Origin of the sequence: Mycobacterium sp. E3251, assembly GCF_001666835.1 — a bacterium.
GTDB lineage: Bacteria > Actinomycetota > Actinomycetes > Mycobacteriales > Mycobacteriaceae > Mycobacterium.
On record NZ_LZJF01000064.1, the window covers coordinates 1 to 56,216 of the forward strand.

Here is a 56,216-nt window from a genome sequence, read left to right on the forward strand (position 1 = left end):
GATCGCCGTCCTCATCGGCATGAGCGCGATCCTGGGCCTGACCTCCTATTGGGGATGCCACGACGCCAACCATCCCGCTTTCTTCACGCCACTGATGGCGACGGCCAGTCTGGTCAAGGGTGGCACCGGCGACTTCTCGGTGAGCGGACGCACCTGCCCGAGCCCAACGCCGGTCGGCCTGGAACTGGCCCGCATCGCGGCACTGTCGGCGATCTTCACCGGGATGGTTGGCGTCGTGGCATCCCCAATAGGAGGTCAGGCCCAGGATCGCGCTCATGCCGATGAGGACGGCGATCACGGTGAACGAAACACCCACCACCCGGTGGCTGTTGTCCGAGCGGAAGGTCAGCACGCAGGCCGCGATCAGCACCGCCACGACGATCGCGAGCGTGGGCATCGATCCCGGCCGGCCGAACCAGCCGAGGGCAGGCGGCATCGCGTCGATGATCCAGGGCCACAGGTCCAGGACGCCCAGATACACGATGAGCAGCACGCCGACCGCGGTTAGGCCCCAGCGCAAGGTGGGCGAGGGTGTCCTCGTGGGACGCATCCGCCGATCTCCCTTCGCGCGGTATCGGCTGTTCGGACGTCGAACAGTACACGCAAAAGGTCGGCCGAAAGCAATGATTCCGGGGCCGGTGCACACCACCGAGTTGCCCAGGCGGGCAACAGGTCGGCGGCTATCCGGCGTACCGCGAGAGCCGCGCCGAAAGGTGGGGAACGAGGCCGCCGTCGGCGTCCACCCGTTCCTCGACGTAGGCCAGGTCGCCCTCGACGATCCCGTAGAGCCGTTTGGCGCCGCCGACCAGCACGCCCGAGCGGGAGCGGGCCAGCGCGTCGGTCACCAACTCCCACGACGACTGGGTACGGGGCCGTCCGTAGAACAGTTCCACGTAGCCGGCCGAGTGGGCCAACAGCAACTCGATGGCCTGCGACTCGGTGGGGTCGTCGGGATCGCTGACGAAGCGCCAGAAGCCCGTCTCGCGCAACCCGTGTCCCTGGAAATCGCCCGTCTCGTCGAGCCGCCACGAGCGGGATTCCCAGTTCAGGTAATCACCGCCGTCGTGCGATACCACGATCTGCTGGCCGAACCGGTAATCCCCGTCGTGCCCGCGGCCCTCGCCTTCTCCGCGCCACACACCCACGAGGGGCAGTAGCGCCAGCAGCGCGTCGTTCAGGTTGGCGCCTTCCCGCAGGTTGGCGGTGTCGGCGGGAAACGGCAGGTCGTCGAAGGCCGGAATGTTGCGGCCGGCGGTCAGCTTGGCGCGCTCGGCGGCGGCGGCCACCGCGCGATCACCGGAGCCCGGAGAACCCAGAGGTTCGTCAGAAGTCACGATTCGTCGGTGATGAGCCGGTACAGCGTGTACAGCGCGAACCATGAGATCACCACGACGGCCACCACCAGCATGATCTCGAAGAAGAGCACCACGGGGACAAGTCTATTCGCCGCGGGAGATCCCGGTCAGGCCAGCCGGGGTCTCAGGCGATCTTGACGTCCACCTCGTGGATGCCGGCGCCCGACGGGGTCACCACGGCGTTCCCGTTGCCTGCGGCCGACAACGCGCGCAGCGTCCAGGACCCCGGTGCCGCAAAGAACCGGAAGTCGCCCGTTGCCGACGCGACGACCTCGGCGGTGAACTCGTCTGACGAGTCGAGCAGGCGGACGAACGCGCCGCCGACCGCCTGTCCGTCGCCGTCCACGACGCGGCCGGTGATCACCGTTTCCTTCTCCAAGTCAACGCTGGCGGGCAGCGTCACTCCTTGTTTCGGCGCAGAGCACATATCAGCTTCCCAACTCGATCGGGGCACCCACCAGGGAGCCGTATTCCGTCCAACTTCCGTCGTAGTTCTTGACGTTTTTGTGGCCGAGTAATTCCCGGAGCACGAACCAGGTGTGCGACGAGCGCTCTCCGATGCGGCAATACGCGATCGTTTCCTTGGTGCCGTCCAGTCCGGCGTCGGCGTAGAGCTTGGCCAGCTCCTCGTCGGACTTGAAGGTGCCGTCCTCGTTGGCGGCCTTGCTCCACGGCACGTTGATCGCCCCCGGAATGTGGCCGGGCCGCTGGCTCTGCTCCTGCGGCAGGTGCGCCGGCGCCAGGATCTTGCCGGAGAACTCGTCGGGTGAACGCACGTCGACCAGGTTCTTGGCGTTGATGGCCGCGATGACCTCGTCGCGGAACGCCCGGATGCTGTTGTCCGGTGCGGCGGCAGTGTAAGAGGTGGCCGGCCGGGTGACGGTGTCGCTGGACAGGGCGCGGCCGTCGAGTTCCCACTTCTTGCGGCCGCCGTCGAGCAGCTTGACCTTGTCGTGGCCGTACAGCTTGAAGTACCAGTAGGCGTAGGCGGCGAACCAATTGTTGTTGCCGCCGTAAAGGATCACGGTGTCGTCGTTGGAGATGCCGCGCTCGCTGAGCAGTTTCGAGAATTGCTGCGCATCGACGAAGTCCCGCTTCACCGGGTCCTGCAGATCCGAACGCCAGTCCAGCCTGATCGCGCCGGGGATGTGGCCGGTGTCGTAGGCGCTGGTGTCCTCATCGACTTCGACGAAGACGACGCCGGCTGCGTCGAGATTGCTCTCGGCCCAGTCCACGGAGACCAGGACGTCGGAGCGTGCCATGCGGGGGATCCTTTCGATCGCTTTCTATGAACAGGTCATGTGGTGCGCGCGGCTCCTCGGAAACGCGCGACCAATGGGTAGAGCTGGCAACCCAGGCAGATGCCGAACGCGGCGTTCAGGAAGGCGGCGACGAGCGCCCCGGCGGTGGCGATGACGCCGGCCAAGAAGGCGCCCGCGGCGAACGCGACGACGCCCACGAGCGCGAAGATCAGGCCGACGAGTTGGGCGAACTTCAGCGGTGCGACCGGTTCGCGCTCGGTGACGGGGCCGAGCCGGGGCGCCACGGCAAGGGCGAATATCCGCCCATACGGATGCTTGCGCGGGCCGCCGACGGCGCCGACGGCGAAGACAATGGCCTGTATCCCCAGAATGACCGCCGCCGCCAGGGGGCTGGCGGCGGACACGGCGAGCGTGATCACCAGGACTGCGGTGGTAACCCAGGCGGCAAAGCGCGGGCCGCGCACGTCGACGGTGTCCGGTTGGGTTGTGGTGTTGCTGATCGGCACGGTACTACTCCTGAATTCGCCTGTTGCTGAGGGAACGAACGACGGGAGACGGGCCACGGGGAATTCCCGGGCTGCTCCGAGTGCGACGCGAAAGCGCGCGGCGACTCAGCAGCTACAGCGACAGCAACAGCCCGCGGTGCGGCACAGATCGACTGCGCGGCGTTGGGTGAGCACGGGCTCAATGCGGGCTAGCACGTCGGCAAGCTTACCGAATGGCGTTCAGCGATCAAATCCAGCGGCGGCCGCCGCGCAGACCGCAAGCCTTCGGCGGTGGCGGGTCACGACTGCCTGAAGCCGTCCAGATCGACGGTCACTCCATAACTGATGCCCTCGATGATCACGTCTGACCCGCGCGCGCCCTCGGTCTTCGGTGCCACCCCGAACGGGAGCCGCTGGTTGGGCACCCTCGTGGTGAATGCCCGCAGCACCGCATCCCGCTTGTCGTCCGGAACGGCTTGATCCGCGGTGTCGGCCCCGGTCAGGACCCCGGTCGGCGTGATCACGAGCGTCGACTGGTCGTCCGGGGCGATGGAAAGGTCCACCGAGACGCTGACCCGGTGCTCGAAGTCGGCCGAGTGCGGTGTGCCGCTGAACACCAGGCCATGGCTGTCGGAGATGCCGGACGCGGTGACGCCGCCGGTGGCGGTGTTGGTCTCCTTCGCCGGCGCCTCAACCATCAGGTCGTTGATGCCCATATAACGGCCCAGGTAGTTCGACCCGATGATGATGCGGCTCTCCAGTTTGCCCACCGGCAGCTTGGCTACGGGCCGGATCAGCCAAGACGCGTCGGTCAGATCGACCGCATACATCGTGGCTTCGAGGGTGGCCTTGCCGACCGTTGCATGGTCTACGGCGTTGGCTTTGATCTCCACCTGGTTGTAGTGGTGCCGCATCGCCTGCGGGATGAAGGGAAACGCCACGATGGCGACGAACGGGTCGGACCTCAGATTGGCCGCTTTGCGCACGCTGCAGGACAGCCGGTATTCGGCGTAGATGCTGCTTCCGTAGTCGACGGCGACCGCACCCAGCACAACCGCGGCCACGGCGATCGCCGCGGCCGCCACCCCGATCAGGACCCTGCGCACCCGCATATTGTCGCGTAAGCCTCCGCGCGCCGTGTCGCGGACCGCGTGGGTGGCGGGGCTCACACTGCATCGTCACCACGCAAAAATGGCAGGTGGCAAGTTATCGTTAGGTGGCCTGGCAACTAACGCGTCGTTGCGTTGCGAGTTGTGGAAGATGCCGTTCCCCCGAGCTGGAGGGGCTAGTTGGAGCTATTACTGCTGACCTCGGAGCTGCATCCCGACCCGGTCCTCCCGTCGTTATCGCTGCTCCCTCACACCGTCCGGACGGCACCGGCGGAACCGTCCTCGTTGCTTGAGGCGGGGACTGCGGACGCCGTGCTGGTGGATGCGCGCACCGACTTGTCGTCGGCCCGTGGCCTGTGCCGGCTGTTGAGCACCGCGGGCCGGTCGGTTCCGGTCTTGGCTGTCGTGAGCGAAGGCGGTCTGGTGGCGGTCAGCGCCGATTGGGGGCTGGACGAGATCCTGCTGCCGAGCACCGGACCCGCCGAGATCGACGCCAGGCTGCGACTGGTGGTCGGGCGCCGCGGCGGGCTGGCCGACCAGGAAAGCGCCGGCAAAGTGAGCCTGGGTGAGCTGGTGATCGACGAGGGCACCTACACCGCGAGACTGCGCGGGCGCCCACTCGACCTGACCTACAAAGAGTTCGAGTTGCTCAAGTACCTCGCCCAGCACGCCGGGCGCGTCTTCACCCGCGCGCAACTCCTGCACGAAGTCTGGGGATACGACTTCTTCGGCGGCACCCGCACCGTGGATGTGCACGTGCGTCGGCTGCGCGCCAAGCTCGGCCCCGAATACGAGGCGTTGATCGGCACCGTCCGCAACGTCGGCTACAAAGCCGTCCGGCCGGCCCGCGGCCGCGCCCCGATCACCGGCACCGCCGACGACGAAGCCGCCGAGGACGTCGAGTCCGACTCAGAGGAAATGCAAGAACCCCTGGGCGACCCGTTGCGCAGTCAGTGACCCCGCCCGAGTGGCGCTCGACGCTGACCGCGGACGAACAGCGGCAAGTGCGCGGACTAATAACGGCGACAACGGATTTCGATGGGGTGGCGCCCGTCGGTGAACAGGTGCTGCGCGAGCTCCCGCACGATCGCACCGGGCATCTGCTCATCACCGACAGCGACGAGACCGTGGGTTACCTCAATCTCTCGCGCGACGCAGAGGCCGCAATGGCGGAACTGGTCGTGCATCCGCGGGTCCGCCGGCACGGCTTCGGGACGGCGCTGGCGCGCGCGGCCCTGGCCGAGACCGGCGGACGGAACCGGTTCTGGGCGCACGGCACACTCGAGCCGGCCCGGGCCACCGCCGATGCACTGGGTCTGGTACCGGTACGCGAATTGCTGCAGATGCGCCGCACGCTGCGCGACACCCACGACTTGGTGCGGCCCGTGCCCGGCGTACAGGTCCGCACCTACGCGGGGGCCGCCGACGACGCGGAGCTGCTGCGCGTCAACAACGCCGCCTTCGCCGAGCATCCCGAACAGGGCGGCTGGACCGAAGTGCAGCTGGCCGAGCGGCGCAACGAACCGTGGTTCGACCCGGAAGGGTTGTTCCTCGCTTTCGGCGTGTCCGAAACCGATCAGCCGGGCAAGCTGCTGGGCTTCCACTGGACCAAGGTGCATCCCGACCGACCCGGCTTGGGGGAGGTCTACGTCGTGGGCGTAGACCCGTCGGCGCAGGGGCGCGGGCTGGGGCAGATGCTGACAGCCATCGGGATCGAGTCCTTGGCGCGGCGGCTGGCGGGGGCGGCCGAGCCGACTGTGCTGCTCTACGTGGAATCGGACAACGTCGCCGCGGTGCGCACCTACCAGCGCTTGGGCTTCACCACCTACAGCGTGGACACCGCCTACGCCGTCGCTTCCGATTGACCGACGCGCAGGCGCGGAATGTGCCCCGGATCCGGCCGGGCATATTTTCGCGACGACCTGGCAACCTGTTGGGAGATGGCCGGCGGGGCACACGCGGGCCCGTAGGGGGCAGGAAGCTGGATCGGTGAGGCTCGACAGGGGTGGTGGTAGAGCGCTGGCGGCGCTGGCTGTGGCGCTGGCAGTTGGTATCGGCGGACTGACCGGCTGTGGCAGCGACCAGAACCGCCGCAACGCTTCGGCGGCAACGGTCTCCGGGCCCACGGGCACGGCGGGATGCAGCGGCAAGAACAAGCTGACGGCGGAAGGCTCGACGGCCCAACAAAACGCGATGGCGTTGTTCAACCAGGTCTGGGGCCAGTACTGCCCGGGCAAGAGCGTGTCGTACAACCCAACCGGCTCGGGCGCCGGCCGCGAGCAGTTCATCGCCGGCCATGTCGACTTCGCTGGCGCCGACTCGCCGCTGGCCGCCGACCAGATCGGCCCGGCCGCCGCACGGTGCGAGGGAAACCCGGCGTGGGACTTGCCGCTGGTGTTCGGGCCGATCGCGTTGGTCTACAACCTGGCCGGGGTGCCGGCGTTGGTGGTGAGCAGTGACGCGTTGGCCAAGATCTTCAGCGGAAGGATCACCGCCTGGAATGACCCCATCCTGGCAGCCCTCAACCCGGGCCTCGTGCTGCCCGATACCAAGATCGCACCGATCTACCGGACGGATTCGTCCGGAACGACCGACAACGTGCAGAAGTATCTGACGGCCGCCGCGCCGCAGAGCTGGACCAAAGGCGTGGGCACCGAATTTCAGGGCGGGGTGGGTGAGGGCGCCATGAAGTCCGCCGGCGTCGTCCAAGCCGTGCGGGCGACGCCGGGCGCGATCGGATACGTCGAGAAGGGCTTCGCCGACCAGGGCGGCATGCCGTACGCCCAGATCGCCACCAACAAGGGCGTCGCCGTTCCGCTCACCAACGAGACGGCCGGCAATGCGGTGAAGGCGGCCAACTTTGTGGCCGACGGCAACGACATGGTGCTGGACCTCAACTCGATGTACCGCTCCCAGGAACCCAATGTCTACCCGCTCGTCCTGGCGACCTACGAGATCGTGTGCTCCAAGGGCTCCGACCCGGACACCTCCGGTGCGATCAAGTCTTTTCTCACGGTTGCCGCCGGCAGCGGGCAGACCGAGCTTGCCTCGGCCGGCTATATCCCGCTGCCCGATAAGGTCAAAGAGCGACTGGTTGCTGCGATCAACGCTCTGCAGTGACCAAGTGGCCCCGCGCTTAAGGAGCGAGAGAACTGTGCTGGGATCACAGTGACCACGCCAAACCCGATCGACGCCGGCTCGGGCGCGACCGTCGCCGCGCCCTTCCCGGAGGCGCCGGTGATACCGATCAACCCGTGGGGAGCTGCGCGCCCACACGTCGGGGATCGTGCGTTTCGTTGGCTGGCCAAGGGCTCAGGCTTGCTGATCGTCGTCGTCATCGGGGCAATCGGTGGATTCCTGTTACTGCGGGCCATCCCGGCCTTGAGGCGCAACCGGGAGAACTTTTTCAGCTACGGCGGCAACTGGATCACCACCGACACGTCGGCCATGCACTTCGGCATCTCCGATCTGCTGAAGGTCACCGTGTTCGTGTCGGCGTTCGCGTTGATCCTGGCCATGCCCGTCGCGCTGGGGGTCGCCATCTTCATCACGCAGTACTCGCCGAGGCGCGCCGCCGCCTCGCTGGCCTACGCCGTAGATCTCCTGGCGGGGGTCCCCTCCATCATTTACGGCGTGTGGGGCCTGCATGTGCTGGCGCCGCAGCTGCGACCGCTGGCCACCTGGCTGAACCACTCCCTGGGCTGGTGCTTCCTGTTCGCCGACGGCAACGCGTCGGTGGCCGGCGGCGGCACCATCTTCACCGGCGGCATCGTCCTGGCGGTCATGATCCTGCCGATCATCACCGCCGTCACCCGCGAGGTGTTCGTCCAGGCACCACAGGAGCAGGTCGAGGCCGCGCTGGCCCTGGGCGCCACCCGTTGGGAGGTTGTGCAGACGATCGTGCTGCCGTTCGGGCGGTCGGGATACATCAGCGCAGCGGTGCTGGGACTGGGCCGCGCGATGGGCGAGACGGTCGCCCTGCTGATCATCTTGCGCGGGACGCAGGCGGCGTTCGGCTGGTCGCTGTTCGACGGCGGCTCCACCGTCGCGACCAAGATCGCGGGCACCGTGGCGCAGTTCAATGACCAATACAAGGCCGGCGCATACATCGCCGCGGGGCTGGCGCTCTTCGTGCTCACCTTCCTGGTCGACGCGTTGGCGCGCGGCGCCGCCTCCAAAACCAGATGGGGCGCCGGGCGATGACCTCGATGTTGGACCGCCCGCTGAAGCCGCGCACGTTCTCCCGGCCGAGCCGGCGCCGCCGGGTCACGGATCATGTTGCCGTGGTGCTGGTTTCGCTGTCGATGGTGACTGCGGTGACGCCCCTGCTGTTGGTGCTCTACTCGGTGATCGCCAAGGGCTTCAAGGCGATCGCGTCGACCGTTTGGTGGACCCACTCGCAAGCGGGCATGACGGCCTTCGTGGCCGGCGGCGGCGCCTATCACGCGATCGTCGGCACCGTCTTGCAGGGAGTGGTATGCGCGCTGATCTCCATCCCGATCGGCCTCATGCTCGCCATCTATCTGGCCGAATATGGGGGCGGCACGCCGCTGGGCAGGCTGGCCACGTTCATGGTGGACGTCCTGAGCGGAGTGCCCTCGATCGTGGCGGCGTTGTTCATTTACGCGCTGTTCGTGGCGACGTTGGGCCTTCCTCGCTCCGAGTTCGCGGTGTCGCTCGCGCTGGTTCTGTTGATGCTGCCGGTGATCGTGCGAGCCACCGAGGAGATGCTGCGGATCGTCCCGGTGGACCTTCGCGAGGCCAGTTATGCGCTGGGCATCCCGAAGTGGAAGACGATCGTCAGGGTGGTGCTTCCCACCGGGGTCTCCGGCATCATCACGGGCATCATGCTGGCGGTGGCCAGGGTTATGGGCGAGACGGCCCCGTTGCTGATTCTCGTCGGTTACTCGCAATCTATGAGCTTCGACATCTTCAGTGGATTCATGGGGACGCTACCCGGCATGATGTACAACCAGACCAGCGCCGGTGCCGGCGTGAATCCGGTCCCCACGGATCGGTTGTGGGGTGCCGCCCTAACCCTCATCCTGGTGATCGCCACCATCAACATCGGGGCCCGAGTGATAGCGAAGTTTCTTGGCGCCAGAAAGTCATAGGCAGGAGCACTAAGTGGCAAAGCGGTTGGACCTCAAAGCCGTCAACATCTACTACGGTTCGTTCCACGCGGTAGGGGATGTGACTCTGTCGATCCTGCCCCGCAGTGTGACCGCGTTCATCGGTCCGTCAGGGTGTGGCAAGACGACGGTGCTGCGCACGCTCAACCGGATGCATGAGGTGGTCCCCGGCGGCCGGGTTGAGGGCAGCGTGCTCCTCGACGACGAGGACATCTACGGCGCCGGGGTTGATCCCGTCGGTGTGCGGCGGGCGATCGGAATGGTGTTCCAGCGACCGAACCCGTTCCCCGCCATGTCGATTCGCGACAACGTGGTGGCGGGTTTGAAGCTGCAGGGCGTGCGCAATCGCAAGGTGCTCGACGAGACCGCCGAATACTCGCTGCGTGGCGCGAACCTGTGGGATGAGGTCAAGGACCGGTTGGACAGGCCTGGCGGCGGATTGTCGGGTGGTCAGCAGCAGCGCTTGTGCATCGCGCGGGCGATCGCCGTGCAGCCCGACGTGCTGCTCATGGACGAGCCGTGCTCCGCGCTGGACCCGATCTCGACGATGGCCATCGAGGAGTTGATCAGCGAGCTGAAGCAGGACTACACGATCGTCATCGTCACGCACAACATGCAGCAGGCGGCGCGGGTCAGCGACTACACCGCGTTCTTCAACCTGGAAGCCGTCGGAAAGCCGGGGCGGTTGATCGAGGTCGATGACACCGAGAAGATCTTCTCCAACCCGAGCCAGAAGGCGACGGAGGACTACATCTCCGGCCGCTTCGGCTAGAGCTGATCCGTTATTGCGAGGCCGGTTTCGTTTCCTCTTCGGGCAACTTGCCGGTCGCCTGGAAGATGACGCGCCTGGCCACTTCGACCGCGTGGTCGGCGAAGCGCTCGTAGAACCGGCCCAGGAGTGTCACGTCGACGGCGGCAGCCACACCGTACTTCCATTCGCGGTCCATCAGCACCGAGAACAGATGGCGGTGCAGATCGTCCATCGCGTCGTCCTCTTCGCGGATCCGGGCGGCCTTCTCCGGATCGCGAGACATCACCACTTCTTGCGCGCTGTTCCCCAATTCGACTGCGACCCTGCCCATTTCGGCGAAGTAGCCATTGACCTCTTCGGGCAGCGCGTGTTGGGGATGCCGGCGTCGGGCGATCTTCGCGACGTGCAGGGCCAGCGCGCCCATCCGGTCGATGTCGGCCACCATTTGAATGGCGCTCACGATGGACCGCAGATCACCGGCGACCGGCGCCTGTAAGGCCAGCAGCACGAAGGCGCTCTCCTCGGCGCGGGCGCTGAGTGTGGCGATCTTCTCGTGATCAGAGATCACCTGTTCGGCCAGCACCAGGTCGGCCTGCAGCAGGGCTTGGGTGGCCCGCTCCATGGCGATGCCCGCCAGCCCGCACATCTCGCCGAGCCGCTCGGATAACTCCGAGAGCTGCTCATGGTAGGCGGTCCGCATATCGCCAAGCCTACGTTCTCGGCGGAGAAAACGGGCGGTGGAGCGCCGCCAAACGTGCTTACTCGCAGGTGGTGTCGGCGGCGTTGGTGACGGTCAGGTCCTCGGGCAGCTTGGCCGGGGCGCTGCCCGAGCCGCGTTCGATCTGCAAGCTGATCGACGAGCCGCTCGGCTGGGGAGTGGCGACCGACTTGAAGTCGGGTCCGAGCACCACCTGAACGACCTGCCCGTAGCCGGACACTCGCTGCACCTTCGCATTGGCGAAGGAAGACGCCACGGTCGCGGCCGCCTGCTCGTTGCCGGGCGAGAACAACACCGTCGTCGTGTTCACCGAGCTCGGGTAGTCGTCCGGGGTCATCACGTTGAAGCCGTCCCGCTTGAGCTGGCTGGTCGCGGTGGCCGCCAGGCCGCTCTGCGTCGTCGCGTTGGAGACGCGCACCGTGACATCGCTCGGCGTGGTGGTGGTGACCTGCTCGTGCCGGGCCTCGGGCGCCGGGGTGGGGGCCGGCGCCTTCTTGGTGGCGGGCGCCTTCATCTGCCCGGACTTGTCATCGGAAGTTCCGAGACTCTTTGCGTTCTGGTCGTTTTCCTCGGGCAGCGGATCGTCGTTGATGATGGCGTCGAACAGTGCCCGCATGTCGGCCATGCGCGGCGGCTCGTCGCCGTTCTGGTCGGTGACGCCGGTCGGCACGGTGACGAACGTGACGTGCCCCGCCGCCATGCCCTGCAACGACTGACCGAGTTGGATCAAGTCCTTCGACTGCACGTTGTCGACGACGGTGTCGCTGATGAACATGTTGACGACATTGTTGAGCTTGTTGAGGTCGAGCAACGTGTCCTCGGAGATCAGCGAGCGCAGCAGCGAGGACAGGAACAGCTGCTGGCGTTTGATCCGCCCGTAGTCCCCGTTGGTTTCGGTGGTGACCTGGCGGGCTCGCACGTAATTCAGGGCGGTCGAGCCGTCCAAGACTTGGCGGCCACCGTGATCGAGCACCGTGCCGAGCTCGTAGTCATGCAGCGCGGTTTTCGAGCACACCTCCACACCGCCCAGGGCGTCGACCATCTTGGCGAACCCCGCGAAGTCGACGGCGATGAAGCGGTTGATGTTCAAACCGGATAGCTTCTGGATCTCCTTGACCAGACACTTCGGGCCGCCGAAGGCGAATGCCGAGTTCAGTTTGGTCTCGGTGTAGACCATCTTCGGGCCCCAGGATTTGGTCTTCGCGTCGTAGAGGGGCCCGTATTTACCCGTGTCCGGGTTCCACGCCTCGCACTGCATCGGGGTGATCGCCAGGTCGCGCGGGAATGACACCGCCACCACGCGTTTGCGGTTGGCCGGAATGTTGACCAGCATCACGGTGTCCGAACGGGCGCCATCCGCGTCGTCGGTGCTGCCGGCGCCCATGTTCGCGTTGTCACCGGCGCGCGAGTCAAGGCCGACGATCAAGAAGTCTTCGTCCCCGTATTGGCCGTTGCGGTCGCGGATGTCGCTGGAGTCCTGGTCGAGAGCGTTGATGGTGTTGAGCCGGGCGTTCTTCGATGTGCTCCATTGCCACGCCCCGCCGGTCATGGCCAGGGTAAGCGCCGCGAGCAGCGCCGCCACCGAGCGCGCGGCCAGCAGCATCGGCCTGCGGCGGCGGGATGTCCGCCGCTGAGCGTCGCGAGGCTCGTCGGATGAGGATTCCTGGCCGCTCGGATGCTCGGCGGCGTCGAGGTCGGGGAGCTCCGAGACCGCGTCGAGCGAATAGGCCAGGTCACCGATCACCTGGGTTTTCTGCAGCTCCAGCGGCACGTCCGATTCGGCTGGCGTCGGTTCAATGACCGGTTCGACGTCCGGCTCGGCGCGACGGTGGGTGGACCGGCCGGTCGACGGGGCGCCGAGTTTCGCGATCAGGTCGGCGACGCTGACTCCGCCCGCGGTGTGGGATCCGGATTCTTCGTCGTCGGCGGCTCGGGACGGGACCGGCTCGACCGCGGTCTCGGTCTGCCAGAGATGGCGACTGTAGTCAGCCGGGGGCTCCGAGAACCGCTCCCAGGGGGCCGCGCCAAGCGCAGCGCGCCGGGCGCCGCGAGTGGCGTCGTCCTCGGCGTCACGCATGTCTTACCGGCCTCCGAAGCTCTGATGCGGCTGTCAGCGTATCCGTGCGCAATGTCGGCCCAACGCTTGGCATATCAGCGCTGCGGCCCATGCCACCCGTGGGTCGCACTCCTTTGTCGCGCCCGGGCAGCGGCGCGTTACCGATCCGCCGCAGCAACGCGCAATGCAGCAAGGTCCACATCGTACTGAGTTATCTGTCCGGACGCGATTTCGCGCGGTCGATCAGCCTCCGGAGTGCATCACGTCGGCGCCGGCCGGCACGGTGCAGTCATCCGGGTCGGCCAGCCAGCCCTCGGGCAGTGCCACCCTGGCGGGCGAGCCCTGCCGGCCCCGGGGGCCGCTCGCCGCGTCCGGGAAGGGCACACGCCCGTCCAATTGGCTTAGCAGCGAATCGAGTTCGTCGAGCGTCTTGACCATCGCCAGCGCGCGCCGCAGCTCCGAGCCGGCCGGGAAGCCGTGCAGGTACCAGCCGATGTGCTTGCGAATGTCGCGCATGCCCTTGTCCTCGCCGAAGTGCGCGGCCAGCAACCGCCCATGCCGGCGAACGATGTCGGCTACCTCGCCCAGCGTGGGCGGGACGGGAGCCGGGCTGCCGGTGAACGCGGCCGAGAGTTCGGCGAAAAGCCAGGGCCGGCCGAGGCAGCCGCGGCCGATGACGACGCCGTCGCATCCGGTGCTGGCCATCATCGCCAGCGCGTCACTCGCGTCGTAGATGTCGCCGTTACCCAACACCGGGATCGTGGTCACGTGTTGTTTGAGCAGGGCGATCTGCTCCCAATCTGCGGTGCCCGAGTAGCGTTGCGCCGCCGTGCGGGCGTGCAGCGCGACCGCGGCGGCGCCCTCCGATTCGGCGATGCGGCCGGCATCGAGGTGGGTGTGGTGCTCGTCGTCGATGCCGACGCGGAATTTGACGGTCACCGGGATGTCGGTGCCTTCGGTTGCGCGCACCGCCGCGGCGACGATCTGCCCGAACAGCCGACGCTTGTACGGCAGTGCGGCCCCGCCGCCGCGTTTGGTGACCTTGGGCACCGGACAGCCGAAATTCATGTCGATGTGATCGGCCAGGCCCTCGTCGGCGATCATCTTGGCCGCGGCATACGTGGTCGCCGGATCGACCGTGTACAGCTGCAACGAGCGCGGCGACTCGTCCGGCGCGAAGGTGGTCATGTGCATGGTGACCGGGTGGCGTTCGACGAGCGCACGCGCCGTCACCATCTCGCAGACATAGAGCCCGCTGACCGTGCCGACCTTCGACTGCTCTAGTTCACGACACAGGGTTCGAAAGGCAACGTTGGTCACGCCCGCCATTGGGGCCAGCACCACTGGGCTGGCGAGCGTGATGGGACCGATGCGCAACGCTGAGTTACCGGCGGCTCATAGCCAGCTTGCCGGCGGTTTGATGCAACTCGAACGCGGTGGTCTTCTTGCCGGTTCGGGCTTCCCGCTCGAGCTGGCGCTGCTTCGAGATCTCGAACTTGTCGCAGGCCTGCTCGAGTTCCTTGATCAGCAGGGCGAGGTCGTCGCGCATCGCCGCCGCCTCACCGGTGAAGTCCTCGCGCTCGAAGATGCGCCATTTCTTCAGGACGGGCATGACGACGTCGTCGAGGTGGATGCGGGGGTCGTAGACCCCCCCGACGGCGATGAAGACGGCTTTGCGCCGGAACTCGGGAACCTGGTAGCCCGGCATCTGGAAGTTGCGCAGCACCTTGTGCAGCTCTTTCATTGCCTGGTTGGGCGCGATCTCAAACCCGGCCTCGCTGACGTCCCGGTAAAAGATCATGTGCAGGTTCTCGTCGGCGGAGATCTTCGCCAGCAACTGGTCGGCGATGGTCTCGTTGCAGGCCTTGCCGGTGTTGCGGTGCGAAATGCGGGTCGCCAGCTCTTGGAAGGTCACGTAGATGACGGAGTCGAACAGGCTCTCGGCGAACAGGTCGGCCCGAACCTGCTGGTTCTGGCCGGGGCTGAAGCCGCGGTTCACCACCTCGATGCGCAGTTTCTCCAGTTCGACCGGGTCGACCGCGCGGGTCACCACCAGGTAGTCACGCAGCGCGATACCGTGCCGGTTCTCCTCGGCGGTCCACCGGTTAACCCACTGGCCCCACGGGCCGTCCAGGCCGAAGTTCATCGCGATCTCGCGGTGATATGACGGCAGGTTGTCTTCCGTCATCAGGTTCTGCACCATCGCCACCTGGGCGAGATCGGAGAGCTTGCTCTCCTCGGGGTGCCAGTCCTGCCCGCCCAGCGCGTAGAAGTTCTTGCCGTCCGACCACGGGATGTAGTCGTGCGGGTTCCAGTTCTTGTGCATGCTCTCGTGCCGGTTGAGGCACTTCTCGACCACCGGTTCGAGCTCGTGCAGCAGCTGTAGGTTTGTCAGCTCCGCTGACATGGGGCCTCCAGTTATCTGTGTCGACGGGTAGCAGTCAATATATCTGTGTACATCAGTAGCATCAAGCTGCCTGGCCGCGCGCCGCGGTAACGGTTAGATGCCATATTCTGCGCGCCGCGCGGTCCACAAGTTCACGTTTTACGAGTTGCCGGCGCGCCACGGTTGGTAAACAGACAGTCGCGCTTAACCCAGGTCTGGGGCGGGCACGTACGGGGCCGCCGTGATGTACAGGATGTCGACGCAGTAGTCGATGAATTGTTTGCGCGTCGCGCCGAGCTGGCCGTTCAGGTATGCGGTGAACAGGCTGGACAGGCCGCCGACCAGGCTGGTGGCGATCATCTTCTGCAGCACGGGATCGCCGATCCGCGACAACTTGCGCTGGAGCAGTTCGATGAAGCTGGGCATCCACTCCGCACCCGAGCGCGTCAATACCGGCTCGACCGCCGGGGCCAGCAACAACACGCGCCCACGGACCGGGTCGTCGACCATGAGCTCGACGAACTTTTCGACGGCCTCGCGTGGGGTGTTCGCGGAGGTGAGGGTATTCATTGCGCGCGTACATACGTCGTCGTAGACCGCGCGCACGAATTCGTCGCGGTCCGAAAAGCTTTCGTAGAAATAGCGTTCGGTCAGCGCGGCTTTGCGGCACACGGCACGCACGGTCAACGCCGGTCGACTGTCGCTGCCGAGCAATTGGACACCGGCGGCGATGAGGTCGTCGCGGCGAAGGGCAAGGCGATCCCCCAAGGGGACGCCGGTCCAACGGCCCCGTCGTTGACCGGACTGCACATCGCTCCTAAGCTTGAAATTGACAACGCGTGTAGTCAGATTTGCAGATACCTACAGGAACCCAATAGTGCCTCAACATACGTCCGGACCCTGTCCGCTGACCAGCGACGTCGCTTCGGCTACCCCCGAGGACGAGGTGCCCGGTGTGGCCGGCGGCTGCCCGGCGTCGCCCCTCGGTTACGACGCGCCACCACTCCCGCTCGGCCCCGAATCGCTGACCTGGCGGTACTTCGGCGACTGGCGCGGCATGCTGCAGGGGCCGTTCGCGGGATCCATGCAGAACATGCATCCCCAGTTGGGCGCCGCCGTCGAGCAACACTCGACGTTCTTCCGGGAACCGTTGCCGCGGGTGATGCGGTCGCTGTACCCGATCGGCGGGGTGGTCTTCGACGGCGACCGCGCTCCGACGACGGGTGCCGAGGTTCGCGACTACCACACCGACATCAAGGGTGTGGATGACCAAGGGCGTCGGTATCACGCACTGAACCCCGACGTCTTCTATTGGGCACACTCCACTTTCTTCATGGGAACAATCCTGGTGGCCGAACGGTTCGGCGGCGGTCTGACCGAAGCCGAAAAGCGGCAACTCTTCGACGAACACATTCAGTGGTACCGGATGTACGGCATGAGCATGCGTCCGGTGCCAAAGACCTGGGAAGAGTTTCAGGCCTACTGGGACCACATGTGCCGCAACGTGTTAGAGGACAATTACGCGACGCGGGCAGTGCTCGACCTGACCATATATGACAAGCTGCCGATCGCTCCGTGGCTGCCGGATTGGCTGTGGGGTGGCCTGACCAAGCTGTCGCGGCCGTTCTTCGTTTGGCTCACAGTCGGCTTTTACCACCCAGCCGTTCGCGAACGGTTGGGCTTTCAGTGGACCGACCGCGACGAGTGGTTGCACCGGCGCTTCGGCAAGCTGGTGCGGCTGATCTTCGCGTTTGTACCGCCCAGGTACCGCAAGCACCCGCGGGCCCGTGCCGGCCTAGACCGCGCCTCCGGGCGCATCCCGCCCGACGCGCCGCTGCCCCAGACGCCGGCACGCAACCTGCCGCCGCTGGACCGGCGCGGCGACCCAAGCCACTACTGCCCCCAGGTTTAGCGCCCTCTAGTGGGCGTGACCGTGCACGTCCTCCAGGCCCGCCTGGTGCACGTGCGGATGGCTGTGCTCGGTGCCGTCGGCGTGGCCGTGGGCGTGTTCATGCTGGACGTGGTCGTGTTCATGCGCGATGTGTGCGTGCGCGTGTGTGACGTCGCCGTGCTCGTGTTCGTGCGCGTGCGGCGCGTCATGTGTGTGCTGCTCGGTCATGATGCGTCTCCCTGGGTCAAATGCGGTGTGCCAACTTCTCATTCACTTGGTGCCGCTGCCCCGCCGGCTCTGTGTGGGCGCTGATTCGGCGACTGCCTTCAGGCCGCCATCCCTGCGGTGATGGCCGGGCACGCCCGGACCCGCGTGCTCGGCGTTGAAGACCGCGTCCATGACGAGCTGACGGACGTGGTCGTTCTCGAGGCTGTAGAAGATGGTGGTTCCCTCCCGGCGGGTGCGGACCAAGCGCGCCATCCGCAGCTTCGCCAGGTGCTGGGAGACCGACGGCGCCGGCTTGCGGACGTGTTCGGCGAGTTCGTTGACCGACATCTCGCGGTCGGTCAGCGACCACAGCACCTGCACGCGGGTGGCGTCGGCCAGCATCCGGAAGACCTCAACCACCAGACTCGCCTGATCGTCCGGCAACCGGCCTTCGCTACTACCTGCATGCATACGCAAATAGTATTCAAGCTGCGCGGCGCTGCCAACGGCTGCTTGCTCGGGCTTCCTAGGATGACGGGACGACCGTGGACCGGCGCTGACCGCCGTTGCCCTCGTTCCAGAGCCGGTACACCTCCAGCGCGCCTTCTTGGGGCTGGTAGCGCATTGGCAGACGTCGCCGGTCCCAGCTCTTGGCGAATTCGTCGTAGAAGGTGGAGACCTCGAAGTACTTGCGGTCATCGAGGTAGTACCGCTCGTAGGCCTCGCGGGTGATCAGGAAGACGACTTCCTTGGGCGAGCAGTAGTACAGCGAGCCGAGGCACATCGGACACGGATGGGCCATCACGTAGATCGTGCAGTCGACCAGGTGCTCGGTGCCCAGCTTCATGCACGCCTCCCGGATGGCCAGGATTTCCGCGTGGGCCGTCGGGTCGTGCGTCTGGGCCACTTTGTTGGCGCTCTCGGCGAGGACCTCCCCGTCTTTGACGATCACCGTCGCGAACGGCCGACCGCCCTCCGCGACGTTGCGCCGGGCCAGGTCGATCGTCCGCTGGGCGAAGTCGGTCATGGGCCGGAGGGTAGTCCCGCGGGCTTCGGGACTGAGTCCTGTGATACTGACTAGATCATCTATTTAATTGGTCGGGATGAGGGAGCACCATGGCGCGCACCGATCGAGACCGTTGGGACCTGGCGACGAGCGTGGGTGCGACGGCGACGATGGTCGCCGCCCAGCGCGCCTTGTCCTCCGACGCGAAGCTGATCGACGACCCCTATGCGGCGCCGCTGGTGCGCGCCGTCGGGATCGACGTCTACGTCCGGCTGGTGAACGGCGAGATCCCGGCCGGTGGGGCTTCCGAGTTCGATCCGCACCGGATGGCGCGGGGGATGGCTTGCCGCACAAGGTTTTATGACGACTTCTTCTTGGACGCAACGCGGAGCGGGATCAGCCAGGCGGTGATCCTGGCGTCGGGGCTTGACGCGCGCGCCTACCGCCTGCCGTGGCCGGCGGGCACCGTCGTCTATGAGGTCGACATGCCGCAGGTCATCGAATTCAAGACGCTGACCCTGGACGATCTGGGCGCCGAGCCGACTGCCGAGCGGCGCACCGTCGCCATCGACCTGCGTGACGACTGGGCCACGGCGCTGCGCGCCGCCGGATTCGATCCGCAGGCTCCGTCGGCGTGGAGCGCCGAGGGTCTACTGGTGTATTTGCCCGAGGCGGCCCAGGACGCGCTGTTCGACAACATCACCGCGTTGAGCGCTCCCGGCAGCCGGCTGGCCTTCGACTTCGTGCCGGACACCGCCGTTTTCGCCGACCCCCGCTGGCGCGCCCACCACGACCGGATGAGCGAGCTCGGGTTCGAGGTCGACTTCAACGACCTCGTCTATCACGGGGAGCGCAGCCACATCGTCGACCACCTCGACGAGCGTGGTTGGCGGACGTCGTCGCGCACGGTCGCGGAACTGCACGCGGCCAACGGCTTCGTCTACGCCGACGACGAGGTCGCCCAAGCCTTCGCCGATGTCACCTACAGCAGCGCGGTGCTCGGGCGCTGAGTGCCGATCGACCGAGGCCAAAAACGCTTCGGTGCCCCCACTAGGACTCGAACCTAGGACCTGCGGATTAAAAGTCCGTAGCTCTACCAACTGAGCTATAGGGGCCGCGGAGATTCAGGATACTTGGGCCACAAACCCGGCTCGTTTGAGGATTGGGCACACAGTGACCTAAGCTGACGTGGCTCCTAACGAAACCACGTTGCGAGTACCCCGGAGTGATTCGGTTCTGGCCCCCATCGTCTAGTGGCCTAGGACGCCGCCCTTTCACGGCGGTAGCACGGGTTCGAATCCCGTTGGGGGTACGCGACGCGGCGACGCGGAGCAGCAGCAAGGCCCTGTGGCGCAGTTGGTTAGCGCGCCGCCCTGTCACGGCGGAGGTCGCGGGTTCGAGTCCCGTCAGGGTCGCCAACTCGGCGAGGCACTACATGCCTTCCGGCCAGGTAGCTCAGTCGGTACGAGCGTCCGCCTGAAAAGCGGAAGGTCGGCGGTTCGATCCCGCCCCTGGCCACCAGTCTTGATGACACGGAGTGGTCCTCTGAGCCTCCGCGGGCCTGGAATCCTTGCCGATGCGTCTGAGCTAGATGAACGCGGGCATCGATTCCCAGCCTCGGACAGCCGACGCTGATGACAAGTGTGCGTTCTGGGTGTCGATGTCCCATTCGGGGAAGCGCTTGAAAATTTCCTCGAGCGCGATTCGTGCCTCCAGCCTGGCGAGTGCCGCTCCTAGGCAGAAGTGAGCTCCCACGCTGAATGCCAGGTGCTGATGCGGCTGGCGATGAATGTCGAACCGGTCTCCGTCAGGCGGGAATTGGCGATGGTCGCGGCACGCTGATGCGATCAGCGGCATCATGACGCTGCCTTCGGGCACTGTGTGGCCGTACCACTCGGTATCACGGGTGACGTAGCGGGCGAGGTGCGGTACGGGGGGTTCGTAGCGCAGCAGCTCCTCGATCGTCTGCGGAATCAACCGATGGTCGGCTGCGATTTCGCGCCGCTGGTCGGGGTGGTCGGCGAGGACTTTTCCGGCCCAGCCGAGGAGTCGGGTGGTGGTCTCGTTGCCTGCGGAGGCGACGAGGCTGATGTAAAGCAGGATTTCGTCGCGAGTCAGGGTTCGGCGGACTCCTGTCTCGTCGTCGAATTCGACGTTGAGGAGTTCGGTCGTGATGTCGTCGGAGGGGTGTTCGGCGCGCCAGTCGAGATAGGCGGCGAACACCTCGTCGTAGTGGACGCCTTCCGAGGCCAGTGTCATGGGTTGGCCGGCCTCGGTGAGCAACGAGGCATTCGAGCGTTCCCGGACATGTTCTTGGGCGTCTTCGGGAATGCCGACCAGCATTCCGATGACTTTCATCGGCATCTGAGCGCCGAGATCGGCGATGAAATCGAAACGTCCAGTCCCGACGAGAGGGTCGAGACATTGTGCGCAAAATGCGCGAATCTTGTCCTCGAGTTCGGCGATCTTGCGGGGGGTGAACATCCGCGCGAGCAATTTGCGATGGATGTCATGAACCGGTGGGTCTTCGAAAACGATGATCCCGGGCGGTATTTCGATGTTCGCTTTGATCACTTCGAGGATCATTCCGCGGGCTGAACTGAACGTGGCGGTGTCGACAAGCGCACGACTCACGTCCTGGAAACGACTGAGCGCATAGAAATCGTATTGCTCGTTGTAGTACAGCGGCGACTCCTCGCGCAGCCGCCGGAACGTCGGGTAGGGATCAGCCAGAAGTCCCACATCGTAGGGGTCGTACCGAATGTCGTTGACCTCAGTCACGGTCATGGTCCGTCCTCCTGGTGCAGTGAAACCTGCCGATTCCTTGGCTGTATCACAGCAGACCTAGCGCCAACTGACAAGACAAATCAGAGCAGAATGTCGCGTCAGTCGTCGACTGTCGCGGATCCCCGCGGTGTGGTGAACAAGAACTTCAGCACGGCAGGTGAGCGCGTATTGCTGAGATTTCGCATGGACTGGCACGTGCGAAGCGACAAGATATCGTTGACCCTGGCCCCAGCTCGCAATACTTTTAGCGATAGGTTGTCACGTCAAACCGAACTGGAGCACGATGATGGGCCTTAACCTTGCGTAGCCATGGATGGTCGGGCCACACGCCGGCCTCCGATGAGGAAGCCGTCAACAGGATTCTGGACGCGGTTGACTCCTTGGTCGCCGAAGGCGGATCGGCCATCCGCGTCAGCGACGTGGCCCGCGTTCTGGGAGTAAGCCGCCAGACCATCTACCGTTACTTTCCCGGGGCTGAAGCGCTTGTGGTCGGCAGCCAAATGCGTTCGGCTAACGGCTTTCTCGATCGTTTAGCCGATCACCTGCGTGGGTGGACAAATCCGGCGGCTGCCGTCGTCGAGGGCGTAGCATTCGCGGCCGAGGAGTTCGCCGACGACCCGCTGATGGCGCGCGTCCTACATTCACGGCTACCGGGTGGCACGTCGGCCTCCTTCACCGCCGGTGCGGCATTTGGTCTCGGACGAGAAATGTTCCGACGATATGACGTCGACTGGGCCGCCCATGGCTTCGACCACGCTGCGATGGACGACCTCATCGAACTCGCTGTACGCACACTCCAGTCGATTCTGCTCGATCCTCCCGAGCGGCCACTCAACCCACTGGCACTCCGCAGTCTTGTGGGCAGATGGCTTGGACCGGCCGTCCTCTACCGCCAGCTGACCCGCGACATCGATGCACTAACCGCTCTCACGCACGCCAGCCAACTGGCTTCCAGCGCTCGCGGATCAGTCAGATTGGCGTGACAGATAATTGTCGGCCGCTCCCTCAACCTCGAGAGGAGCTATCAGAACGGTCTCTCGTGGCCCCGCGACCCCGCGATCGCCTTCGCCGGGCTTTCGAATCACGTTCTGGTTCAAGAGGTTCAACGGATTGCGGTGGGACCCCCACAAGCGTCTGACATCCGCACGGTCACGACGGGTGGCGGATTTTCGGATTGACCCCGAGTTCTCGGGTTACTCACACGGGTCACGAACCACAACGGCTCGGATCCGCAGCTCGACAAGCCGATCCGGTGGGCGATGTCTGCTCTGCGCTGGTCACCCAAGCCTTCGGTGGCGGCGCTGACCAGCGTGGCCGCGGCGGCACTGGCGTCCCCTCTGCGGAGACGGGTCTCCTTGAAGAACTAGGCAAGCGCCACAGTCTCGGTCTACGCGGCCGCCGTAGCAATATAGGGGCGCTGCGAGGGCGAGCAGCAAACATCATGCTTGCGCGGCGGCAGCACGGGTATTCCTGTGAACACGATGACAGCGAAGCCCGACCTGCGCACGGAAGAAATCGACTCATGTGTGCGCGTCTACGGGACGCGAGTCCACAATCTGCGTGGTGTCGACGTCGTAGCGCCCCGCGACGCGCTGGTCGCGTTCACCGGGATCTCCGGATCCGGAAAATCGTCGTTGGCCTTCGGGACCATCTATGCCGAGGCCCAGCGCCGCTATTTCGAATCGGTCGCCCCTTACGCCCGTCGCCTGCTGCTGCCAGCCGGCGCGCCGAAGGTAGATGACATCACCGGCCTACCGCCCGCCGTCGCATTGCAGCAGCGCCGCGGTTCGGCGACGTCGCGATCGACGGTCGGCACCGTCACCACCCTGTCGAACCTGCTGAGGATGTTGTTCTCCCGCGCCGGAACGTACCCGCCGGGGACGACGGAACGGCTGGACTCCGATGCGTTCTCCCCGAACACCGCGGTGGGGGCGTGCCCCGAATGCCACGGGTTGGGACGAATCCATCGGGTGACCGAAGAGACACTGGTACCGGACCCTTCGCTGACCATCCGCGAAGGCGCCGTCGCCGCCTGGCCGGGCGCGTGGCAGGGCCAAAACCTACGCGACATTCTGGTCACGCTGGGGTACGACATCGACAAACCGTGGCGAAAACTTCCCAAGCGTCAGCGCAATTGGATCCTGTTCACCGATGAGCAGCCCACCGTCGAAATCGACCCGCGCCAGCATCCCGTGCAGGCCGACTACTACTACAACGGGACGTTCTCCAGCGCCGAACGCCACGTCCGCCACACGTTGGCCAACTCCCATAGCGCGATGATGCGTCGCCGCGTGCTGCAATTCGTCGACAGCGTCGAATGCCCACTGTGCGACGGATCTGGGCTGCGGCCGGAGGCGCTGAGGGTGACATTCGCCGGGCGCACCATCGCCGACTACGCGGGGATGCCGTTGGCCGAGCTTGCTGACGCCCTGCGCCCGACGGCTTCTCGGAAGGATGCCGCCGCCGCGTACGAGTCAACGGAATCCGGTGAACTGACGGAAGTGGCGACGATGATCGCCGCCGACCTCGTCGCCCGCCTGCAGGTACTCCTCGATCTCGGCCTTGGCTATCTCACGCTTAGTCGCCGCACCCCGACAGTGTCACCGGGCGAATTGCAGCGGTTGCGGCTGGCCACCCAGCTGCGCGCCGGCTTGTTCGGCGTGCTTTATGTGCTCGACGAGCCTTCGGCGGGACTGCACCCGGCCGACGCCGAACCGCTACTCGACGTACTCGATCGCCTACGGCGCGCGGGCAATTCCTTATTCGTAGTCGAGCACGACATGGACGTGGTACGCCGTGCCGATTGGATCGTCGACGTCGGACCCGGGGCCGGGGAGCTTGGCGGCAGTGTGCTCTACAGCGGCCCGGTGCCGGGCCTCGCCGACATCGAGAAATCGGTCACTCGCCGGTACCTTCTCGACGGGGCCAGCCCACCGCCTCGTCAACCCCGGACCCAGTCCGGGCAGTTGCGGCTGCGCGGGATCTGCTTCCACAATTTGCGCGACCTCGATGTGGACCTGCCACTGGGTGTGTACACCGCGGTCACCGGGGTGTCCGGCTCAGGCAAGTCGACGCTCGTCGTCAAGGTCCTCGGCGACGTTGTGAACAGCCACCTCGGCACGGGACGCGCAGCCGAGCCGGCCCATGCCGATGATGACGAAACCGACTCCGAGGTAGTCGATCTCGATCGCGACGCGAGCGTCGGCGTGACGGTCGAAGGCGTCGAGAAGATCAATCGGTTGGTATCCGTCGACCAGCGCCCAATCGGGCGCACGCCGCGCTCGACATTGGCGACCTATACCGGCTTGTTCGACGCCGTGCGCCAAGAATTCGCCGCGACTCCGAAGGCCCGTCGCCGCGGTTGGACAGCGGGCCGGTTTTCGTTCAACGTGTCCGAAGGTTGCTGCCCAACCTGTCAGGGCGAGGGGTTCGTCTCGGTCGAATTGTTGTTTCTGCCGGGCACATACGCCACATGCCCGGCGTGTCAGGGAGCGCGTTACTCCGACGAGACACTCGAGGTACGGTACCGCGGCCGCACGATCGCCGACGTGCTTGCGATGACCGTTGATGAGGCCTCGGACTTTCTTGCTGACGTGACGAAGGCGGCGCGGAGCCTGTCCACGTTGCGAGAGGTCGGACTTGGCTATCTCCGGCTGGGACAGCCCGCGACTGAGCTGTCAGGTGGTGAGGCGCAGCGCATCAAGCTTGCCTCCGAACTCCAGCGGCCGCGCCGAGGGCATTCCCTCTACGTCCTCGACGAGCCGACCACCGGGCTGCACCCCGCAGATGTGGATCTGCTCGATCGTCAACTGCACCGCCTGGTCGACGCGGGCAATACCGTGGTGGTGGCCGAACACGACATGCGGATGGTCGCGGGTGCCGACTGGGTAATCGACCTAGGGCCCGGAGCCGGCAGCGACGGCGGTCGAGTTGTCGCGGCGGGTACGCCCGAAGCGGTTGCACGTGCGAAACACAGCCGAACCGCGCCATATTTGGCTAAACGGTTGGCGCTGCCTGTAATTCGATGAGAAATCTCGTCGGTCTTGGCAAAACCACTCGTGACAAAGCCTCGTCGCGCCATTCCGCTCGAAGTAGCCGTTACGGTCGCCTGCCTGTGCTCTTGGTCAGCCACGAGTCGGCATACGCCACCGGGGCGCAGTTCGTCGTAGATGGCGGACTCACCAGTTATGTCCCGGTGAAGATCTAGACCTGAAGCTACCCGAGCACGGGAAGCAACAGCCGCGACGACGAGCGCACGGTGTTCAGGCTGGACGTGCCGACACTGGCATGCCGGAAGTTCATGATTGCCGGCGTCGAGGGGTCTTGGTCGTCGCTGGTCAGCGTCAGCCGAATGCGGTGGCCCGCCTTGAACCGGCGGGCGTTGGGAACCAACGGGATTCGATACTCGACGTCCTCTCCCGGGGGCACCGCTTGCGGGTTGCGGCAGGGTAGCACCGGCGCGCCGGGCCGGCTGGCCGCGTCGTCGACCTCGCGCAGGCTGGCGCGCAACCAGCCCGCGGTCACGTCGCTCGTTTCCCCGTCGGGTGCCACGTCCTGCAGGGTCGCAATCCACGCGGTGTCCATCGCCGTCGCCGAGGCCACCAGCCGCAGCTCGATATCGCCGACCACGTCGACGTCCATGCTCAGCGGCGTGCTGGTCCACACCAGCAGCGACGGCGGATCGATCTCGCTGGGCTTGACGCGGCCAAGGCCCGACCCCAGCACCATGAATTCGCGAACGCCCGGCTCGCCCTCGTCGGCGTCCAAACCACCGTCGGCGCGCAGGGCCAACTCCCGATGCAATGCCTTCGGCGGCCAGGAGTCGGCGGTACGCCACTCGTCGGCGCCCGGCAGGAAGTAGCGGACCGGCGGCCCGTCGGTGATCCCGGTGTCGCGCCCCTTCAACCAGTGGTCATACCAGGCCAACGCCTCGGTGTGCATGCTTTCCCACGGCCAGGTCAGCCCGTACTCGCCGAGCATCCCCATCCGCACACACGTGGTGTCCGACAACGCGTTCCAAGCGGCGAAGGTCGATGGCAGGTGTAGCGGCACGTTCTGCCAATCACACCCCAAGTAGACCGGGATATCGATTTTCCTGAGCAGTGGCAACAGGTTTCGTTCCTCCCACCACTCGTCCCGCGTCGGGTGCTTGACCACCGCCTCCTGCCATAGTTCGTCCCATGGGTGCGGATTGTGTGGCAGCCTGAGCAATTGGCGCAGCATGGTTACCGCTGCCTCGCCGTTCATGGTCTCGAATTTCTTGTGGACGCCCGGAGTTTTGAGGACGCGCCGTGCCAACCCGACTGGCTTGCTGCGCCACAGCTTGTCGCTGCGGTCGGAGGTCAGGCCCATCATGGCCAGAAACGGGGTAATGAACGATGAACTCAACAGCCCGTGGTGGTTGGCGCCCTCGTACAGGTCGCTCGTCACGGCGAGGGGAAAGATCGCTTTGAGATGCGGCGGTCGCTCGACGGCGGCCTCCAGTTGGGTCATCGCGAAATAACTGATGCCGATCATGCCAACGTTTCCGTCGCACCACGGCTGAGCGGCGGTCCACTCCACCAGGTCGTGCACGTCCCGGCGTTCCTGCGCATCGAAGAAATTGAACGTGCCCTCGGAGCCGCAGGTGCCGCGTAGGTTGGCGATGACGTGGATGTAGCCGCGCGGCACCCAGAAGTCCGTTTTGCCGGCCTCGATGAAACCCGCCGGGGCGCCGAGGTCCTGCATCTGGCGCGGATACGGCGAGGCGGCCAACAGCGCCGGGAAGCGGCCGTCGGCGTCGGGCCGGTGAACGTCGGCCAGAAGCGTTGCGCCGTCCCGCATTCTGATCGCGGTGTTGATGTCGGTGCGCGACGCGTACTTCGGCTCGCTGAGGTTCCGGTATTCCCGGCCGGTGGTCTGCGGGCCATTGAGGGTGATCATAGTTTCACGCTACGTTGAAACTAGTCTCAACGCAAGGTGAAACTTCGGGTATGGTGGGACGGTGGCGCAGCGATCGATCACCCCCGGCCCGCGCGACGAGCGCGGCGTGCTGGCGGCGCGCATTCTGGCCGCGGCCCGCGACGAATTCGCCGAACATGGCTGGGCCGGCACGGCCATTCGTGCCGTCGCCCGTAGCGCGGACGTCGACCCGGCGCTGATCTATCACTATTTCGGCTCCAAGGAGGGCCTGCTCGATGCGGCCACCACGCCGCCGCAGAAATGGCTGGATGCGGTGGCAGCGACGTGGGCGACGCCCAAGGCCGACCTGGGTCGGCAACTGATCCGCACCGTGTTGGACACGTGGACCGACGAGGAGGTCGGGCCGATCCTGCGGGCGGTGGTGTTGACCGCCGCCCACGAGGACAAGACCCGAGACAAACTGCGGCTGATCGTCGAACGCGGACTGATCGGCGGTTCCACCCTGGGCGCCGACGAGGACGAACGACTGCGGCGCAGTGGTTTGATCGCCACCCAGCTGATCGGCTTCGCACTGTTGCGCTACGTCTGGAAGATGGAGCCGATCGCGTCGATGCCCGAGGATGAGGTGGTGGCGGCGATGGCGCCGAACCTGCAACGCTATGTCGAGGGCGACATCTCCTAGCAGTTAACGCGACCCGGCGCGGCCAGCCGCGACAATGATCGGATGCGTCACTTGCGCCCCGCCCTTGCGTTAGCGGTCGCGGTCTCCGGGATCGGGACCGCCCAGGCGAGTCCAGATGTCCCGGCGGTAAGTGATGCGGCTCGCGCCGCCGGGTTCGTCGACGTCCGCACCGCGGTCCCCGACGCCATCATCGACCTGCGCTACGCGACCACTAACAACTTCACCCACACGCAGCTGTACCCCTCCGACGCCCGATGCCTGGTGCACCAGTCGATGGCGTCCGGACTGGCGACGGCCGCGACGGCACTGCGCCCGCAGGGGCACCTGCTCGTGTTCTGGGACTGCTACCGGCCCCACGACGTCCAGGTCAAGATGTTCAACGTCGTGCCCAACCCGGCGTGGGTCGCCCGGCCCGGGCAGTATGCGCACAGTCACGAGTCGGGGCGCTCAGTGGACTTGACGTTGACGACGACGCAGCAGCCGTGCGCGTCCGGGCTGCACGCCGGGGGGCTCTGCTTGGCCGACATGGGCACCGACTTCGACGATTTCTCCTCGCGCGCAAACGCTTTCGCAACCCAAGGGGTCAGCGCCGACGCCCAGGCGAACCGGGCCGCGCTGCGGGACGCCATGAAGTACGGCGGGCTCGCCCCCTACTCCGGGGAGTGGTGGCACTTCGATGGCCCCGGTGCCGCGGTCGACCGTCCGATCCTCAGCGTGCCGGTGGACTGATCTCATATATTGAGATATCCATTTCAAATTATGGATTCACGGATACGCTTCAGGCATGACGGACGAACGCGGGACCACCTACACGCACGGGCACCACGAATCGGTGCTCCGCAGTCACCAGCGGCGGACCGCGGAAGATTCGGCGGCCTACCTGCTGCCCCACCTGAAGTCCGGCTCGTCGGTACTGGATATCGGATGCGGGCCCGGGACGATCACCGCTGACCTGGCCGCGCGTGTCGCACCGGGACTGGTGACGGCCGTCGACCAGTCGGCCGACGTGCTCCGCGTCGCCCGAGCGGAGGCCGAGCAGCGTGGCCTGGTGAACGTGTCGTTCGCGACCGCCGACGTGCACCGGCTGAACTTTCCGGACGGCGCATTCGACATCGTGCACGCGCACCAGGTGCTGCAACACGTCGCTGACCCGGCGGGGGCACTGCGGGAGATGAAACGGGTGTGCGCACCCGGGGGCGTCGTGGCGGCCCGGGATGCCGACTACGCGGGCTTCGTCTGGTTTCCGCAGTTGCCTGCGCTGGAGCTGTGGCGCGAGCTCTACGAGCGGGCCGCTCGGGCGAACGGCGGCGAACCCGATGCGGGGCGGCGGTTGCTGTCCTGGGCCCAGCAGGCGGGTTTCGCCGACGTGACGCCGACGGGCAGCCTGTGGTGCTACGCGACGCCGGCGACGCGCGAATGGTGGGGCGGCATGTGGGCCGACCGGATACTGCACTCGCGGGTCGCGCGAGACCTGCTCGATCTGGGCCTGGCGACGACCGCGCAACTCGAAGAGATCTCCGCGGCGTGGCGGGAATGGGCCGCGGCGCCGGACGGCTGGATCGCCATCCCGCACGGCGAAATCCTCTGCAGGGTGTAGCCGATCGAGGACCGAGTGCGCATGTTTCGCCAGGTCAGCCATGTGGTATTGGCATTCTCTTTTTTTGCAAGTACGTTATTCATCGATGGATAACGCTGCTCAGACACCATCCGGCATTCCGCTTGCGCCGGTGTACGGCCCGGGGGACGTAACGGCGTCGCCTCCGGCGCCCGGGGAGTTTCCCTTCACCCGGGGTAACTTCGCGTCCGGCTACCGGGGCAAGCTTTGGACCTTCCGCCAATACTCGGGGTTCGGCACCGCCGAGGAATCCAATCGCCGTTACCGCTACCTGCTGGAGCAGGGCGGGACCGGGCTCTCGGTGGCGCTCGACTTGCCCACCCAGTGCGGGTATGACTCCGACGATCCGGAGTTCGGCGAGGAGGTGGGCCGAGTCGGCGTCGCGGTCGACACCCTGGCCGACTTCGAGATCCTGTTCGACAACATCCCGCTGGACAAGCTCAGCACCAGCATGACCATCAACGGAACGGCGGCGATACTGCTGGCGTTCTACGTCGCCGCCGCCGAGAAAAAAGGAATACCGCGGGCCAAGCTCACCGGGACCATCCAGAACGACATCCTCAAGGAGTACGCCTCGCGCGGGACCTGGATCTGGCCGCCGGAGCCGTCCCTGCGCCTGATCGCCGACACCATCGAGTTCTGCGCCGCCGAGGTGCCGAGGTTTAACGCGATCTCGGTGGCGGGGGCGCACTTCCGCGACGCGGGGGCCAACGCGGTGCAAGAGATGGCGTTCACCCTGGCCGACGGGGTGACCTACTGCGACACCGTGGTCGAGCGCGGCCGCATGACGATCGACCAGTTCGCGCCGCAGATTTCCTTCTTCTTCTACACCCACGGCGATTTCTTCGAGGAGATCGCCAAATATCGTGCGGGGCGGCGCCGTTGGGCCACCATAGTGAAGGAGCGCTACGGGGCGACGACGGACAAGGCGGCCATGTTCCGCTTCGGCTGCGTCTGTGGGGGCGCATCGCTGTACGCGCCGCAGGCCCACAACAACATCGTTCGGGTGGCCTACGAGGCGATGGCCGCGGTGCTGGGCGGGGTCCAGTCGATGTTCACCGCGGCCTGGGACGAGCCGTTCGCCCTGCCCACCGAGGAAACCACGACACTGGCGCTGCGCACCCAGCAGATCCTGGCGCACGAGACCGGCGTGGCCAGCGTCGCGGACCCGCTCGGCGGCTCCTACTTCGTCGAGGCGCTGACCGATGCCACCGAGGCCCGCATCATCGAGATCATGGATGACCTGGAGCGGCACGGCGGAATGGTTCATGCCATCGAGGACGGCTACCTGCAGGGCCTGATCGCCGACGAGGCCTATCGGGTCCATCAGGACATCGAGTCCGGTGCCCGGCCCGTCGTCGGGGTCAACCGGTTCGTGACCGAGGAGCCGGAACCGGATGTCGTGACGTACGAACTGGACGCGGAGGGCCGCGATCTTCAGCTCAAGCGACTCTCCAAGGTGAAGGCCGAAAGGGATTCGGCCGCTGTCAAATCCAGTCTCGCGGCACTTTCACGCGCCGCCGAAGGAGACGACAATCTGATGCACAGGCTGGTCGACTGCGCCAACGCATACTGCACGGTCGGTGAAATGGTCTCCGCGCTCAAGGCGGTGTGGGGCGAATTCCAGCAACCGGTGGTGTTCTAGTGGCCGCCCGGATCCTGGTCGCCAAGCCCGGGCTGGACGGACATGACCGCGGCGCCAAGATCGTCGCGCGCACGCTGAGGGATGCCGGTTTCGAGGTGATTTACACCGGGATCCGGCAACGCATCGAAGACATCGCCTCGATCGCCGTCCAGGAGGATGTGGCAGTTGTGGGCCTGAGCATCCTGTCCGGTGCTCACCTGGCGCTCACCGCGCGCACCATCGAGGCACTGCGTGCCGCCGACGCCGCGGACATCGCGGTCGTGGTCGGGGGAACGATCCCGCACGCCGACGTGCCCAAGCTGCTGTCCACCGGGGCGGCCGCGGTGTTCCCCACCGGGACATCGCTAGACGTCCTGGTGCGCGAGATCCGCGCATTGACCGGCACCCCCGAACCCGTTGTGGAGGACCAGTGCGCGTCGGAGTGATGATCGGCGCCGAGCGCGGCGGCATGGCCCGCAAGGTGGACAAGCTGGCCTCGGACATCGAATGGGCCGAATCCGCCGGACTGGACACCGCGTGGATGCCGCAGGTGCCCGACGACTTCGACTGCCTGACCATGGTGTCGCTGATGGCCGCGCACAGCTCGCGCATCGAGCTGGGCACCGCGGTGGTGCCGTTGCAGGCCCAGCATCCGATCGCGCTTGCCCGCCAAGCGCTCTCGACGCACGCCGTGGCCGGTGGACGGTTGGCGCTGGGCGTCGGACCGTCGCACCACTGGATCATCCGGGACATGCTCGGACTGCCGTATGAGAAGCCGGCCGCCTACACCCGCGACTACCTGCAGGTGCTCAACGCCGCGATCGCCGGGCCGGGACCGGTCGACGTCGAGAATGATTCGTTCACGGTGCACAATCCACTGGCGATCGGGGCCGATACCCCGATGCCGGTTCTGATTGCCGCGTTGGGGCCGGTGATGCTGCAGATCGCCGGTGAACTCGCCGACGGCACCGTGTTGTGGATGGCCGACGAGCGGGCCATCGGTGACCACATCGCACCCAAGATCACCAAGGCCGCCGCGGATGCCGGACGCCCCGCGCCGCGGATCGTCGCGGGCATCCCGGTATGCCTTTGTGCGCCTGGACAAGTCGACGAGGCCAAGGAGCGGGCCAACCGCATCTTGGGCGAGGCCGAGGTGTCGCCCAACTATCAGCGCCTGCTCGAACGTGGCGACGCCCGCGATGTCGGCGATCTGTGCGCGGCCGGCGACGAGGGCGCCATCCTGGCCCGGATGCGCCGCTTCGCCGACGCGGGTGTGACCGACCTGTCGGTGCGGCTGCTGCCGATCGGCGCCAACCGCGAGGAGCTCATCGCCTCCAAGCGCCGTACGCGCGAGATGATCGCCTCGCTCGCAACGGAACTGCGGTGACCTCCGTTGGGCCGCTCGAGGGGATACGCATCCTCGAGGTGGGCACCATGCTGGCCGGCCCGTACGCAACCATGTTGCTCGCCGACCTGGGCGCCGATGTCACCAAGATCGAGCCGCGCGGCGGCGAGATCTCGCGCGGGGTGGGGCCCACCTACTTCGCCAGCCTCAACCGCAACAAGGCCAGCATCTGTCTGGACCTGAATACCGACGCGGGACAGCAACGGCTTGGTGAACTGGTAGCGAAATCCCATGCGCTGCTGGTGAACTTGAAGCCGTCGGCGATCCGCCGGCTGGGCCTGACCTATGAGCAGCTGCGCGGCCACAACGAGCGGATCGTCTGTGTGGCGATCACCGGGTTCGGCCTACATGGCGGCGACGATCCGGCCTTCGACTACGTGGTGCAGGCGGGTTTCGGGATCGCCGCACTGACCGGCGACCCGGATGGCCCGCCGACGCTGCCCGGTTACTCGTCGGCAGACAACTCCACCGGAATGTGTGCGGCCCTGGGGCTGTTGGCCAAGATCGTCTCCGGTACCGGTGGGCAGGTCGACGTCTCGCTGCGCGACGTCATGCTGTCGCAGCTCAACTACCACGCCTCCGCGTACCTCAACGAGGGTGTCGAACCACAGCGACGGCCGTACGGCGCTCATTCGTATTACGTTCCGGCGCAACTATTTCCGACCGCCGACGGCTATCTGGCGCTGTTCATCACGCACGACGGCTTCTGGAAGTCGTTCGCGACCGAGGCGGGTATCGGCGGCTTCGAGACGATGGCCGAACGGGTGTCCCGCCGCGACGAGGTGCTCGCGGTGGTCACCGCGATGCTGGCGACGGACACCGCCGCCGATTGGGAACGTAGGCTGCGTCCGTTGGGGGTACCGGCGGCCGCGGTCAGGACGCTGCCCGAGGCGCTCGAAGCGACGCCCGAAATCGTGGTGACCGCAGGCGATTTCCGCCTGGTCGGGAGTCCGATCCACGTTTCGGATTACCAGCCCGAATATCGGCCACCGCCGGAGCTTCCCGACGGCTGAATCCGCCGAGCGTGAAGCTGTCCGCACGCTCGAGGTCGAGTGTGAAGCTAGCCGCACGTTGGCGGCTCAGTCAGGGCCGGACCGGGCCCCTGAGATGCGCCTCGGCGAGCTTGCGGAAGGCCGCCACCAACCGGCTGCGGTCCCCGGCTCGGGTCGCCAAAACGACGTGGCACGGCTCGATGCCTTTCAGCGGCACCGTCGTGATGTCGGGCCGCAGGGCGGTGCCGTGGAAACCGGCCGTGATGGCCACCGCTTGCCCGGATGCGATGACTTCGAACTTGTCCTCGAGCGCGTCGATGAACGGTCCGTCGGGTGCGCGGCGACCATCGGGCCGGGGATCGATCCGCCAATAAGCGCTCCAGGCCGGGTCGGAGTTCCGCACGCGCGGCATGGGCTCGTCGGCGATGTCCTCGAGCGTCACGAAATCCCGGCCCGCAAGGCGGTGGTCGACGGACAACGCCAGCACGCGGGGCTCGTCGTAGAGGATCGTCACGTGCAGCCCATCGGTCGGAAACGGTAGCCGGGTGACCACCGCGTCCACGCGATGCCCGAGCAATGCCTCCAGAGCCTCGCCCCAATTCAGGTGCGAGACTTGCACTTCCGCGTCGGGGTGTTCGCGACGCATCTCGCGGACCGCCGGGGTGACGATCATGCCGGTCGTGTATCCGACCGCGATGCGGGTGGGCTGGGCGGCGGCCCGGGCCTGCGCAGCGGCTTGGGTGGCCGAACGCAGCAGGGCCTTGGCCCGCGGCAGGAACACCTCACCCGCCTCCGTGAGGCGGGTGCCTTGGGGCGTGCGGTCCAACAGACGAACCCCGAGTTGCTGCTCGAGGCGGCGGATCTGCCGGCTCAACGATGGTTGCGCGACCCGCAGCGCGCTGGCGGCTCGGCCGAAGTGTCGGTGTTCGGCGACCACGACGAAGTATCCGACCAGGCGCAGATCGAGATCGAATACCGGCGATGCCGATTCGGTCATGTGCTCAGTGTAACTACACCGTCGACCGCCCTGCCTCCCCAAATCCGCCGCTGAAATGCGGTGATGCCGATCTGGCATCGCGTGATGTGAAACAGGTCTTGGACAGTGGGTGCGCGGCGGCCGTTGACTTGGAATCGCGAAATCTCAGCAAGTGAAGGGATCATCATGCATGTCTTTGTGACCGGTGCGAGCGGACACATCGGCTCGGCCGTCCTCGACGAACTGCTGAAGGCCGGGCACGACGTCACCGGACTGGCCCGCTCGGACGAAGCGGCTGCGTCAATCGCTGCGAAAGGCGCGAGAGTGCACCGGGGCGACCTCGACGACCTCTACGGTTTGCGTTCCGCGGCCGCAGCATCCGACGGCGTCATCCACCTCGCGTTCAAACACGATTTCGACGACTTTCTTGGCGCCGCGGAGACCGACCTGCGCGCGGTGCAGGCCATCGGAGAGGCGCTCACCGGATCCGACCGGCCCTTCGTCAGTACGTCGGGGACCCTGCTGCTCTCACTGTCGGCGCACGACGGTTTTGGCACCGAAGAGGACACGCTGCCCGGCGGGCCGCGAATCGACTCGGAGAACGCGGTGATCGCGCTGGCCGAAAGCGGGGTGCGATCCTCTGTCGTCCGGCTCTCCCCGTTGGTGCACAGCGAGCTGGACCGTCACGGCTTCGCCTCGCACCTGATCAACACCGCCCGCGGCACGGGCATGTCCGCCTACATCGGTGACGGGGCGAACCGCTGGCCCGCGGTCCATACGCTCGATGCCGCGCACCTTTACCGGTTGGCGCTCGAAAAGGCGCCCGCGGGAACGCGTTTGCACGGGGTGGCCGACGAAGGCGTGCCATTCCGCGACATCGCCGCCGTGATCGGCCGCCATCTCGATGTGCCTGCGGTGAGTATTCCCGCCGAAGACGCCGGCCACTTCGGCTTCCTCGCGGTGTTCGCGGCTTTAGACAACCCGACGTCAAGTGCCCTGACGCGGAAGGTGCTCGACTGGCAGCCCGAGCACGCCGGACTGCTCGAGGATCTCGATGCCGGCCATTACTTCGGTGAGTGAGCGACGCCGTGGCTGAATATGTGGTCGACGCGGCACGAAAGGTGCTGGGACCGGTGGGCGTGTGCCTGCCTGTCTCGTTCACCAGCCCACCGTCCATCCATCTGCAACGTGAGGCGGTGGGCCGGCTAGAACGGGCCGGATACTGCACCGTATGGACCAACGAGGTCATCGGGAAGGACGCCCTGGTACAACTCGCCACGCTGCTGGCCGACAGTGAGCGGATGGTGTTCGGCACTTGTATCGCCAACATCTGGGCTCGGGCGCCCCAGACCATGCATGCCGCGGCCGCCCAACTGGCACAGGCGCACCCGGGCCGCATCGTGCTCGGACTCGGCGTGGGCTATCCCCAGCAGGCGGCCAGCGTCGGCAAGGAGTTCGGCAGCCCGCTGGCGACGATGCGTGACTACCTGGAGCGGATGGGCAGCCCCACCTGGCCACCGGCGCCGGACGCGGGCTATGCCCGCATCGTCGCCGCCAACGGCCCGAAAATGCTTGCGCTGGCAGCTGAACTCGCCGACGGGGCGCTTCCGGCCGGCCTGCCCACGGAGTTCACCGCCCGGGCCCGGCGGTCACTCGGACCGGACAGGCTACTGGTCGTCGGACTTTCGGTGGCCCGCGACATGCAGGCCGCGCGGAAAGCCGTCTCTCCGCGGCTCGCCGTGCCGTCCTACACGTCCGGGCTCCTGGAGTTGGGTTACCCGGACGAAGACATCGAGGTGGTGAGTGACCGGCTGATCAACGCGCTTGTCGCTCATGGCGATTCGGTGCATATCGTGGACAAGGTGCGCGATCACTTGGCCGCCGGGGCGGACCACGTCACGCTGCTGCCCACCATGGGCGGCGAATTCGCTGCCGGGATCGACCGACTCGCTGAACTGGGTCCGGCGCTGGCCGAGCTCTAGTTACGACATGTCACCGGCGGGAACAACCGCCGACACCACCAGCTGCAGGTACGGGCGATAAAGATTTACCCCGTCGAGTTGACTGCCAAGGGTGACACCGTCGTTGACGGCAAGGATGACTCGGGCCAGAGCATCGGCCGGCATCGTGAGGGACGCCCCGAGTCTGGCCACGTTCTTGGCGATGAAATCGGCCAGCGAGCGGACGGTCTCCAGTCGCTGTGCGGCGAGCCTGTCGCGAGCCTCCGGGCTGCGCAGCAAGAACAACGTGAGTTCGTAATTGAGCGCGGCACGGTTCGGATCATTGCTGGCCTGGCTCCACCGCTCGGCGAGTTCGTCGATATCGATGTCACCGAGCCGGCTGAAGGACTGGATGATTTCGGTGAAACCGTCGAGGAACCGTTGTCGTTGACGGTCGGTGACCGCAAGAAACAACTCTTCCTTTGCGCCGAAGTGGGAGTAAATCGCACCGCGGGTATACCCGGCCGCGTCGGCGATGTCCTCGAGCGCGGCCCCGCTCAGACCCTTGCGTGCGAAGATCTCCTCCGCGGCATCCAACAACAGGCCGCGGGTGTGCTCGAGGCGTCGCTCCCTGGTCCACCGTTCCGCCACCGGCCCATCCTCCCACATCGCAGCACGCCCGTGGCTGTTTATCAGTTGTGGTCCGACGAAAAAGACTGTCGCCCAGCGCAATTGACACCAACCGCACTGTTGGAGACGCCTTTCTCTCTCGGCCATGCCCATATCGCCCGGATCCACGGGTGTGATACGCCCCACTTTAATACATGGTTGTATATCTAATACATACACGTATATGGTGACACCCGTCACACGAAGCGGATGCCGCAATCCGCTCGAGTCCGACCGTCACCACGATGAGGAGATCGGCATGAGTCAAGTGACCCGACCGGGAGAGTGGGTGGAGCGCGACGCAGGTTTAGGGCTCGACCAGCGCGACTTCGACGCCTTCAACATGTCCATCTCGACCGATCGCTACACGTCCCGCGACTACGCCCAGCATGAGCACGAGCGCATCTGGATGCGGGTGTGGCAGATCGCCGGACGAGTCGACGAGCTTCCGAATGCGGGTGACTGGAAGCAGTACCGGATTCTGAACCAATCGTTCGTGATCGTCCGTGGCAAGGACGAGAAACTGCGCGGATTCGTCAACGCCTGTCGCCATCGCGGAAACATCCTGTGCAACGCCGCCGCCGGAAATGCCAAGCGCGGCTTTCTGTGCCAGTACCACCTTTGGTCATACGACCTGGACGGCAAGCTGCGCGGGATGCTGCGAGAGAACCTCGCCGGCCCGATCGACAAGAACGAAAACTCCCTCTTGGAAGTGCCGGTCGACACCTTCGGCGGATTCATCTTCGTCAACCCGGATCCAAATGCTCAGCCGCTCAGCGACTTCCTCGGCCCCGACGTCATCGAACTGCTCGCCCCGTACCACCTCGCCGACATGGTCACCGTGATGAACGTCCGCGAGAGCTTGGAATGCAACTGGAAAGTTGTCATGGACGCCTTCGAAGAGGGCTACCACATCAACGGCATCCACCCGCAATTGCTCAGCGTGCTCGTGATCGATCCAACGACCGCCCGATACCGGTTCTTCGAAAACCACAGCGTCGCGGTGGCCCCGTTCGAAGTGAAGGGTGCCAGTGCAGAAAAGCAGGTCGAGGGCATTATGAACCTGCCGGATACCTTCCCCTCGACCGTCGCTGTCATGCCCCGCTTCCAAGAACTCGTCGCCGAATACCGGGCGCCGGACGGCTCGGTCGAGTTCCCCGAGGGCGTCACCGCGCGCAAGCTGCTTCAGCGGGCCACCCGCGACACTCTGGCCGGCATGGGTCTCGACGTCAGTGGCCTCACCGACGACCAGATGAGCGACAACCAGGGCTGGGTGCTGTTTCCCAACTACTTCATGACGATCCGCGCCGGCGAATGTCATGTCATCATGGCCGTGCCCCATCCGGACGGCGACCCGAACCGCTGCATCTGGCACGTCAGCAGCTACATGTACCTGCCAGCGGAACACCGCGACGCCTTCAGGGTCCCGCTGACCGAGGTCGAGGAGCCGGGCAGCTACAAGTATTTCGAAGCGCTGCAACAGGATTACGAGCAGATGCCACGGCAGCAACTCGGACTGCGCAACAGCAGGCTCGACCACATGTCGCTGGTCAAAGAGGAAGTCGTCATCGGCCATTATCACTCCGTGGTGGACCGCTACATGGCCAATGGCGCGGTGAACCGGGAGGAAGTCCAATGAATATCGACGAACGCATCGCCCACCACCGCCGGATGGCCGAGGCCTACCGCGACGCCTACCTGCGCCAGGGAGTCCAGGACGGCGAAGCGTTCGCCGACGCTTGGAAATTCGCCGACGACGGCATCTACGTATCGCCGTATTTCACCGGCGATCAGGTGTTCAAATTCAGTGAGTTCCCCGAGGACACCGCACGCGCTTCGACGATGGAGGCCAAGGCCTACTCGCTGACCTTCCCGGACTGGAAACCCGCCGACTTCAAATACTGGCCGGCCGAAAACGGTGTCGTCATGAAGACGCGCTGGGAAGGCCACACCAAGGACGGCGTCCGGATGGGCTTCTACTCATACAGTTTCATCGAAACCAACGATGTGGGGGAGTTGACGCGCTGGGAGACCCACGTCAATGACGAGTACAACGCGTTCCTGGACGTCGCCATCGGAGTGCACGGTCCGTTCCACGGCACTGGGGAGTACGTCGAGGCGCTCGAACGATGCCTGGCGAAAGCCGGGGTGTCGGTGTGAAGGTTTTGCTCAAGGTCGAGGACGTCATCGGCGCGCACACCGGCCGATCCCGCGCGGTTCTGCAGTACTGCACCGTCACGAGACGTCTGGTCGACGAAGCGAAGAAGCCGGGCTTCTCGGCGGACAGTTGGGGGCCGCTGGCGGAACTGGTCGCAGTCGACGAGTTCGAACGAGTCGGCGCCTTCAAAGAGGTGATGAAATGGCCGGACTATGTCGAATTCCTCACCAACTGGGCGACGTCGTCGAAGTGGGAGTGCTCGTTCAAACACATCACCGAGTCCGGCGGTCGGGTGTTCCTCGAGCTCGAGGAGCGCAGCGAAGTAGGCGATTTCAGCAGCGTGGTCAATTCGCTATCGGTATACGACTTCACCGACGATGACAGGATTCGTCACATCGACCTCTACTTGCAGATGACGCCGCCGCAACCGGAGATGTTCAAAAGCTCTGAGGGAGTGGAACTGCCGCAGTGAAGGCTGATGACATCGACAAGAGAGACTTCTTCACCGACAACGAGTTGCTCGCCGATCCATATGGCTATCTCGCCGCGATGCGCGAGGAATGTCCGCTGCGGCGCGAGCAACACCACGACGTGGTGATGGTCACCGGTTACGACGAGGGCGTCGCGATCTACAACGACACCAAAAAGTTCTCGTCATGCATCTCGGTGACAGGCCCGTTCCCGGGGTTCCCCGTCGCGCTGGACGACCGGGGCGACGAGGACATCAGCGAGCTGATCGCGGCGCAGCGGGGCGAATTACCGTTCAACGATCAGTTGCCGACCTTCGATCCACCGGTGCACACGGCGCACCGGGCGTTGCTGTCCCGGATGATCACTCCCAAGCGGCTCAAGGAAAACGAAGAGTTCATGTGGCGCCTCGCCGACCGTCAGCTGGACGTCGCTCTGAGCGGCGAACGGTGCGAATTCATTGGGGATTTCGCCTCCCCATTCGCGATGCTGGTAATCGCGGACCTGCTGGGTGTTCCCGAGTCGGATCACGAGGAGTTCCGTGCCGCGCTGCTCAGCGAGGCGGGCACGATCGGCAGCAGCGAGGGTGACACCATGCGTCATTCGCCGCTGGAATACCTCTATGGCAAATTCACCGCGTACATCGAGGACAGGCGGCGAACTCCGCGCGGCGACGTGCTGACCGGAGTCGCGTCCGCCACCTTCCCGGACGGCAGCACGCCGGAGGTGATCGACGCGGTGCGCGTAGCGGCCAATCTGTTTGCGGCCGGGCAGGAGACGACGGTGCGCCTGCTCAGCGCCGCAGTGATGATGCTCGCCGAAAGCCCGGAGCTGCAAAGCAAGTTGCGTGCCAACCGCGAACTCATCCCCGACTTCATCGAGGAGGCCTTGCGCTACGAGAGCCCGGTGCGCGGTGACTTCCGGTTGTCGAAGTGCCCGGTGGCTGTCGGCGGGATCGACCTTCCGGCAGGCACCACCGTGATGCTCGTCAATGCGGCGCTCAATCGTGACCCGCGCAAATTCCCCGAGCCAGACGTGTTCGACATCCACCGTCCCAACGCGCGCAGCCATGTCGCGTTCGGTCGCGGTCCGCATGCCTGCCCCGGAGCACCGCTGGCACGCACCGAGGCGCGGGTCAGCATCGAGCGGATGCTAGGCCGCACCAACAACATTCGCATCGACGAGGACAAGCACGGCCCTCCCGGCGACCGCCGGTACCGGTATCTGCCCACGTTCATCTTGCGGGGGCTCACCCGGCTACACATCCGATTCGAGTAGTGCGATGCCGTTTCAGGGAACAACCGCAATCGTGACCGGCGGGGGCATGGGACTGGGTTTGGCCATCACGGAGGCGCTCGCCGCGCGCGGCACCAAGGTTGCGATGTTCGACGTCGCCGCCGAGTCGGTACAGACGCAAGCGGCTCGGCTGAATCGAAACGGCGCCGATGTCAGGGGCTACGTCGTCGATGTATCCGACCGCGCGCAGGTCGAGTCCGCGGTGTCCGAGGTACGCACCGAGCTTGGGCCGGTTCTGATCCTGGTGAACAACGCCGGCATTGAGCAATTCGGCAAGTTCGCCGAGATCAGGGACGAGCAGTGGGACCGCGTCATGGCGGTGAACCTGCGTGGCCCGTTCATCTGCACGCAGGTGGTGCTGCCCGACATGCTCGACGCTCGCTGGGGCCGGATCGTCAACATCTCGTCGTCCAGCGCCCAGGGCGGTCAGGCACGGATGGCCGCCTACGTCAGCTCCAAGGCCGGTGTGATCGGGCTGACGAAGAGTTTGGCCTTGGAACTAGGCCCGAAGGGCATAACCGTCAACACGATTCCGCCCGGCATGGTGGTGACACCGATGCTCGAGAAGGCGATCGCCGAGGGCAGGTTTACCGCTAGCCTGGAGCACTTCGCGAGCATCACGCCAGTGCGCAGGGCCGGCCGGCCGGAGGATATCGCCAACGCGGCGGTGTTCCTGTGTCAGGACGAATCGTCGTACATCACCGGGCAAGTCATCGGCGTCAACGGAGGACGGAGAACATGACCGACGAGGACAGCGACCTGCGGCAAACGCTGACTCCCCTGGCCGCCGACCAGTGGGGCGACGCCGAGTATGCGGCCTTCGGTGTGCTGCTGGGTATTCCGGGGGACAGGGTGCCGCGTGCCGGTTCGGGACACGCCATGGACCCGCTGAAATTCGACATCATCGGTCTGCTTGCTCGCCACCCCGAGATGGCTCGAGCCTTTCTGACCTTCAACGGCTTCCTGCTGCGGCGGGGCGAGCTGTCGCCGCGCCTGCGTGAGTTGGCGATCCTGCGTGTCGCCAACACCCGCCGCTCGGCCTTCTTCTGGGGCGAGCACACCAGACTGGCGATCGACAGCGGCGTACCGGAGGAGGACATCGCGAGGCTCGCCGAAGGCAATGAGGGGTTCTCCGGCGCCGACTTGCTTGTGCTGGAGGCGACGGACGAACTGCTCAGCGACGGTCGTGTTGACGGCGGGATCTGGGAGCGGCTGGTCGCCGCACTCGATACCCACGCCGCGATGGAATTGATCTTCGTCGTCGGCACATACACCATGTTGGCCATGGCCTTCCAGACCTGGGGCCTCGCTCCTCCGCCTGGGAGCGCGCCGCTGCCAGGCCCAGCACCGCGTTAGGTTTCGCAGTGATGGACCTGCAGCGAGTCGGCGACGAACTCGAAATCACTGCAGTGCTCCACAGATACGCTCGCGCGCCGAACGTGAAACTGCTTTCACGTTCGCACTCGGCCGTGAAGTTGGTTTCACGCTCGTGTTGACATGCCTGGGCCGCCCTACGGCAGCTTGGCGAGTTGCTTCTCCTGATAGCGCCGGGCCCACTCGGCGCGCGACCGGATCGACACGTCCACGTCAACCGCATTGGCGCGCAACGCTTTCACGGTTGCCCGCTCGCGGGGCGTTCGCGCGAACGGATTCCAAGTGAAGAACCGGCAGGCGTTGCCCCAGGTGATCTTGTTGATGTCATTGTCGTCGGCACCGGCGGCATTCAGCTCCGCCAGCACCTGCTCCGGCGCGTCCGGCCAGAAGCAGTCCGAGTGCGGGTAGTCACATTCCCAGGCGATGATGTCGATGCCGATCTCGTGACGCAGCTTCAACGAAGTCTTGTCGGTGACATAACAGGCCAGCGAGTGTTCGCGGAAGACCTCGCTGGGCAGCTTGTCCCCGAAGTCGCGGCGCAGCCATTTCTGATTGGTGTAGTGGCGGTCGCTGCGGTCCAAATAGAAGGGGATCCAGCCGATGCCGCCTTCGGAGAACGCGAATTTCAGGTCGGGGTACTTGCGCATGGCGGGTCCCCAGAGCAGGTCCTGCGCGCACATCGCCGAGACCTGGGTGGCCAGGATGATCAGGTTGTCGATCGGCGCGTCGGGGGCCATGCTGATCGCCCCGAATCCGGTGCCGATGTGCAGGCACATCACCACGTTCTGCTCGGACAGCGTGCGGAACACCGGTCCCCAGTACTCGTCGTCGTGATAGCTCGGAAGTCCTTCCAGGTGCGGCAGTTCCGGCATGGTCACCGCCCGGCAGCCCTTGGCTGCCACCCGGCGGATTTCGGCGCACATCGCCTCCGGGTTCCACGTCGGTAGGATGGCGATCGGAATGAATCGATCCGGGTAAGAGCCGGCCCACTCGTCGATGTGCCAGTCGTTGTATGCCGAGACCATCACCAGGGTCGCCTCCTCGCGGTGCATGTTGAGGTGACGCGCGGAGAAGCCGGTGAAGGTGGGGAAGCACATCGAGGCCAGGATGCCGTTGCGGTTCATATCCCGGACGCGTTCATGGACGTCGTAGACGCCCGGGCGCATTTCGGCGAAACCGGCCGGGTCGCGACCCCATTCGTCGGGCGGCCACGACACCACCGCGTTGAGCCCGCTCACACCCTGCGGCCTGCCCTGGTACATCCACTGGTCGATGCCCTTGTCGTCGACCACGACGATCGGTGCCTCTGCCTTGTACTTGGCGGGTACGTGGCGCAGGAACATGTCCGGCGGCTCGACCACATGGTCGTCGATGCTCACCAGGATCAGGTCATCGACGTTCATGACGCTTAGCGGCTCCGCTCGCTCGTCGTCTCGAACAGTTTCGGGATGGGCGCGGGATCCAGCTGCAGGGCGTCGGACATGTTCAGCTGCCCGGCGTTGGCAACCATGTTGTCCAAGATCGTTTGCAAATCATCGCCTTCGAGTTCGTAGATGGCGACATAGGGGCCCTGCCCGTCGATCGGGCGCAGCCGGCGAGCCGCGACGATTCCGTCGAGCGCGAGCAGTTCGGGTATGTGTACTTCGTCGTACCAGGTGTTGTATTCCTGTTCGCGCTCAGGCGAACTGGGCCGGCTCTCGACGTACATGATTCCCTTGGCCATGTCGCCACCTTTCTTCGGGCGCTACTCGTAGCGCACCGTGACCGAATCCGTGTCAGGCACGCCCTGGCACGTCAGAATGTAGCCCTCGGCGACCTCGTCATCGTCGAGAGCGTCGTTGACCCGCATGGTCGCGTGGCCCTCTTCGAGCTTGGCCATGCACGTGCCGCAGTTGCCCGCCTCGCAACTGAACGGCGGCTCCAGTCCGGCCCGCCGCGCGCTCTGCAGGAGCGTCTCGCCGGGGACCAGCGGCACCGAGACCTTCTTGCGGTCCATGTGGATGGTCACCGTTCCCGCCCCGGAGCCGTTTGACGGATCTGTCACCCGTGGGGTCTCCTCGATGCTTCGGGTGACTGTCATCGTCACCGCCCCTCCCGTACTTGCATTCTTCACTATAGAGAATACTATTCTCACAGAGCGATAGGATCTTCTCAAGTGTGCGCGGATGTCAGGTCAGCCCGGCCTGTCAGGGAAGGACGGGACGTGCCCGAGCCGGCCGCGGTCGTGTTCGAAGACCGGCGACTGAGCCTGCCCCAGCTCGACGCGCTGGCCGACGGCTGGGCCGCGAACCTGGCCAAGAGTGGTGTCACAGCCGGTCAGCGGGTCGCGCTGATGGCGTCCAACCGGCCGGAATTCGTCGCCGCTGTGCTTGGGATTTGGCGGCTGGGGGCGACGGCGGTACTCATCAGCCCGGCATGGAAGCGTGACGAGGTCGATCACGCACTGGGGCTGACGGAACCAGCCCATGCCGTCGGGGATCATCCGGTGTTGGCCGGCATGATGCCGATGCTGCACCTCGACGAGCCGGTCGCAGCGGGGGAGCCATTGGCCGGGCAGCCACCGCCACCGTCGGACGCCGTGCTGGTCTTCAGCTCCGGCACCACCGGCCTGCCCAAGGCGGTCCGGCACACCCACGCGGCGCTGGGAGAGGCCGTGCGGCACTGGCGCGAAGCGTTGCGGCTGACGCCACGCGACCGGATCCAAATCGCCACGCCGCTGTCGCACATCCTGGGACTGCTGAACGTTCTCACGGCGCTGCGCACCGGCGCCCGCGTGCGGCTACATCCCCGGTTCGACATCGACCGGATGCTGCATCACATCGAAAGCGACCGCATCACAATCGAAATGGCGGTCGCGCCCATCGCGCTGGCCATCGCCTCACATCCCAGGCTCGAGTCCTACGACCTGTCCTCACTGCGCTACATCATGTGGGGGGCGACCCCGGTCAGTGCCGACGTCGCGGAGGCCGTGACCCGCCGCACCGGCGTCGGCTGGGTGCCGGCGTATGGGACCACGGAATTGCCTGTCATCGCGTGCAATCCGATCGAGGGCGCCCGGTTGGACGCTGTCGGGCGGCCAGTGCCGGGCGTCGACCTGCGGGTGGTCTCGCCCGAGACGGGCGAACCGGTCTCCGCCGGTGAGATCGGCGAGATTCAGGCCCGGTCTTCGTCGCTGATGTCCGGCTACCTACCGGCCGAAGCGACCGCCGAGGTTATTCGCGATGGCTGGTACCGGACCGGCGACGTCGGGTGGATCGACACCGCAGGCTGGCTGCGAATCACCGACCGCCTCAAAGAAATGATCAAGGTGCGCGGCTTTCAGGTTGCGCCCGCCGAAATCGAGACGGTGCTGCACGGCCATCCTGCCGTCAAAGACTGCGCGGTGTTCGGCGTACCCGACGGAATAAACGGGGAAGCGGTCGTCGCCGCGGTCGCGACATGCGCACCCGTCGACGCCGCCGAGCTCACCGCCCGGGTCGACCAACGGCTGGCTTCCTACAAACACCTGAGCCGGGTGGTGTTCGTGCCTGATATTCCGCGCCTGCCGTCGGGCAAGGTATTGCGCCGAGTCCTAAAGGAGCGCTATGGATGTACGTCTGACGGCTGAACAACAGCAATTGCGCGACGCCGCCGCTAAGCTGGCCGACGACCTTGGGCCCTCGGCGGTCCAGGACCTCGACGACCAAAGCCGCATTGCGCGCCTGGACAAGCAACTCGTCGGGACCGGCTGGCGGTCGCTGCGGTCGGACGGCGCCTCGGGCGTTGAAGTCGCCATCGTCGCTGAGGAATTCGGACGCCGGCTGGTCGACACACCTTTTCTCGGCCCGGTGCTCGCCGATGATCTCGCCCGCCGCGTCGATGCCGACAGAGCCGGCGCGACGATCGCGGTCGCAGATCGCGCCGTCGACGCGCGCGGCGCCCGGCGGGCCCTGAGCCTTTCGGGCGGGCGGGTCCTCGCCGCCGATGTGCGGGACTTGACCGGCGGCGCGGATTTGACGCGGGCCGATGCCACAATCGCGGAAACGGCGGCGATACTGGGCGACGTCTCCGCCGACGTGGCGGAGCAATGGCGGGCGCTCGCGCTGGTTACCACGACGGCGGACCTGGTGGGCGTCGCGCGGGGCGCCCATGCGGTCGCGTGCGACTACGCCAAAATCCGGGAGCAATACGGCAAGCAGATCGGCTCCTATCAGGCGGTCGCCCACCTGCTCGCCGAAAGCCTTGCGCTGATTGAAGGTTCGATCAGCGTGTCGCGGCACGCCGCGTGGGCGGTCGACGAGCTGCCGCCCGCCGAAGCCGTCCGCGCGGCGCAGGTCGCCAAGGTCTACTGTGCGCGCGCCGCGAGAACCGTTTGCGAGACGGCGATTCAGGTGCACGGTGGCATCGGCAACACCTGGGACTGCCTGGTGCACGTCTACCTGCGCCGTGCCCTGACGTCGACCGAGCTGTGGCCCGTCGCCTTGAAGGAGATCGATCTTGGACTTTCGTGACTCGCCAGACGAAGCCGCCTTCCGGGAGCAGCTCAGGTCCTGGCTTTCCGTGCACGCCAAGGAGTTCTCCGGATCCGGCGACGAGTATTGGGCCCGTCAGGCGGAATGGCACCAGGCCCTGTACCGGGAGGGCTTCTTCGGGTTGGCGTTCCCCCGCGAATACGGCGGACAGGAGTTGCCGCCCGTATATGACGTCATCGTTGACGAGGAACTCGCTCGGGCCGGCGCCCCGCCACGGCCAAGCGTCGGCTACCTGATCTACGGGATCGGCCGTCATGCCAACGACGAAGTGCGACAACGGTTCCTGCCCGGCATCATCAACGGCACCGAGCGCTGGTGTCAGGGTTTCAGTGAACCGGGCGCCGGCTCCGACCTGGCCTCGCTCACCACCACCGCTCGGCTCGAAGGAGACACCTATGTGGTGAACGGGCACAAGATCTGGACCAGCTACTCCGACGTCGCGGACTGGTGCCTTCTGCTGGCCCGCACCGACCCAGAGGCCAAACGCCACCGCGGCCTGTCGGCGTTCGTACTGGAGATGAAACAACCTGGCGTGCAACAGCGCCCACTGCGCATGATCAACGGGGTGACCAACGAATTCGGTCAGGTGTTCTTCGACGGCGCCCAGGTGCCGGCCGACAGGATGGTCGGCGCGCCCGGTGACGGGTGGGCGGTCGCCATGACCGTGGTCGGGCACGAGCGCGAGCCGTCCACGCTCGGTTACGCCGCCCGGTACGGCAAGCTGGTGCGAAGCCTGTACGCCCGCACCGATGGCCCGGTTCCCGAGGAGCTCGCCTGGGCTGCGGTGCAGTCGGAGATGCTGACCCATCATGTCCGTCGGCGGTTGTCGGAGCAGCTCGACGGGCTCTCGCACGGGCCCGAAGGGTCGCTCGACAAGCTGCTGATGACCTGGGTCGAGCAATCCGTCGGCCATGCCGCGCTGGCGGTCACCGGCACCCGCGATGCGGACCTGCTCAGCGCCTATCTGTACAGCCGCGCGCAGAGCGTGATGGGCGGGACATCGCAGATACAAAAGAACATCATTGCTTCACGCATCTTGGGATTGTCGGAGTGATCGCGAGCGCGGGCGAAGCCCGGGTGAAGCGGGTCACGACCAGAGAAGGAGTGATCGCGAGCGCGGGCGAAGCCCGGGTGAAGCGGGTCACGACCAGAGAAGGAGCCTGACATGTACGACATGCCTGCCGAAATCGACGTCCAAGCCGACGGGCCGCTGCGGATCATCACCTTGAACCGGCCGGAGTCGCTCAATTCGGTCAACGACGATCTGCACGTCGGGCTTGCCAGACTGTGGCAGCGATTGACCGACGACCCCGCGGCTCGCGCGGCGGTGATCACCGGGGCCGGCAGGGCTTTTTCGGCCGGCGGTGATTTCTCGTATCTCAAGGAGCTGTCGACCGATGCCGAGCTGCGCGCCAAGACAATTCGGGACGGGCGCGAGATTGTGCTGGGCATGGCACGGTGCAGAATTCCCGTGGTGGCCGCGGTCAACGGCCCGGCCGTCGGGCTGGGCTGCAGCCTGGTGGCGCTGAGCGACATCGTCTACATCGCCGAAGAGGCCTACCTCGCGGATCCACACGTTCAGGTGGGGCTGGTGGCCGCTGACGGCGGCCCGCTGACCTGGCCGTTGCACATCAGCCTGCTGCTGGCCAAGGAGTTCGCGTTGACGGGCACCCGCATCAGCGCGCAGCGCGCAGTGGAGCTCGGGCTGGCCAACCACGTGGCGGCCGACCCCGTTGCGGACGCGATCGCCTGCGCCAGAAAGATTTTGGAGCTGCCCCAGCAGGCGGTCGAAAGCACCAAGCGGGTGCTCAATATCCATCTGGAGCGGGCGGTGTTGGCCAGCCTCGACTATGCGCTCTCCGCCGAGAGCCAGTCGTTTCTCACCGAAGACTTCCGGTCGATCGTCACCAAGCTGGCGGCGGGCAAGAACTGATCGCCGGTCACGCTCGCGGCGAGTCATGTTGGCGCAGAAAGTCACGCATGACGGAGTCGAACTTGGCCGGCTCCTCGATGAAGGGCATGTGAGCGCTCTCCTCAAAGAACACGAACCGTGAGCCGGCGATGCGCCGGTGCATGTCCCACATGTGTTCGGGCACGCATTCGTCGAACCTGCCCGCGAGGATGAGCGTGGGCAATGTGATCGCGGCCAACCGGTCGAACACGTCCCAGTCCCTGATCGTCCCGACGATGTGAAAGTCGCTCGGGCCGAACATCGTCTCGAAGATATCGGCACCCATGTTCGCGAAGGCTTCCAAAAGCTCTGGGGGCCATGGGCGTACGCGGCACAGGTAGGTTTCGTTCCAGGTGCGGATGGCATTCTGGTATTCGGCCGTGTAGGTGGTCCCGGCGGCTTCATGACGTTCGATGGCGGATTGCGTTGCGGGATCGAGCTCCGATTTCAGCCGCGCCACCATCTCCGAGAACTGCGGTATGGACGCGATGCTGTTCGAAATGGTGAGAGTGGCCGCCCCCGACGGCACGTCGAGCGCGTACTGCTGCGCCATCATCCCGCCCCACGAGTTGCCGAAGATGTGGAAACGGTTGAGGCGGAGGCCCGCTACGACGGCATCCATTTCGGCCACCGACCGTTGCATGGTCCACAGTTCGGGGTTCGACGGACACTCGGACTTGCCGCACCCAAGCTGATCCCAGTAGATGACTTCGCGCTCATCGGCCAACCGCTCCAGCGAACGCAGATAGGTGTGGGGCAGGCCGGGGCCGCCGTGCACCACCAGCAGGGGAAGGCCCGTTCCGGCGCCGACGCGCTTGAACCATACGACGCCGCCCGGGACCGCGATCGTTCCCTCCATTGCCGACGATGCCTCCTGGATTCCGCTCGCGAGAGACACAAATTCGCATCCTGCGATGCCGGTATATGCGATTTTGTGCCTGCTCGCGAGTTCACGGCTGCTTGCAACGCTGACTCTCGCAATGAGAGAATAGTGTTCTCATAAGCTGCGGGGGCTCTCGAGCACTCGCCACGCTCTCGCCGAAGTGGAGAAGACCGTGCCCGAAGCCGTCATTGTGTCCGCCCGTCGCACTCCCATTGGCACCGCCCGCAAGGGCACGTTGCGCGACACCAGCGCCTTTGACCTCGCGCACCACGTGGTCTCCGAAGCGGTGCAGGACCTGGACCCGGCGCAGGTTGACGACGTGATCCTGGGGGAGGGGCTCTACGGCGGCGGCGTGATCGCACGGCATGCGGCCATCACGGCCGGCCTGACCCAGGTGCCGGGTCTGGCGAACAATCGCCACTGCGCGGCCGGGCAGGCGGCGGTGCAGAGCGCGGCGGCAAGCGTGCGTGCCGGGATGGATCGGCTCGTCATCGCCGGCGGTGTGAACTCCGCCTCCACGTCCCCACGAGCCCGGATGCAGGTGGACGGTGAATGGGCCGACTGGTTTCCCCCGACCCATCCGGACAGTCCCGAGGCGCCGAACCTCGACATGTCGATCACGGTCGGCTGGAACGCCGCGGTCAAAGCCGGCGTGAGCCGCGAAGAGATGGATGCGTGGGCGCTGCGGTCGCACCGCAATGCCATCGCCGCGATCGACGAGGGGCGCTTCAAAGAAGAGATCGTCCCGATCGAAACGCCGCACGGCCTGTTCGCCGTCGACGAACACCCGCGCCGCGACACCACCATGGAAAAGCTGGCCGCGCTCAAGCCGCTGCATCCCGAAATCGAGGGCTTTTCCATCACCGCCGGGAATGCCTGCGGCACCAACGACGGCGCGGCGGTGTTGACGATCGCGAGCGACGAGCTCGGGTTACCGGCGCTCGCCATGGTGCGGTCGTGGGCGTCGGTCGGGGTGGACCCGGCGATCACAGGTTTGGCGCCGGTGGAGGCTATCCCGAAAGCTCTTGCCCGCGCCGGCCTTTCGCTGTCGGATGTGGACCTGTTCGAGATCAACGAGGCCTTCGCCGCAATGTGCGTGGCCACCGTCAAGCTGCTCGATCTCGACCCGGACAAGGTCAATGTCAGCGGCAGCGGATGCTCGCTGGGCCACCCGGTCGCGGCGACGGGTGCCAGGATGCTCGTCACGCTGGTCCACGAATTACGCAGCCGTGGCGGCGGAATCGCGGTCGCGGCCATGTGTGCCGGCGGCGGTATGGGGTCCGCCACCGTCATCGAGGTCCCAGCTCCCTAAATGGAGATCGCCGACTTGATCGCCGGCGCGCGCAACGGATCTCCGCGCGCGGTGGGTCGGCTACTTTCACTGGTGGAGGGCGAGCGCCGCGACGAGGTGCTGGCCGCCATCGAGCCCTCATCGGTGAGCGTTATCGGCATCACCGGGCCGCCGGGCGCGGGCAAGTCCACGACGATCGCCGCCCTGGTCGGTGCCTACCGCGAGCGGGGGGACCGGGTGGCGGTGCTGGCGGTGGACCCGTCTTCGCCGTTCAGCGGTGGTGCGCTGTTGGGCGACCGAATCCGAATGGCCGCGCATATCAACGACTCCGACGTGTTGATCAGGTCGGTGGCCACCCGCGGTCACGTCGGCGGGCTGGCGGCCGCGATCCCCGCGGCCATCCGGCTGCTGGGGGCGATCGGTTACCACGTGGTCCTGCTGGAGACCGTGGGGGTGGGGCAATCCGAGATCGAGATAGCCGCGGTCGCCGACCCCACCGTCGTCATCCTCAATCCCGGTGCGGGCGACGCGATTCAGGCCGCCAAGGCGGGGGTGCTCGAAGTTGCCGACATCGTGGTGGTCAACAAGGCCGACCGCGAAGGTGCCGAGCGGACCGTGCGGGATCTGCGGGAGGAGACTGATGCCCCGATCGTCAGCCTCATCGCCGCTCGCGGCGAGGGCATCGCGGAGTTGATGGCGGCCATCGAGGCCCACCACCGCGCCGACAGTCGTGCCCGCCGACTGGCCCGCGCCCGCGCGCAGATCCTGTCGCTGGCGCAAACCCGGTTGCGGAGCCGGCCGGATCTCGACCGACTGGCCGAAATGGTCGTCGACGGCGACCAGGACCCCTACTCGGCGGCCGAGCAGTTGCTGTCACCGACCGACGGTTCGCAGGACTGACAATCCTTCTTGTCCCCCGATTGGGGGAACCGGGATTCATCCCCTTTGCGGGCCGATCGGCGGAGGTCCGGCCGCGTCGATCTCCCTACGTTGATCTTGTGTACAACACGGCGGTCACCGCGACGCCGCCAACCAGGACCAGTTAGGAGACCCGCACATGGCTCGCACCCCCGAACTGTCGGCCGTAAACGTCGGTGAACAGCTGGAGCTGTACCGCCGGATGTGGGTTATGCGGCTGCTGGACATGGCGCTGGAAGAGCGGCGCATCGACGGTCTGCTCAACGGGACGACGGCCGCCGCCTTCGGCCAAGAGGCCGTGGCGGTCGGTGCCGTCGCGGCGCTTCGACCCGGCGACGTCATGAGCACCGCGATCCACCACTTCGAGCACGCCCGACGGGTCAGCCTCGCGCTTCCGCTGGGTCCCGCCATCGCCGAGATGATCGCCCCGAGCCGGGCTGCGGCCGGCGGCGCGAAGGAAAGCCCCTTCGCGACGGAATGGAAGCAGTTGTTCGCCACCACGGACCCGGTACGGCAGTCGATCTTGTTCGCGTTGGGCGATGCCTATGCGCAGCGGCATGCCGGCGACGGCAGGGTGACCCTGTGCGTCATCGGGGACGACGCCGTGAGCTCCGCCGAGTTCAAATCGGCCGCGCGGATCGCGCTGTCGTGGCGACTCCCAGTGGTCTTCGTCGTCGAAAACATCCGCGACGCGTCCGGCGTGCGACGGGGTCCGCGCGAACACCATGGCTTGCCCGTGCTGTCGGTGGACGGCAACAGCGTTGGGGCCGTGCATGACTCGGTCACCGAAGCGGTGGAACGAGCGAGCGCCGGCGGCGGTCCTGCGATGGTGGAAGCGGTGACCTTCCGGACCAACCACCCCGCCGCGGTCGATCCGTTGGTTTGCACCAAGCGGCAGCTGACCCGTGCCGGGGTGAGCGCCGGACACCTCGACGAGGTGGAACACCGGGCTCGCCGGCTGGTGGCCGAGGCCGCGGCGTTCGCCAACGCGCTGCGGCGGGCGGATGGGCCGGCATCGGTCGGCGGACCCGACCACCGGTCGGCCGCTAGCTGAGCAGGCCTTGCCGCATCGCCTCGGCAACGGCGGCTGCGCGATCGCTGACGCCGAGCTTCTCGTACAGGCGTTGCACGTGGGTTTTGACCGTCGACGGAGCCACGTACAGCTCACCCGCGATCACCGGGATGCTCTGACCACGCGCAATCCTGTTGAGCACCTCGAGTTCTCGGGCGCTGAGCACGGGACCCGCCGGCTCCGCCCGGTGCCGGATCTCCGCGGTCAGGCCCCCCACCAGAGCCGGCGCCACCACGTCGCGACCCTGCGCGCAGTCGAGCACGGCCTTGACGATTTCGCTTCGGGTCGAGTCCTTGAGCACGAACCCGGCTGCGCCCTGCTGCAGCGCCTGGTACACGATGGCGGGCTCGTCGTGCGCCGAGATCAGCAGCACGCGGGTCGGCAATTCCTGGCTCCGCACCGCCGCCGCCACCTGCCCACCGTCCATGCCGGGCATGCGGTAGTCGAGCAGGGCGATGTCGGGCTGGTGCTCCTTGATCAGTTCCAGCGCCGCCGCGCCGTCCTCTGCCTCGCCGACGACGTGCACCGAACCGCTCGACGAAAGCGCGCGCACTACGCCCTCGCGAAACAGCGGATGGTCGTCACCGACAACCACCCGCACCTTTTCTGGCGTTGCCGGCCCGGCCATGGCGACGAGTGTAGCGGTCCGCTCAAGTGCGCCGTTCTCAAATTCCGGACAATCTGATGGCGAATATCCCGGTTTGCTTCGGCGGTTCCGACGTGGATTATTACGGTGATCGGATGGCGGATAGCAGCGACACAGAACTGGATCGGGTGCGCAGGGTCCACCAGTTGCGCTCGTACCGAATCGTTTCGGTGCTCCGGATCTGTGTGGTGGGCCTGATGGTTGCCGCCATGGTCGTCGACACCCCGCGGTCGGAATGGCCGCAGCAAAGCGCTCTCGTCGCCGCCTACGCATTCGTTGCGCTCTGTGCGTTCGTGCTGGCGTTCACCCCCGTGCGCCGATGGGTCGGGTTGGGCGGCTCGGCCGGGGTCGGTCGGCTGGAGCCGTTTACTTTCACCATCCTCGATGTGGTCGCGTTGACCGGCTTTCAATTGCTGTCCGCCCTGGGGATCCTTCCGCTGTTGATCATGGTGCTGCTGCCGGTGTTGGTGGGCGTGGATGTGTCGTCGCGCCGTGCGGCGGTGGTGCTCACCTTCACGCTCGTCGGCTTCGCCATCGCCGGCATTCATGACCGAGTGCTGATGAGTCCGGGGCACTGGCCGAGCACGGTATTTCTGCTCGGGCTCTACGGCTTTCTGTGCGTCACGGCATTCGTCGTCGTCCGGATGGAGGAGCGACACGTGCGATCGGTCGCGGGCCTGAGCACATTGCGTGAGGAGTTGCTCGCTCAAACGATGACCGCGTCCGATGTCGAGCAGCGGCGGATCTCGGAATCCCTTCACGACGGGCCGCTGCAGGACATTTTGGCGGTGCGCCAAGAACTCGTCGAGTTGGGCGCGGAATTGCCCGGCGATGAGCGTGTCGGGCGGGCGCTCACCGGTCTTCAGATGGCGTCGGAACGCCTGCGGGAGGCGACTTTCGAACTGCATCCCGCCGTCCTCGAGCAGGTCGGCCTGGCGGCCGCCGTCCAGCAGCTGGCCGTAATTAGCGCCCAGCGTTCGGGCATCGAGATCTCCACCGACATCGATTACCCGATTCGCAATGCGATCGACCCGATCGTGTTCGGTGTGGTGCGCGAATTGCTGTCCAACGTCGTGCAGCATTCCCGGGCTCGCAGTGCTTCGGTCATGCTCGGGATCACCGACGACCGATGCGTCCTGCACGTGGTCGATGATGGGGTGGGGTTCGACGTCGGGACCGTGGCCCGCCGCCTCGGCGAGGGACACATCGGGTTGGCGTCGCACCGGGCGCGCGTGGACGCCGCCGGGGGTGAGTTCGTGTCCCTCGATGTCCCGGTCGGGACTCACATCTGCGTCGAGCTGCCGATCACGAAATAGCGCAACGCTAGTTCAGGTCGACGGACTTTCCCGTGGCGGCCGCGTAACCCGCGCGATAGCCGAAAACCATTGCGGGACCCAATGTCCCGCCGGCGCCGCCGTAAGCACGTCCGGTCACGCCGCCCATCGCGTTGCCCGCGGCGTAAAGACCCGGGATCGGCTCACCGCTCACATGCAGCACGCGCCCGTCGCGATCGGTGCGCGGACCGCCCTTGGTGCCCATCGCGCCGATGCACACCGGCACCGCGTAGAAGGGCGCGGTGTCGATCGGGCCGAGGGTTTTGCCGGCCAGGGTGGTCGCGCTGTCGTCGCCCCAGTAACCGTCGTAGGCGCTGGAGCCGCGCTCGAAGTCGGGATCGGCGCCGGCGGCCACGTGGCGGTTCCAGGCCTCGACGGTGCGCGTCAAGCCGTCGGCGTCGATGCCGGTCTTGGCGGCCAGCTCGGCGAGGTTCGCCGACTCGCAGAACCAGTCCGGAACGGGCTGTCCCGGTTCGATGCCCAGGAATCCGTAGCGCTGCAGGTGAATTGAATCGAACACCATCCACGCGCGGTCGTTGACGTACCCGCCGCGGGGATCGAGGTAGTGGAATGCGCCGGCCATGGAGTTGTAGTCGCAGGCCTCGTTGACAAAGCGGCGGCCCGCCGAGTTGACGATGATGCTCCTGGGCCGCGTCCGTTCCAGCCGTACGCTGCGGCTGCGTGGCTTGCCTTCGATGGTGTCGCCGGGGATTTGGACGATCGGCACCCACCAGGCCTCGCCCATGTTCGCCAGGTCCGCGCCCTGTGCCATCGCCATGCGCAAGCCGTCCCCGGTGTTGTTGGGCGGCGAGACCGCGCCGTGCATCGGGCCACGCAGAAAGGCCTGCGCGAGAGCGGGATCCCACTCGAAGCCGCCGGTGCCCAGGATGACGCCGTGCCGGGCGCGAACGTCGAACGTGCGTCCTTGGAGTCCGATCCGCGCACCGGTGATTTCTCCGTCCTCGGCGATGAGTCGCTCTGCCCGCGCATGGGTGTGCGGGGTGACGCCGGCATCCAGCAGTCCCTTGAGGAGCCCCGCGATCAGCGCCGTGCCTGCGACGCACAGGTGACTGGTTCGTTCGTCGATCGCCGCGTGCAGACGCGCCCTGGTCTCGGCATCGAACCCGACGTTGGACCAGTCGGCGGGAAACGACGTGATCCGAGTGGCCCACTCGCCCAACTGCGCCAGATCGAAGGGAGCGGCAGTCAGCGAACGGCCGCCGGCCGGTTGGCCTCCCGGCAATTCGGGCCGATAGTCGGGGAAGCCGGTGGCGATCTCGAAGCGCAGACCGCTGTGTGCCTCGACGAAGTCGAGCATCGCCGGGCCGGTGTGCACGAATGTCTCGACCAGTTCGTCGTCCATCG

57 protein-coding genes, 4 tRNA genes and 1 pseudogene (1 of these 62 running past the window's edge) are annotated in these 56,216 nt (G+C 66.1%); 36 read left to right on the forward strand and 26 right to left on the reverse strand.

Annotated features, from left to right (window positions below; translation table 11 throughout):
* From A5697_RS28025 to lmeA, 7 genes and pseudogenes are all read right to left on the reverse strand, one after another.
* Positions 1-550 (reverse strand): annotated as a pseudogene (locus A5697_RS28025) (hypothetical protein); the annotation flags it as partial.
* A gap of 130 nt (positions 551-680) precedes the next feature.
* Entirely contained in the window at positions 681-1,334 is a 654-nt protein-coding gene (locus A5697_RS08905) for an FABP family protein (protein ID WP_067948628.1), read from the reverse strand.
* Between the two features lie 145 nt (positions 1,335-1,479).
* On the reverse strand, positions 1,480-1,782 hold the full coding sequence (locus A5697_RS08910; RefSeq protein WP_068009806.1) for a DUF1416 domain-containing protein: 303 nt from the start codon (positions 1,780-1,782) through the stop codon (positions 1,480-1,482).
* A gap of 1 nt (position 1,783) precedes the next feature.
* Positions 1,784-2,617, reverse strand: a complete 834-nt coding sequence (locus A5697_RS08915) for a sulfurtransferase (protein WP_067948626.1) — start codon at positions 2,615-2,617, stop codon at positions 1,784-1,786.
* A 35-nt stretch (positions 2,618-2,652) separates the two neighbouring features.
* The gene (locus A5697_RS08920; protein ID WP_067948624.1) at positions 2,653-3,123 is read right to left on the reverse strand and encodes a DUF4395 domain-containing protein; all 471 of its coding nucleotides are present in this window, start codon (positions 3,121-3,123) and stop codon (positions 2,653-2,655) included.
* Between the two features lie 105 nt (positions 3,124-3,228).
* Positions 3,229-3,318, reverse strand: a complete 90-nt coding sequence (locus A5697_RS28740; protein WP_369806096.1) for an Ms5788A family Cys-rich leader peptide — start codon at positions 3,316-3,318, stop codon at positions 3,229-3,231.
* An 83-nt stretch (positions 3,319-3,401) separates the two neighbouring features.
* Complete coding sequence (lmeA, locus tag A5697_RS08925) at positions 3,402-4,214, reverse strand: mannan chain length control protein LmeA (RefSeq protein ID WP_067948623.1); 813 nt, start codon at positions 4,212-4,214, stop codon at positions 3,402-3,404.
* Positions 4,215-4,391: 177 nt separating this feature from the next.
* Here lmeA and A5697_RS08930 point away from each other — a divergent pair, with 177 nt between their 5' ends.
* The 6 genes from A5697_RS08930 (at position 4,392) to pstB (ending at position 10,115) form a co-directional block, all read left to right on the forward strand.
* A complete protein-coding gene (locus tag A5697_RS08930) occupies positions 4,392-5,168 on the forward strand; it encodes a response regulator transcription factor (RefSeq protein WP_067948621.1) in 777 nt (258 codons plus the stop codon).
* Complete coding sequence (gene mshD, locus A5697_RS08935; protein WP_068009808.1) at positions 5,165-6,076, forward strand: mycothiol synthase; 912 nt, start codon at positions 5,165-5,167, stop codon at positions 6,074-6,076. The genes A5697_RS08930 and mshD overlap by 4 nt, the downstream gene beginning before the upstream one ends.
* Before the next feature lie 124 nt (positions 6,077-6,200).
* The gene (gene pstS, locus A5697_RS08940) at positions 6,201-7,331 is read left to right on the forward strand and encodes a phosphate ABC transporter substrate-binding protein PstS (RefSeq protein ID WP_067948617.1); all 1,131 of its coding nucleotides are present in this window, start codon (positions 6,201-6,203) and stop codon (positions 7,329-7,331) included.
* Positions 7,332-7,379: 48 nt separating this feature from the next.
* Positions 7,380-8,414 (forward strand): phosphate ABC transporter permease subunit PstC, encoded by a 1,035-nt coding sequence (gene pstC, locus A5697_RS08945; protein ID WP_369806097.1) that lies wholly within the window; start codon positions 7,380-7,382, stop codon positions 8,412-8,414.
* A complete protein-coding gene (gene pstA, locus A5697_RS08950; protein WP_067948674.1) occupies positions 8,411-9,325 on the forward strand; it encodes a phosphate ABC transporter permease PstA in 915 nt (304 codons plus the stop codon). Before pstC ends, pstA begins: the two co-directional genes overlap by 4 nt.
* 13 nt (positions 9,326-9,338) lie before the next feature.
* Positions 9,339-10,115, forward strand: a complete 777-nt coding sequence (gene pstB, locus A5697_RS08955; RefSeq protein ID WP_046186002.1) for a phosphate ABC transporter ATP-binding protein PstB — start codon at positions 9,339-9,341, stop codon at positions 10,113-10,115.
* A 10-nt stretch (positions 10,116-10,125) separates the two neighbouring features.
* Here the strand turns inward: pstB and phoU are convergent, their stop codons facing one another.
* The 5 genes from phoU to A5697_RS08980 all read right to left on the reverse strand — a co-directional run bounded on the left by phoU (position 10,126) and on the right by A5697_RS08980 (position 16,064).
* Positions 10,126-10,794: a phosphate signaling complex protein PhoU gene (gene phoU, locus A5697_RS08960; protein WP_046186001.1), complete on the reverse strand. Its 669-nt coding sequence runs from the start codon at positions 10,792-10,794 to the stop codon at positions 10,126-10,128.
* 58 nt (positions 10,795-10,852) lie between these two features.
* Positions 10,853-12,889 carry an LCP family protein gene (locus A5697_RS08965; RefSeq protein ID WP_068009814.1) on the reverse strand — a complete coding sequence of 679 codons (2,037 nt, stop codon included), beginning with the start codon at positions 12,887-12,889 and terminating at the stop codon, positions 10,853-10,855.
* 222 nt (positions 12,890-13,111) lie between these two features.
* Positions 13,112-14,245 (reverse strand): tRNA dihydrouridine synthase DusB, encoded by a 1,134-nt coding sequence (gene dusB / locus A5697_RS08970; protein ID WP_067948609.1) that lies wholly within the window; start codon positions 14,243-14,245, stop codon positions 13,112-13,114.
* Positions 14,246-14,252: 7 nt separating this feature from the next.
* The gene (locus A5697_RS08975) at positions 14,253-15,275 is read right to left on the reverse strand and encodes an acyl-ACP desaturase (protein WP_067948607.1); all 1,023 of its coding nucleotides are present in this window, start codon (positions 15,273-15,275) and stop codon (positions 14,253-14,255) included.
* A gap of 183 nt (positions 15,276-15,458) precedes the next feature.
* The gene (locus tag A5697_RS08980; RefSeq protein ID WP_068009816.1) at positions 15,459-16,064 is read right to left on the reverse strand and encodes a TetR/AcrR family transcriptional regulator; all 606 of its coding nucleotides are present in this window, start codon (positions 16,062-16,064) and stop codon (positions 15,459-15,461) included.
* A gap of 67 nt (positions 16,065-16,131) precedes the next feature.
* Between A5697_RS08980 and A5697_RS08985 the strand changes: the two genes are divergently transcribed.
* A complete protein-coding gene (locus A5697_RS08985; protein ID WP_068009818.1) occupies positions 16,132-17,166 on the forward strand; it encodes an oxygenase MpaB family protein in 1,035 nt (344 codons plus the stop codon).
* 6 nt (positions 17,167-17,172) lie between these two features.
* On the opposite strand, the gene A5697_RS08990 is transcribed toward A5697_RS08985, so the two are convergent.
* Genes A5697_RS08990 through A5697_RS09000 form a run of 3 tightly spaced genes read right to left on the reverse strand, consistent with a single transcriptional unit; the run spans position 17,173 to position 18,379 of the window.
* Positions 17,173-17,373 carry a zinc transporter Slc39a7 gene (locus tag A5697_RS08990; RefSeq protein ID WP_068009821.1) on the reverse strand — a complete coding sequence of 67 codons (201 nt, stop codon included), beginning with the start codon at positions 17,371-17,373 and terminating at the stop codon, positions 17,173-17,175.
* Between the two features lie 42 nt (positions 17,374-17,415).
* Complete coding sequence (locus A5697_RS08995) at positions 17,416-17,823, reverse strand: metalloregulator ArsR/SmtB family transcription factor (RefSeq protein WP_082953309.1); 408 nt, start codon at positions 17,821-17,823, stop codon at positions 17,416-17,418.
* Positions 17,824-17,878: 55 nt separating this feature from the next.
* Complete coding sequence (locus A5697_RS09000; RefSeq protein WP_067948600.1) at positions 17,879-18,379, reverse strand: nucleoside deaminase; 501 nt, start codon at positions 18,377-18,379, stop codon at positions 17,879-17,881.
* 89 nt (positions 18,380-18,468) lie between these two features.
* Here A5697_RS09000 and A5697_RS09005 point away from each other — a divergent pair, with 89 nt between their 5' ends.
* Positions 18,469-19,368 carry a class I SAM-dependent methyltransferase gene (locus A5697_RS09005; RefSeq protein WP_067948598.1) on the forward strand — a complete coding sequence of 300 codons (900 nt, stop codon included), beginning with the start codon at positions 18,469-18,471 and terminating at the stop codon, positions 19,366-19,368.
* 32 nt (positions 19,369-19,400) lie between these two features.
* Here the strand turns inward: A5697_RS09005 and A5697_RS09010 are convergent.
* A tRNA-Lys gene (locus A5697_RS09010) sits at positions 19,401-19,473 on the reverse strand.
* A 124-nt stretch (positions 19,474-19,597) separates the two neighbouring features.
* Between A5697_RS09010 and A5697_RS09015 the strand changes: the two genes are divergently transcribed.
* From A5697_RS09015 to A5697_RS09025, 3 genes are all read left to right on the forward strand, one after another.
* Positions 19,598-19,670: transfer RNA gene (locus tag A5697_RS09015), tRNA-Glu, on the forward strand.
* A 29-nt stretch (positions 19,671-19,699) separates the two neighbouring features.
* Positions 19,700-19,776, forward strand: a tRNA-Asp gene (locus A5697_RS09020).
* Between the two features lie 26 nt (positions 19,777-19,802).
* Positions 19,803-19,879 (forward strand) — tRNA-Phe (locus A5697_RS09025).
* Positions 19,880-19,945: 66 nt separating this feature from the next.
* Here the strand turns inward: A5697_RS09025 and A5697_RS09030 are convergent.
* A complete protein-coding gene (locus A5697_RS09030) occupies positions 19,946-21,145 on the reverse strand; it encodes a cytochrome P450 (protein ID WP_068009823.1) in 1,200 nt (399 codons plus the stop codon).
* A gap of 299 nt (positions 21,146-21,444) precedes the next feature.
* Between A5697_RS09030 and A5697_RS09035 the strand changes: the two genes are divergently transcribed.
* Complete coding sequence (locus tag A5697_RS09035; protein ID WP_068009827.1) at positions 21,445-22,128, forward strand: TetR family transcriptional regulator; 684 nt, start codon at positions 21,445-21,447, stop codon at positions 22,126-22,128.
* A gap of 498 nt (positions 22,129-22,626) precedes the next feature.
* Complete coding sequence (locus A5697_RS09040; protein WP_068010026.1) at positions 22,627-25,173, forward strand: excinuclease ABC subunit UvrA; 2,547 nt, start codon at positions 22,627-22,629, stop codon at positions 25,171-25,173.
* A 187-nt stretch (positions 25,174-25,360) separates the two neighbouring features.
* Here the strand turns inward: A5697_RS09040 and A5697_RS09045 are convergent, their stop codons facing one another.
* Positions 25,361-27,067, reverse strand: a complete 1,707-nt coding sequence (locus tag A5697_RS09045) for a CocE/NonD family hydrolase (protein ID WP_068009830.1) — start codon at positions 27,065-27,067, stop codon at positions 25,361-25,363.
* Between the two features lie 76 nt (positions 27,068-27,143).
* Here A5697_RS09045 and A5697_RS09050 point away from each other — a divergent pair, with 76 nt between their 5' ends.
* The 7 genes from A5697_RS09050 (at position 27,144) to A5697_RS09080 (ending at position 33,385) form a co-directional block, all read left to right on the forward strand.
* On the forward strand, positions 27,144-27,728 hold the full coding sequence (locus A5697_RS09050) for a TetR family transcriptional regulator (protein ID WP_369806099.1): 585 nt from the start codon (positions 27,144-27,146) through the stop codon (positions 27,726-27,728).
* 42 nt (positions 27,729-27,770) lie between these two features.
* Positions 27,771-28,457 (forward strand): M15 family metallopeptidase, encoded by a 687-nt coding sequence (locus A5697_RS09055; protein WP_068009833.1) that lies wholly within the window; start codon positions 27,771-27,773, stop codon positions 28,455-28,457.
* A 55-nt stretch (positions 28,458-28,512) separates the two neighbouring features.
* Positions 28,513-29,325 carry a methyltransferase domain-containing protein gene (locus tag A5697_RS09060; RefSeq protein WP_068009835.1) on the forward strand — a complete coding sequence of 271 codons (813 nt, stop codon included), beginning with the start codon at positions 28,513-28,515 and terminating at the stop codon, positions 29,323-29,325.
* Positions 29,326-29,410: 85 nt separating this feature from the next.
* Positions 29,411-30,988, forward strand: a complete 1,578-nt coding sequence (locus tag A5697_RS09065) for a methylmalonyl-CoA mutase family protein (RefSeq protein ID WP_068009837.1) — start codon at positions 29,411-29,413, stop codon at positions 30,986-30,988.
* Positions 30,988-31,413 carry a cobalamin-dependent protein gene (locus tag A5697_RS09070; protein ID WP_067948580.1) on the forward strand — a complete coding sequence of 142 codons (426 nt, stop codon included), beginning with the start codon at positions 30,988-30,990 and terminating at the stop codon, positions 31,411-31,413. Before A5697_RS09065 ends, A5697_RS09070 begins: the two co-directional genes overlap by 1 nt.
* A complete protein-coding gene (locus A5697_RS09075; RefSeq protein ID WP_067948579.1) occupies positions 31,398-32,354 on the forward strand; it encodes an LLM class F420-dependent oxidoreductase in 957 nt (318 codons plus the stop codon). The genes A5697_RS09070 and A5697_RS09075 overlap by 16 nt, the downstream gene beginning before the upstream one ends.
* The gene (locus tag A5697_RS09080) at positions 32,351-33,385 is read left to right on the forward strand and encodes a CaiB/BaiF CoA-transferase family protein (RefSeq protein ID WP_082953310.1); all 1,035 of its coding nucleotides are present in this window, start codon (positions 32,351-32,353) and stop codon (positions 33,383-33,385) included. The genes A5697_RS09075 and A5697_RS09080 overlap by 4 nt, the downstream gene beginning before the upstream one ends.
* A 70-nt stretch (positions 33,386-33,455) precedes the next feature.
* Here A5697_RS09080 and A5697_RS09085 read toward each other — a convergent pair whose 3' ends face one another.
* Positions 33,456-34,361, reverse strand: a complete 906-nt coding sequence (locus A5697_RS09085) for a LysR family transcriptional regulator (RefSeq protein ID WP_068009839.1) — start codon at positions 34,359-34,361, stop codon at positions 33,456-33,458.
* Positions 34,362-34,526: 165 nt separating this feature from the next.
* Between A5697_RS09085 and A5697_RS09090 the strand changes: the two genes are divergently transcribed.
* Together A5697_RS09090 and A5697_RS09095 are read left to right on the forward strand one after the other, a co-directional pair.
* Entirely contained in the window at positions 34,527-35,420 is an 894-nt protein-coding gene (locus A5697_RS09090) for an SDR family oxidoreductase (RefSeq protein WP_068009841.1), read from the forward strand.
* A 20-nt stretch (positions 35,421-35,440) separates the two neighbouring features.
* Positions 35,441-36,322, forward strand: a complete 882-nt coding sequence (locus A5697_RS09095; protein WP_369806100.1) for an LLM class flavin-dependent oxidoreductase — start codon at positions 35,441-35,443, stop codon at positions 36,320-36,322.
* Here the strand turns inward: A5697_RS09095 and A5697_RS09100 are convergent, their stop codons facing one another.
* On the reverse strand, positions 36,323-36,931 hold the full coding sequence (locus A5697_RS09100) for a TetR/AcrR family transcriptional regulator (RefSeq protein ID WP_068010030.1): 609 nt from the start codon (positions 36,929-36,931) through the stop codon (positions 36,323-36,325).
* Between the two features lie 277 nt (positions 36,932-37,208).
* Here A5697_RS09100 and A5697_RS09105 point away from each other — a divergent pair, with 277 nt between their 5' ends.
* Genes A5697_RS09105 through A5697_RS09130 form a run of 6 tightly spaced genes read left to right on the forward strand, consistent with a single transcriptional unit; the run spans position 37,209 to position 42,227 of the window.
* On the forward strand, positions 37,209-38,588 hold the full coding sequence (locus A5697_RS09105; protein ID WP_068010031.1) for an SRPBCC family protein: 1,380 nt from the start codon (positions 37,209-37,211) through the stop codon (positions 38,586-38,588).
* Positions 38,585-39,109: a hypothetical protein gene (locus A5697_RS09110; protein ID WP_068009845.1), complete on the forward strand. Its 525-nt coding sequence runs from the start codon at positions 38,585-38,587 to the stop codon at positions 39,107-39,109. Before A5697_RS09105 ends, A5697_RS09110 begins: the two co-directional genes overlap by 4 nt.
* On the forward strand, positions 39,079-39,579 hold the full coding sequence (locus A5697_RS09115) for a hypothetical protein (RefSeq protein WP_068009846.1): 501 nt from the start codon (positions 39,079-39,081) through the stop codon (positions 39,577-39,579). Before A5697_RS09110 ends, A5697_RS09115 begins: the two co-directional genes overlap by 31 nt.
* The gene (locus A5697_RS09120; protein ID WP_068009849.1) at positions 39,576-40,853 is read left to right on the forward strand and encodes a cytochrome P450; all 1,278 of its coding nucleotides are present in this window, start codon (positions 39,576-39,578) and stop codon (positions 40,851-40,853) included. The genes A5697_RS09115 and A5697_RS09120 overlap by 4 nt, the downstream gene beginning before the upstream one ends.
* A 4-nt stretch (positions 40,854-40,857) precedes the next feature.
* Positions 40,858-41,613 (forward strand): SDR family NAD(P)-dependent oxidoreductase, encoded by a 756-nt coding sequence (locus tag A5697_RS09125; RefSeq protein ID WP_068009852.1) that lies wholly within the window; start codon positions 40,858-40,860, stop codon positions 41,611-41,613.
* The gene (locus tag A5697_RS09130) at positions 41,610-42,227 is read left to right on the forward strand and encodes a carboxymuconolactone decarboxylase family protein (protein ID WP_068009853.1); all 618 of its coding nucleotides are present in this window, start codon (positions 41,610-41,612) and stop codon (positions 42,225-42,227) included. The genes A5697_RS09125 and A5697_RS09130 overlap by 4 nt, the downstream gene beginning before the upstream one ends.
* 155 nt (positions 42,228-42,382) lie before the next feature.
* On the opposite strand, the gene A5697_RS09135 is transcribed toward A5697_RS09130, so the two are convergent.
* Genes A5697_RS09135 through A5697_RS09145 form a run of 3 tightly spaced genes read right to left on the reverse strand, consistent with a single transcriptional unit; the run spans position 42,383 to position 44,325 of the window.
* Positions 42,383-43,648: an amidohydrolase family protein gene (locus A5697_RS09135; RefSeq protein ID WP_068009857.1), complete on the reverse strand. Its 1,266-nt coding sequence runs from the start codon at positions 43,646-43,648 to the stop codon at positions 42,383-42,385.
* A 5-nt stretch (positions 43,649-43,653) separates the two neighbouring features.
* Entirely contained in the window at positions 43,654-43,968 is a 315-nt protein-coding gene (locus A5697_RS09140; RefSeq protein WP_068009859.1) for a DUF4286 family protein, read from the reverse strand.
* A gap of 21 nt (positions 43,969-43,989) precedes the next feature.
* Positions 43,990-44,325, reverse strand: coding sequence for a 2Fe-2S iron-sulfur cluster-binding protein (locus A5697_RS09145; RefSeq protein WP_067948669.1), 336 nt, complete (start codon positions 44,323-44,325; stop codon positions 43,990-43,992).
* A 123-nt stretch (positions 44,326-44,448) separates the two neighbouring features.
* Here A5697_RS09145 and A5697_RS09150 point away from each other — a divergent pair, with 123 nt between their 5' ends.
* The 4 genes from A5697_RS09150 to A5697_RS09165 all read left to right on the forward strand — a co-directional run bounded on the left by A5697_RS09150 (position 44,449) and on the right by A5697_RS09165 (position 48,689).
* Positions 44,449-45,852 carry a class I adenylate-forming enzyme family protein gene (locus A5697_RS09150; protein WP_068009861.1) on the forward strand — a complete coding sequence of 468 codons (1,404 nt, stop codon included), beginning with the start codon at positions 44,449-44,451 and terminating at the stop codon, positions 45,850-45,852.
* On the forward strand, positions 45,830-46,735 hold the full coding sequence (locus tag A5697_RS09155) for an acyl-CoA dehydrogenase family protein (protein ID WP_068009863.1): 906 nt from the start codon (positions 45,830-45,832) through the stop codon (positions 46,733-46,735). Before A5697_RS09150 ends, A5697_RS09155 begins: the two co-directional genes overlap by 23 nt.
* Positions 46,722-47,810, forward strand: coding sequence for an acyl-CoA dehydrogenase family protein (locus tag A5697_RS09160; RefSeq protein ID WP_068009866.1), 1,089 nt, complete (start codon positions 46,722-46,724; stop codon positions 47,808-47,810). Before A5697_RS09155 ends, A5697_RS09160 begins: the two co-directional genes overlap by 14 nt.
* 111 nt (positions 47,811-47,921) lie before the next feature.
* Positions 47,922-48,689 (forward strand): enoyl-CoA hydratase/isomerase family protein, encoded by a 768-nt coding sequence (locus A5697_RS09165; protein ID WP_068009868.1) that lies wholly within the window; start codon positions 47,922-47,924, stop codon positions 48,687-48,689.
* Between the two features lie 7 nt (positions 48,690-48,696).
* Here A5697_RS09165 and A5697_RS09170 read toward each other — a convergent pair whose 3' ends face one another.
* Complete coding sequence (locus tag A5697_RS09170) at positions 48,697-49,566, reverse strand: proline iminopeptidase-family hydrolase (protein ID WP_068009871.1); 870 nt, start codon at positions 49,564-49,566, stop codon at positions 48,697-48,699.
* Positions 49,567-49,762: 196 nt separating this feature from the next.
* On the opposite strand from A5697_RS09170, the gene A5697_RS09175 reads away from it, so the two are divergent.
* From A5697_RS09175 to A5697_RS09185, 3 genes are all read left to right on the forward strand, one after another.
* Positions 49,763-50,902: a thiolase family protein gene (locus A5697_RS09175; protein ID WP_068010033.1), complete on the forward strand. Its 1,140-nt coding sequence runs from the start codon at positions 49,763-49,765 to the stop codon at positions 50,900-50,902.
* On the forward strand, positions 50,903-51,781 hold the full coding sequence (gene meaB, locus A5697_RS09180; protein WP_068009873.1) for a methylmalonyl Co-A mutase-associated GTPase MeaB: 879 nt from the start codon (positions 50,903-50,905) through the stop codon (positions 51,779-51,781).
* A 157-nt stretch (positions 51,782-51,938) separates the two neighbouring features.
* Positions 51,939-52,853 carry a thiamine pyrophosphate-dependent enzyme gene (locus tag A5697_RS09185; RefSeq protein WP_068009875.1) on the forward strand — a complete coding sequence of 305 codons (915 nt, stop codon included), beginning with the start codon at positions 51,939-51,941 and terminating at the stop codon, positions 52,851-52,853.
* On the opposite strand, the gene A5697_RS09190 is transcribed toward A5697_RS09185, so the two are convergent.
* Positions 52,846-53,499, reverse strand: coding sequence for a response regulator transcription factor (locus tag A5697_RS09190; protein WP_068009878.1), 654 nt, complete (start codon positions 53,497-53,499; stop codon positions 52,846-52,848). The genes A5697_RS09185 and A5697_RS09190 overlap by 8 nt on opposite strands.
* Before the next feature lie 113 nt (positions 53,500-53,612).
* Between A5697_RS09190 and A5697_RS09195 the strand changes: the two genes are divergently transcribed.
* Positions 53,613-54,833 (forward strand): sensor histidine kinase, encoded by a 1,221-nt coding sequence (locus tag A5697_RS09195; protein WP_067948664.1) that lies wholly within the window; start codon positions 53,613-53,615, stop codon positions 54,831-54,833.
* A gap of 7 nt (positions 54,834-54,840) precedes the next feature.
* Here the strand turns inward: A5697_RS09195 and A5697_RS09200 are convergent, their stop codons facing one another.
* Positions 54,841-56,216, reverse strand: partial view of an FAD-dependent oxidoreductase gene (locus tag A5697_RS09200; RefSeq protein WP_068009882.1) — the 3' portion only. It continues 241 nt past the right edge of the window; the window shows 1,376 of its 1,617 coding nt (coding positions 242-1,617); its start codon lies off the right edge, out of view; it ends in the stop codon at positions 54,841-54,843.

Excerpts from the sequence above, each read along its gene's own strand:
- A5697_RS09030 (WP_068009823.1), bottom strand. The coding sequence starts at position 21,145 with ATGACCGTGACTGAGGTCAACGACATTCGGTACGACCCCTACGATGTG.
- A5697_RS09165 (WP_068009868.1), top strand. The coding sequence starts at position 47,922 with ATGTACGACATGCCTGCCGAAATCGACGTCCAAGCCGACGGGCCGCTG.
- A5697_RS09155 (WP_068009863.1), top strand. The coding sequence starts at position 45,830 with ATGGATGTACGTCTGACGGCTGAACAACAGCAATTGCGCGACGCCGCC.
- A5697_RS09170 (WP_068009871.1), bottom strand. The coding sequence starts at position 49,566 with ATGGAGGGAACGATCGCGGTCCCGGGCGGCGTCGTATGGTTCAAGCGC.
- A5697_RS09060 (WP_068009835.1), top strand. The coding sequence starts at position 28,513 with ATGACGGACGAACGCGGGACCACCTACACGCACGGGCACCACGAATCG.
- meaB (WP_068009873.1), top strand. The coding sequence starts at position 50,903 with ATGGAGATCGCCGACTTGATCGCCGGCGCGCGCAACGGATCTCCGCGC.
- A5697_RS09125 (WP_068009852.1), top strand. The coding sequence starts at position 40,858 with ATGCCGTTTCAGGGAACAACCGCAATCGTGACCGGCGGGGGCATGGGA.
- A5697_RS08995 (WP_082953309.1), bottom strand. The coding sequence starts at position 17,823 with ATGCATGCAGGTAGTAGCGAAGGCCGGTTGCCGGACGATCAGGCGAGT.
- A5697_RS09005 (WP_067948598.1), top strand. The coding sequence starts at position 18,469 with ATGGCGCGCACCGATCGAGACCGTTGGGACCTGGCGACGAGCGTGGGT.
- A5697_RS09190 (WP_068009878.1), bottom strand. The coding sequence starts at position 53,499 with ATGGCCGGGCCGGCAACGCCAGAAAAGGTGCGGGTGGTTGTCGGTGAC.
- A5697_RS09145 (WP_067948669.1), bottom strand. The coding sequence starts at position 44,325 with ATGACAGTCACCCGAAGCATCGAGGAGACCCCACGGGTGACAGATCCG.
- A5697_RS08910 (WP_068009806.1), bottom strand. The coding sequence starts at position 1,782 with ATGTGCTCTGCGCCGAAACAAGGAGTGACGCTGCCCGCCAGCGTTGAC.
- A5697_RS09105 (WP_068010031.1), top strand. The coding sequence starts at position 37,209 with ATGAGTCAAGTGACCCGACCGGGAGAGTGGGTGGAGCGCGACGCAGGT.
- A5697_RS09000 (WP_067948600.1), bottom strand. The coding sequence starts at position 18,379 with ATGACCGACTTCGCCCAGCGGACGATCGACCTGGCCCGGCGCAACGTC.
- A5697_RS09085 (WP_068009839.1), bottom strand. The coding sequence starts at position 34,361 with ATGACCGAATCGGCATCGCCGGTATTCGATCTCGATCTGCGCCTGGTC.
- A5697_RS09140 (WP_068009859.1), bottom strand. The coding sequence starts at position 43,968 with ATGGCCAAGGGAATCATGTACGTCGAGAGCCGGCCCAGTTCGCCTGAG.
- A5697_RS08975 (WP_067948607.1), bottom strand. The coding sequence starts at position 15,275 with ATGTCAGCGGAGCTGACAAACCTACAGCTGCTGCACGAGCTCGAACCG.
- A5697_RS09090 (WP_068009841.1), top strand. The coding sequence starts at position 34,527 with ATGCATGTCTTTGTGACCGGTGCGAGCGGACACATCGGCTCGGCCGTC.
- A5697_RS08965 (WP_068009814.1), bottom strand. The coding sequence starts at position 12,889 with ATGCGTGACGCCGAGGACGACGCCACTCGCGGCGCCCGGCGCGCTGCG.
- A5697_RS09185 (WP_068009875.1), top strand. The coding sequence starts at position 51,939 with ATGGCTCGCACCCCCGAACTGTCGGCCGTAAACGTCGGTGAACAGCTG.
- A5697_RS08915 (WP_067948626.1), bottom strand. The coding sequence starts at position 2,617 with ATGGCACGCTCCGACGTCCTGGTCTCCGTGGACTGGGCCGAGAGCAAT.
- pstA (WP_067948674.1), top strand. The coding sequence starts at position 8,411 with ATGACCTCGATGTTGGACCGCCCGCTGAAGCCGCGCACGTTCTCCCGG.
- A5697_RS09115 (WP_068009846.1), top strand. The coding sequence starts at position 39,079 with ATGCCTGGCGAAAGCCGGGGTGTCGGTGTGAAGGTTTTGCTCAAGGTC.
- A5697_RS09135 (WP_068009857.1), bottom strand. The coding sequence starts at position 43,648 with ATGAACGTCGATGACCTGATCCTGGTGAGCATCGACGACCATGTGGTC.
- A5697_RS09055 (WP_068009833.1), top strand. The coding sequence starts at position 27,771 with ATGCGTCACTTGCGCCCCGCCCTTGCGTTAGCGGTCGCGGTCTCCGGG.
- A5697_RS09040 (WP_068010026.1), top strand. The coding sequence starts at position 22,627 with ATGACAGCGAAGCCCGACCTGCGCACGGAAGAAATCGACTCATGTGTG.
- lmeA (WP_067948623.1), bottom strand. The coding sequence starts at position 4,214 with ATGCGGGTGCGCAGGGTCCTGATCGGGGTGGCGGCCGCGGCGATCGCC.
- A5697_RS09065 (WP_068009837.1), top strand. The coding sequence starts at position 29,411 with ATGGATAACGCTGCTCAGACACCATCCGGCATTCCGCTTGCGCCGGTG.
- A5697_RS09110 (WP_068009845.1), top strand. The coding sequence starts at position 38,585 with ATGAATATCGACGAACGCATCGCCCACCACCGCCGGATGGCCGAGGCC.
- A5697_RS09045 (WP_068009830.1), bottom strand. The coding sequence starts at position 27,067 with ATGATCACCCTCAATGGCCCGCAGACCACCGGCCGGGAATACCGGAAC.
- A5697_RS08990 (WP_068009821.1), bottom strand. The coding sequence starts at position 17,373 with ATGACCGAGCAGCACACACATGACGCGCCGCACGCGCACGAACACGAG.
- phoU (WP_046186001.1), bottom strand. The coding sequence starts at position 10,794 with ATGCGGACCGCCTACCATGAGCAGCTCTCGGAGTTATCCGAGCGGCTC.
- A5697_RS09195 (WP_067948664.1), top strand. The coding sequence starts at position 53,613 with ATGGCGGATAGCAGCGACACAGAACTGGATCGGGTGCGCAGGGTCCAC.
- A5697_RS09130 (WP_068009853.1), top strand. The coding sequence starts at position 41,610 with ATGACCGACGAGGACAGCGACCTGCGGCAAACGCTGACTCCCCTGGCC.